The sequence below is a fragment of the Pseudomonadota bacterium genome (assembly GCA_040752895.1).
Classification (GTDB): Bacteria; Pseudomonadota; Alphaproteobacteria.
The window spans coordinates 1-56693 of sequence record JBFMHN010000005.1; the positions used below are offsets into that span (position 1 = coordinate 1).

General features: G+C 64.6%; 52 protein-coding genes and 1 other RNA gene (1 of these 53 running past the window's edge). 30 read left to right on the forward strand and 23 right to left on the reverse strand.

All coding sequences use genetic code 11. The features are described 5' to 3' along the window. Positions 1–457: 457 nt before the first annotated feature. Positions 458–1891: a metalloprotease TldD gene (tldD, locus tag AB1781_09220; GenBank protein MEW5704745.1), complete on the forward strand. Its 1434-nt coding sequence runs from the start codon at positions 458–460 to the stop codon at positions 1889–1891. 45 nt (positions 1892–1936) lie between these two features. Here tldD and AB1781_09225 read toward each other — a convergent pair whose 3' ends face one another. Further along, complete coding sequence (locus tag AB1781_09225) at positions 1937–3304, reverse strand: glutamate--cysteine ligase (protein ID MEW5704746.1); 1368 nt, start codon at positions 3302–3304, stop codon at positions 1937–1939. Beyond that, complete coding sequence (locus tag AB1781_09230) at positions 3301–4086, reverse strand: 16S rRNA (uracil(1498)-N(3))-methyltransferase (GenBank protein ID MEW5704747.1); 786 nt, start codon at positions 4084–4086, stop codon at positions 3301–3303. The genes AB1781_09225 and AB1781_09230 overlap by 4 nt, the downstream gene beginning before the upstream one ends. Before the next feature lie 56 nt (positions 4087–4142). Between AB1781_09230 and ubiA the strand changes: the two genes are divergently transcribed. After that, positions 4143–5063 carry a 4-hydroxybenzoate octaprenyltransferase gene (gene ubiA, locus AB1781_09235; protein ID MEW5704748.1) on the forward strand — a complete coding sequence of 307 codons (921 nt, stop codon included), beginning with the start codon at positions 4143–4145 and terminating at the stop codon, positions 5061–5063. 6 nt (positions 5064–5069) lie between these two features. Here the strand turns inward: ubiA and AB1781_09240 are convergent, their stop codons facing one another. Both AB1781_09240 and AB1781_09245 read right to left on the reverse strand, forming a co-directional pair. After that, on the reverse strand, positions 5070–6224 hold the full coding sequence (locus AB1781_09240; protein MEW5704749.1) for an acyl-CoA dehydrogenase family protein: 1155 nt from the start codon (positions 6222–6224) through the stop codon (positions 5070–5072). 19 nt (positions 6225–6243) lie between these two features. Continuing rightward, entirely contained in the window at positions 6244–7398 is a 1155-nt protein-coding gene (locus AB1781_09245) for an acyl-CoA dehydrogenase family protein (protein MEW5704750.1), read from the reverse strand. A gap of 141 nt (positions 7399–7539) precedes the next feature. Here AB1781_09245 and AB1781_09250 point away from each other — a divergent pair, with 141 nt between their 5' ends. Both AB1781_09250 and AB1781_09255 read left to right on the forward strand, forming a co-directional pair. Further along, on the forward strand, positions 7540–9564 hold the full coding sequence (locus AB1781_09250) for an NADPH-dependent 2,4-dienoyl-CoA reductase (protein MEW5704751.1): 2025 nt from the start codon (positions 7540–7542) through the stop codon (positions 9562–9564). A gap of 126 nt (positions 9565–9690) precedes the next feature. Next, positions 9691–11109, forward strand: coding sequence for a hypothetical protein (locus AB1781_09255; protein ID MEW5704752.1), 1419 nt, complete (start codon positions 9691–9693; stop codon positions 11107–11109). 14 nt (positions 11110–11123) lie between these two features. Here AB1781_09255 and AB1781_09260 read toward each other — a convergent pair whose 3' ends face one another. After that, positions 11124–11906, reverse strand: coding sequence for an enoyl-CoA hydratase-related protein (locus tag AB1781_09260; GenBank protein ID MEW5704753.1), 783 nt, complete (start codon positions 11904–11906; stop codon positions 11124–11126). 199 nt (positions 11907–12105) lie between these two features. Between AB1781_09260 and AB1781_09265 the strand changes: the two genes are divergently transcribed. The 11 genes from AB1781_09265 to AB1781_09315 all read left to right on the forward strand — a co-directional run bounded on the left by AB1781_09265 (position 12106) and on the right by AB1781_09315 (position 24212). Next, positions 12106–12765, forward strand: a complete 660-nt coding sequence (locus AB1781_09265) for a TetR/AcrR family transcriptional regulator (GenBank protein MEW5704754.1) — start codon at positions 12106–12108, stop codon at positions 12763–12765. Positions 12766–12771: 6 nt separating this feature from the next. After that, positions 12772–14373 (forward strand): carboxyl transferase domain-containing protein, encoded by a 1602-nt coding sequence (locus AB1781_09270; GenBank protein MEW5704755.1) that lies wholly within the window; start codon positions 12772–12774, stop codon positions 14371–14373. Positions 14374–14396: 23 nt separating this feature from the next. Beyond that, complete coding sequence (locus tag AB1781_09275) at positions 14397–15191, forward strand: crotonase/enoyl-CoA hydratase family protein (GenBank protein MEW5704756.1); 795 nt, start codon at positions 14397–14399, stop codon at positions 15189–15191. Continuing rightward, a complete protein-coding gene (locus AB1781_09280; protein MEW5704757.1) occupies positions 15188–17203 on the forward strand; it encodes a biotin carboxylase N-terminal domain-containing protein in 2016 nt (671 codons plus the stop codon). Before AB1781_09275 ends, AB1781_09280 begins: the two co-directional genes overlap by 4 nt. A gap of 22 nt (positions 17204–17225) precedes the next feature. Continuing rightward, positions 17226–18377 carry an acyl-CoA dehydrogenase family protein gene (locus AB1781_09285; GenBank protein ID MEW5704758.1) on the forward strand — a complete coding sequence of 384 codons (1152 nt, stop codon included), beginning with the start codon at positions 17226–17228 and terminating at the stop codon, positions 18375–18377. Between the two features lie 10 nt (positions 18378–18387). Continuing rightward, positions 18388–19266 carry an SDR family oxidoreductase gene (locus tag AB1781_09290; GenBank protein MEW5704759.1) on the forward strand — a complete coding sequence of 293 codons (879 nt, stop codon included), beginning with the start codon at positions 18388–18390 and terminating at the stop codon, positions 19264–19266. Positions 19267–19270: 4 nt separating this feature from the next. Next, complete coding sequence (locus AB1781_09295) at positions 19271–19678, forward strand: PaaI family thioesterase (GenBank protein MEW5704760.1); 408 nt, start codon at positions 19271–19273, stop codon at positions 19676–19678. Further along, positions 19668–20798, forward strand: coding sequence for a CoA transferase (locus tag AB1781_09300; GenBank protein MEW5704761.1), 1131 nt, complete (start codon positions 19668–19670; stop codon positions 20796–20798). The genes AB1781_09295 and AB1781_09300 overlap by 11 nt, the downstream gene beginning before the upstream one ends. Before the next feature lie 16 nt (positions 20799–20814). Then, the gene (locus AB1781_09305) at positions 20815–21990 is read left to right on the forward strand and encodes an epoxide hydrolase family protein (protein MEW5704762.1); all 1176 of its coding nucleotides are present in this window, start codon (positions 20815–20817) and stop codon (positions 21988–21990) included. 80 nt (positions 21991–22070) lie between these two features. Continuing rightward, positions 22071–23270 (forward strand): EAL domain-containing protein, encoded by a 1200-nt coding sequence (locus tag AB1781_09310; protein ID MEW5704763.1) that lies wholly within the window; start codon positions 22071–22073, stop codon positions 23268–23270. A gap of 63 nt (positions 23271–23333) precedes the next feature. Then, complete coding sequence (locus AB1781_09315; protein ID MEW5704764.1) at positions 23334–24212, forward strand: TIGR01459 family HAD-type hydrolase; 879 nt, start codon at positions 23334–23336, stop codon at positions 24210–24212. Positions 24213–24240: 28 nt separating this feature from the next. Here the strand turns inward: AB1781_09315 and AB1781_09320 are convergent, their stop codons facing one another. The 3 genes from AB1781_09320 to argJ all read right to left on the reverse strand — a co-directional run bounded on the left by AB1781_09320 (position 24241) and on the right by argJ (position 26456). Then, complete coding sequence (locus AB1781_09320; protein MEW5704765.1) at positions 24241–24660, reverse strand: MAPEG family protein; 420 nt, start codon at positions 24658–24660, stop codon at positions 24241–24243. A 151-nt stretch (positions 24661–24811) separates the two neighbouring features. Beyond that, positions 24812–25252 (reverse strand): 8-oxo-dGTP diphosphatase MutT, encoded by a 441-nt coding sequence (gene mutT / locus AB1781_09325; protein MEW5704766.1) that lies wholly within the window; start codon positions 25250–25252, stop codon positions 24812–24814. Next, complete coding sequence (argJ, locus tag AB1781_09330) at positions 25215–26456, reverse strand: bifunctional glutamate N-acetyltransferase/amino-acid acetyltransferase ArgJ (GenBank protein MEW5704767.1); 1242 nt, start codon at positions 26454–26456, stop codon at positions 25215–25217. Before argJ ends, mutT begins: the two co-directional genes overlap by 38 nt. Positions 26457–26715: 259 nt before the next feature. Between argJ and secA the strand changes: the two genes are divergently transcribed. Beyond that, on the forward strand, positions 26716–29463 hold the full coding sequence (gene secA / locus AB1781_09335; protein MEW5704768.1) for a preprotein translocase subunit SecA: 2748 nt from the start codon (positions 26716–26718) through the stop codon (positions 29461–29463). A 29-nt stretch (positions 29464–29492) separates the two neighbouring features. Here secA and AB1781_09340 read toward each other — a convergent pair whose 3' ends face one another. The 5 genes from AB1781_09340 to AB1781_09360 all read right to left on the reverse strand — a co-directional run bounded on the left by AB1781_09340 (position 29493) and on the right by AB1781_09360 (position 34399). Then, a complete protein-coding gene (locus tag AB1781_09340) occupies positions 29493–30449 on the reverse strand; it encodes an acetyl-CoA carboxylase carboxyltransferase subunit alpha (protein ID MEW5704769.1) in 957 nt (318 codons plus the stop codon). Between the two features lie 82 nt (positions 30450–30531). Further along, positions 30532–31521, reverse strand: coding sequence for a CoA ester lyase (locus AB1781_09345; GenBank protein MEW5704770.1), 990 nt, complete (start codon positions 31519–31521; stop codon positions 30532–30534). Between the two features lie 116 nt (positions 31522–31637). Next, the gene (gene xerD, locus AB1781_09350; protein MEW5704771.1) at positions 31638–32549 is read right to left on the reverse strand and encodes a site-specific tyrosine recombinase XerD; all 912 of its coding nucleotides are present in this window, start codon (positions 32547–32549) and stop codon (positions 31638–31640) included. Between the two features lie 4 nt (positions 32550–32553). Next, complete coding sequence (locus AB1781_09355; GenBank protein MEW5704772.1) at positions 32554–34266, reverse strand: hypothetical protein; 1713 nt, start codon at positions 34264–34266, stop codon at positions 32554–32556. Beyond that, positions 34247–34399: a hypothetical protein gene (locus AB1781_09360; protein ID MEW5704773.1), complete on the reverse strand. Its 153-nt coding sequence runs from the start codon at positions 34397–34399 to the stop codon at positions 34247–34249. The genes AB1781_09355 and AB1781_09360 overlap by 20 nt, the downstream gene beginning before the upstream one ends. 170 nt (positions 34400–34569) lie before the next feature. On the opposite strand from AB1781_09360, the gene AB1781_09365 reads away from it, so the two are divergent. Genes AB1781_09365 through AB1781_09380 form a run of 4 tightly spaced genes read left to right on the forward strand, consistent with a single transcriptional unit; the run spans position 34570 to position 38156 of the window. After that, entirely contained in the window at positions 34570–35151 is a 582-nt protein-coding gene (locus tag AB1781_09365) for a shikimate kinase (GenBank protein ID MEW5704774.1), read from the forward strand. Further along, entirely contained in the window at positions 35148–36272 is a 1125-nt protein-coding gene (gene aroB, locus AB1781_09370) for a 3-dehydroquinate synthase (protein ID MEW5704775.1), read from the forward strand. Before AB1781_09365 ends, aroB begins: the two co-directional genes overlap by 4 nt. Next, positions 36273–37568, forward strand: a complete 1296-nt coding sequence (locus tag AB1781_09375) for an HlyC/CorC family transporter (GenBank protein ID MEW5704776.1) — start codon at positions 36273–36275, stop codon at positions 37566–37568. Between the two features lie 39 nt (positions 37569–37607). Beyond that, on the forward strand, positions 37608–38156 hold the full coding sequence (locus AB1781_09380) for a DUF2889 domain-containing protein (GenBank protein ID MEW5704777.1): 549 nt from the start codon (positions 37608–37610) through the stop codon (positions 38154–38156). Here AB1781_09380 and AB1781_09385 read toward each other — a convergent pair. Both AB1781_09385 and AB1781_09390 read right to left on the reverse strand, forming a co-directional pair. Then, positions 38119–38469 (reverse strand): ribbon-helix-helix domain-containing protein, encoded by a 351-nt coding sequence (locus AB1781_09385; protein ID MEW5704778.1) that lies wholly within the window; start codon positions 38467–38469, stop codon positions 38119–38121. The genes AB1781_09380 and AB1781_09385 overlap by 38 nt on opposite strands. Positions 38470–38656: 187 nt before the next feature. Then, positions 38657–38974: a BolA family protein gene (locus AB1781_09390; GenBank protein ID MEW5704779.1), complete on the reverse strand. Its 318-nt coding sequence runs from the start codon at positions 38972–38974 to the stop codon at positions 38657–38659. A gap of 156 nt (positions 38975–39130) precedes the next feature. Here AB1781_09390 and AB1781_09395 point away from each other — a divergent pair, with 156 nt between their 5' ends. The 3 genes from AB1781_09395 (at position 39131) to cobT (ending at position 42667) form a co-directional block, all read left to right on the forward strand. After that, the gene (locus tag AB1781_09395; GenBank protein MEW5704780.1) at positions 39131–39703 is read left to right on the forward strand and encodes a J domain-containing protein; all 573 of its coding nucleotides are present in this window, start codon (positions 39131–39133) and stop codon (positions 39701–39703) included. A gap of 90 nt (positions 39704–39793) precedes the next feature. Further along, positions 39794–40750, forward strand: coding sequence for a cobaltochelatase subunit CobS (gene cobS, locus AB1781_09400; GenBank protein ID MEW5704781.1), 957 nt, complete (start codon positions 39794–39796; stop codon positions 40748–40750). A gap of 6 nt (positions 40751–40756) precedes the next feature. Continuing rightward, on the forward strand, positions 40757–42667 hold the full coding sequence (cobT, locus tag AB1781_09405) for a cobaltochelatase subunit CobT (GenBank protein ID MEW5704782.1): 1911 nt from the start codon (positions 40757–40759) through the stop codon (positions 42665–42667). 35 nt (positions 42668–42702) lie between these two features. Here cobT and rpmB read toward each other — a convergent pair whose 3' ends face one another. From rpmB to ffs, 6 genes are all read right to left on the reverse strand, one after another. Continuing rightward, positions 42703–42999 (reverse strand): 50S ribosomal protein L28, encoded by a 297-nt coding sequence (gene rpmB, locus AB1781_09410; protein MEW5704783.1) that lies wholly within the window; start codon positions 42997–42999, stop codon positions 42703–42705. A gap of 140 nt (positions 43000–43139) precedes the next feature. Continuing rightward, the gene (gene scpA / locus AB1781_09415) at positions 43140–45290 is read right to left on the reverse strand and encodes a methylmalonyl-CoA mutase (protein MEW5704784.1); all 2151 of its coding nucleotides are present in this window, start codon (positions 45288–45290) and stop codon (positions 43140–43142) included. 54 nt (positions 45291–45344) lie between these two features. After that, positions 45345–45938, reverse strand: a complete 594-nt coding sequence (gene recR / locus AB1781_09420; GenBank protein ID MEW5704785.1) for a recombination mediator RecR — start codon at positions 45936–45938, stop codon at positions 45345–45347. A gap of 9 nt (positions 45939–45947) precedes the next feature. Beyond that, complete coding sequence (locus AB1781_09425) at positions 45948–46271, reverse strand: YbaB/EbfC family nucleoid-associated protein (GenBank protein ID MEW5704786.1); 324 nt, start codon at positions 46269–46271, stop codon at positions 45948–45950. Next, positions 46268–48022 (reverse strand): DNA polymerase III subunit gamma/tau, encoded by a 1755-nt coding sequence (locus AB1781_09430; GenBank protein MEW5704787.1) that lies wholly within the window; start codon positions 48020–48022, stop codon positions 46268–46270. The genes AB1781_09425 and AB1781_09430 overlap by 4 nt, the downstream gene beginning before the upstream one ends. 29 nt (positions 48023–48051) lie before the next feature. Further along, an RNA gene (ffs, locus tag AB1781_09435) (signal recognition particle sRNA small type) lies at positions 48052–48150 on the reverse strand. Positions 48151–48276: 126 nt separating this feature from the next. On the opposite strand from ffs, the gene nudC reads away from it, so the two are divergent. After that, positions 48277–49200, forward strand: coding sequence for an NAD(+) diphosphatase (nudC, locus tag AB1781_09440; GenBank protein ID MEW5704788.1), 924 nt, complete (start codon positions 48277–48279; stop codon positions 49198–49200). Positions 49201–49204: 4 nt separating this feature from the next. Here the strand turns inward: nudC and AB1781_09445 are convergent, their stop codons facing one another. Continuing rightward, positions 49205–50065: a prephenate dehydratase gene (locus tag AB1781_09445; GenBank protein ID MEW5704789.1), complete on the reverse strand. Its 861-nt coding sequence runs from the start codon at positions 50063–50065 to the stop codon at positions 49205–49207. 50 nt (positions 50066–50115) lie between these two features. After that, positions 50116–50856, reverse strand: coding sequence for a 3-deoxy-manno-octulosonate cytidylyltransferase (locus AB1781_09450; GenBank protein ID MEW5704790.1), 741 nt, complete (start codon positions 50854–50856; stop codon positions 50116–50118). Between the two features lie 185 nt (positions 50857–51041). Here AB1781_09450 and AB1781_09455 point away from each other — a divergent pair, with 185 nt between their 5' ends. The 6 genes in view from AB1781_09455 to AB1781_09480 are tightly spaced (at most 10 nt apart) and all read left to right on the forward strand, a layout consistent with a single transcriptional unit that may run on beyond the window. Continuing rightward, on the forward strand, positions 51042–51578 hold the full coding sequence (locus AB1781_09455) for a cytochrome c family protein (protein ID MEW5704791.1): 537 nt from the start codon (positions 51042–51044) through the stop codon (positions 51576–51578). Between the two features lie 10 nt (positions 51579–51588). Then, the gene (gene hisN / locus AB1781_09460; GenBank protein ID MEW5704792.1) at positions 51589–52374 is read left to right on the forward strand and encodes a histidinol-phosphatase; all 786 of its coding nucleotides are present in this window, start codon (positions 51589–51591) and stop codon (positions 52372–52374) included. 5 nt (positions 52375–52379) lie between these two features. Further along, complete coding sequence (locus AB1781_09465; GenBank protein ID MEW5704793.1) at positions 52380–54284, forward strand: extracellular solute-binding protein; 1905 nt, start codon at positions 52380–52382, stop codon at positions 54282–54284. Positions 54285–54290: 6 nt separating this feature from the next. Next, positions 54291–55406: a microcin C ABC transporter permease YejB gene (locus AB1781_09470; GenBank protein MEW5704794.1), complete on the forward strand. Its 1116-nt coding sequence runs from the start codon at positions 54291–54293 to the stop codon at positions 55404–55406. A gap of 2 nt (positions 55407–55408) precedes the next feature. Further along, complete coding sequence (locus AB1781_09475) at positions 55409–56458, forward strand: ABC transporter permease (GenBank protein MEW5704795.1); 1050 nt, start codon at positions 55409–55411, stop codon at positions 56456–56458. Then, positions 56455–56693, forward strand: the start of a protein-coding gene (locus AB1781_09480) for an ABC transporter ATP-binding protein (GenBank protein MEW5704796.1). Its footprint extends 1369 nt past the window's final position; 239 of the gene's 1608 nt are visible here — the first part of the coding sequence; it begins with the start codon at positions 56455–56457; its stop codon lies beyond the right edge, outside the window. The genes AB1781_09475 and AB1781_09480 overlap by 4 nt, the downstream gene beginning before the upstream one ends.

Below are 56693 nucleotides of genomic sequence, written 5' to 3' on the forward strand. Positions count from 1 at the left end.
GGCGTCACGGCGGTCTGCATCCCGAATTCCCAAGGCCTCGGCTGGTCCGCCATCGCATCCATCGAGACGCCAAAGCCAAGAAGCGCAAACGCTGTAAAGCCAAGAAGTCGCCAACCGCAAGGCATGGGTCCCGGTCCTCCCTATAACCGATGGGTTTCAGGGGAACCAAACCGTTCCCCCGGTCCAAACACTTTGATCAACCTAGGCGCTGCCGAGATGGCTTGTGTCGCCCCCTACTGGCCGGCAGTTATAACAGAGTCTGCTTCTCGCGCAAAAAAGATTCACCTTGCCGAAGGCTCTGAAAACCCAGCAGACTTAAGCTGCGCCGAGGGAGTACCCCGAGACCGGGAATGGGTTTTGGAAATGTTTCGAGATGGTCGCATTTCGGTCCTATTGCGCCTGAATTTTTCCCGGATGCGAAGACCCGTCAGAACGCCAGTCAGAACGGAGGGCAAGGGTGGCCGAGCAGCCGACCACGGATGAACTTTTCTTCCGCCATGCAGGCCTTGACCGGGCCCGCGTCACCCGCCTCGTGGACGACGCGCTCAAGGGTGCCGACGATGGCGAGCTTTTTCTTGAATTCCGCCAATCCGAAAGCCTCGTCTTCGACGACGGCCGGCTAAAAAACGCCAGCTTCGATTCCTCGCACGGCTTCGGGCTGCGGGCGATCGCGGGCGAGGCCGCCGGCTATGCCCACGCCTCGACCCTCGAGGAGACAGCGCTTGCCCGCGCGGCGGAGACTGTCAAGGCGGTCCGCGAAGGCAAGGGCGGCACGCTGCTGGCGGCGCCGGCACGCACGAACCGGCACCTGTATACCGACGCCAACCCGCTTGAGCGCGTTGACTTCACGCGCAAGGTGCAGCTGTTGGCCGAGATCGACGCCTACGCCCGCCAGAAGGACCCGCGCGTTCGCCAGGTCACGGCCTCGCTCGCCGGCGAGTGGCAGGCCGTCGAGATTCTCCGCGCCGGTGGCGAAAGCGCTAGCGATCTGCGCCCGCTTGTCCGTCTGAACGTCGCCATCGTCGTTGGCCAAGGCGAGCGGATGGAAGCCGGAAGCAGCGGCGCCGGCGGGCGCGCCGCCTACGACGCCTGGCTCGACCCGGCGCACTGGCGGGCAGAGGTGGACGAGGCCCTGCGCCAGGCCCTCGTCAATCTCGAATCCGTTCCCGCCCCGGCCGGCGAGATGCCGATCGTGCTGGGGCCGGGTTGGCCCGGCATCCTTCTGCACGAAGCGATCGGCCACGGCCTCGAGGGCGATTTCAACCGGAAGAAAACCTCCGCCTTTGCCGGCCTCATCGGGGAACGCATAGCGGCGGCAGGGGTCACCGTCGTCGACGACGGCACCCTCAAGAACCGCCGCGGCTCGCTCACCATCGACGACGAAGGTACGCCCACCGAACGGACCGTCCTTATCGAGGACGGCATCCTCAAGGGCTACATGCAGGATCGCCAGAACGCCCGCCTGATGGGCATGCGGCCGACCGGCAACGGCCGGCGCGAAAGCTTCGCCCACAAGCCGATGCCGCGCATGACGAACACCTACATGCTGGCCGGCGACGCCCATCCGGAAGAAATTATCCGCTCGGTCAAGAAAGGGCTTTACGCCGTGAGCTTCGGCGGTGGCCAGGTCGACATCACGTCCGGCAAGTTCGTCTTCTCGGCGACCGAGGCCTATCGGATCGAGGACGGCCGCATCACCCGTCCGGTCAAAGGAGCGACCCTCATCGGCAACGGGCCCGACGTGCTTACCAGGGTCTCCCGGATCGGCAACGACTTGAAACTCGATCCCGGGATCGGCACCTGCGGCAAGGAAGGCCAGGGAGTGCCGGTCGGTGTCGGCCAGCCGACGCTGCTCATCGACCACCTAACCGTCGGCGGCACGGCGGCGTAAGCGATGCCGGGCGTTGCGGAAGGCGTTGGCTGCGGGCGGCCAGGCTTAATAGGCGCAGACGTCGTAGATCGGCTCGATCCGGCCGCCCCATTCCCGGGCATAACGATCGAGAAGGCGTTCGGCCAGTGTCACGCCGGCGGCCGCTACCTCATCTAAGGGGGTGAGGAAGTGGCTTTCGTCCCTGCCGCACGCATCCAAACGGGCGCGGCGCTTGAGGCCGGCCCGGGCGATCGCCAAAGCGTCGAGGGCGACCGCCTGCACCGTTCGCCCGTGAATTGCAGCTTTGAGCGCCTGCTTCGGCACTTCCTCGCGCAACGCGCGCTGCTCCGCGATCCCCCAGCCCTTCACGAGATCGAGCGCGGCGCGCTGGGCCTCGCCGTCATAGAGAAGCCCCACCCAAAAGGCGGGCAGCGCACACAGGAAAGGTCCCGGACCAGCACCTGCCCCGCGCATCTCGAGGAAATGCTTCAGCCGCACGTCGGGAAAGGCGGTCGTTAGATGGTCCGCCCAGTCGCCAAGCGTCGGCGACTCCCCCGGCAGGGCGGGAAGCTTGCCGGCGAGAAAGTCGCGGAAGCTTTGCCCGGAGGCGTCGAGATAGTTGCCGTCGCGGTAGACGAAATACATCGGCACGTCGAGCATATAATCCACATAGCGCTCGAACCCCATGCCGGGATCGAAGACAAAGGGCAGCAGCCCGCAACGGTCGGGGTCGGTGTGCGCCCAGACGTGGGAGCGGTAGCTCAAATACCCGCTGGGCTTGCCTTCGACGAAGGGGGAGTTTGCAAAGAGCGCCGTCACCACCGGCTGCAGCGCCATGGAGATGCGGAATTTTTCCACCATGTCCGCTTCGGACCCGAAGTCGAGATTGACCTGCACCGTGCAGGTGCGCAGCATCATGTCGAGCCCGAGCGCGCCTTTCTTCGGCATGTAGGCGCGCATGATGCGGTAGCGCGCCTTCGGCATCCACGGCATCTCGGCGCGGGACCCTTTCGGCAGGAACCCCAGATTGAGAAGCCCGAGGTTCAAGGAATCGATCACGGCCCGCAATTGTGCGCGGTGCTCGGCCACCTCGACGCACGTCTCGTGCAGCGTCGTCAGCGGCTCGCCGGAAAGCTCGAACTGCCCTCCCGGCTCCAGCGTGATGGACCCAAAGCCGGGCTTGGCGAGCGCAATCGGATTGTCCGCCTCCACAACCAACTCCCAGCCGAATTGCCGCATGCCCTCGAGAACGGCGCGGATGCCGTCCGGTCCCTCGTAGGGCGCCGGCGTGAGGTCGCGCTTGCGGAACACGAACTTCTCGTGCTCCGTCCCGATCCGCCAAAGGTGCGGTGGCTTGCAGCCGGCGGCCAGGTCTTCGACGAGTTGCGACTTATGGGTGACGACGACGTCCGAGCCGATCGGTGGTGCGCTCATGGCCTTGGCATCTTTAGGTTTCCTTGTGTCGCGTCTGCGGCCCGAAAGGCCGGCCGCGACTGCCAATCGCCGAGCGCCGCCTGCCAGCAGGTAAGCGCGGCGATCGCAGCCGTGTCGGCGCGCAGGACGCGGGGGCCCAAACTTGCCGACGTAACAAAGGGAAGCCCGCGAAGGGCGTCAAGCTCATCTTTCGCGAAGCCCCCTTCCGGACCGGTCAGCAAGGCCCAGGAAGGCGTCGGCTTCGCTTCGCGGAGCGCCTCCAGGATCGGCGGGCCGCTTCCGGTTTCATCGCAAAGAAGAAGACGGCGCGTTTCCGGCCACCCGGCGAGCGCCTTGAAGAGCGGCTCCGCCGCGCAGAGTTCCGGCACGCAGAGGCGACCCGTTTGTTCGGCCGCCTCGATCGCCTGGGCGCGCAGCCGTTCAAGGTTGACGCGCCTCACGACCGTCCGTTCCGTCATCACCGGCTTGAGAAGTGCCACGCCAAGCTCGGTCGCCTTCTCGACCAGCGTGTCGATGCGCCCCCCCTTGATGGGCGCGAACAGCAGCCAAAGGTCGGGCACCTTCGTTTGCGCGCACCTGCGGCGTTCCAGAAGAACCGTCGTTCGCTTCTTGGCCAAGGCTTCGATCCTGCCCTCCCACTCGCCGTCGAGGCCGTTGAAAAGGCGGAGACGATCGCCCGGTGCGAGGCGCATGACATGACTCAAATAATGGGTTTGCCCAGGTCCCAGTTCGAGGACCCGGTTTTCTTCCAGCCTTTCCTCGACGAACAGGCGGATGGCCATGGGCGTGCTTTCGTCCGACCTTGAGAAGTGTCAACGGAACGACTAGACCTTAGCCGATGACGGGCCCCGTCAAAACCGCCGCGACGGATACCTCGGCCGATGGCTGGGTGGATCGCTTCGCGCCCGCCGCCCTCCGCCCCTATCTGAAGCTCGCGCGGCTCGACCGCCCGGTCGGCATCTGGCTGCTTTTCCTGCCCTGCGCCTTCGGCGTGACGATCGCCTCGCCCGCCTGGCCGGACCCTTTCCTGCTTTTCCTCTTCGCGATGGGCGCCGTCCTCATGCGGAGCGCCGGTTGCACCTTGAACGACATCGTGGACCGCGACATCGACCGGCAAGTCGCGCGCACGCGAAACCGGCCCCTGCCTTCCGGCGCGGTTTCCCTGGCCAACGCGTATTTTTTCCTAGGCGGGCTGCTGCTGGCAAGCTTTGGCGTGCTGCTTTGCTTCAACCGCTTCACGGTTCTGCTCGGGCTTGCCTCCCTCGTCCTCGTCGTTCTCTACCCGTTTGCGAAGCGCTATACAGATTGGCCGCAAGCCATCCTCGGGCTTACCTTTAATTGGGGAGCGTTTTTGGGTTGGACGGCGGTGAAGGGAGGCCTCGACCTTGCCGCCTTCGCCCTTTACGCCGGCGCCTTCTTCTGGACGCTCGGCTACGACACGATCTACGCCTGCCAGGACAAAGCGGACGACCTGCGGATCGGGGTCCGCTCGACGGCCCTCTTGCTCAAGGAAAGGGCGCGGGTTTTTCTGTTGTTTGCCTACGGCGCCGCCGTTCTTTTCTTCGCCGGCGCCGGCTGGCTGGCGGGCCTTGCCTGGCCCTTCTACGCGGGCCTTGTCGGCCTCGCCGCGCAACTGCTCTGGCAGGCGGCAGGCGTAAGGACCGCCGAGCCGGCCGACTGCCTCAGGAAATTCCGATCGAACGCGTGGGCGGGCCTGCTGCTGGCAGCCGCGCTCCTCGCCGCCAAGGCCTTTCCGTAGAAACCCTCAATACGGCACGGCGATGCGCCCGATGCGCTCGCGGGCGATGATGATCTTCTGGATCTGGGCGGTGCCGTCGCCGATTTCGAGGCCAAGCACGTCGCGCAGGCGCTGCTGGTGGGCCGTCTCCTTCGAATAGCCGTAATGGCCGTGCAGCAGCAGGCATTGGTGCAAAATGTCGAAGGAAAGCTTCGGCGCCCACCATTTGCACATCGCGGCTTCCGCCGTGTGCGGCAAGCCCTGGTCGCACAGCCAAAGCGTCTTGTAGCAAAGCAGCCGGCAGGCCTCGAACAGCGCCTCCGCCTCGGCCAGGGGAAAGGTGACGCCTTCGAATTTCGCCAATGGCGCGCCGAACGCCTCGCGCTCCTGCACGTAGGCCCACGTCTCGTCGAGGGAGGCGCGCGTAGCACCCAGGCATTGCAGCCCGATGAGCGCGCGGCTGAAATCGAAGCCCCGCATGATCTGGGAGAAGCCCGCGTTCTCTTCGCCGAGCAGCGCGTCCCCCTCGACCCGAACGTCGTCGAAGAAGAGCGAGCCGCGCCCGACGATGGCGGAGCCCACGTCCTCGAAGCGGGTGCGGGTGACGCCTTCCCGGTCGAGTTCGACGAGGAAGGCGGAAATCCCCTTGGCGCCCGCCTCCTCGCGCCCGGTGCGGCCGAAGACGATGGCGATGTCCGCCTGGTCGGCGGCCGAGATCGAGGTCTTCTCGCCGTTCAGGACATAGCCGTTGCCGTCGCGCCGAACCTTCAGCTTGAGCCTCGCCGCGTCCGAGCCGACGCCGGGTTCTGTTAAGCCGAGCGCGATCAGCGCTTCGCCGCGGGCGATCCTCGGCACCCATTTCCCGACCACCCGCGGTTGCCCATGCCGGGCGAGCAAGCCGCCGAGCAGGGCGCCAAGCAGGGGCAGATAGGAAAGGTTGAAGTCGCCGGTGGCAATCGCCTCCGTGATCAGGCCGCAGGTCACCGCATCGGCCCCCATGCCGCCCAAGTCCTCCGGCAGGTTGGGGGTCACCATGCCGAGCGCCCCCATCTCGCGGACAAGCGCGCGGTCGAAACGGCCTTCCTTCTCGCGCCGCATATAGTCCGGCAGCAACCGTTCGCGCGCGAATTTTAGGACGCTTTCACGGAGCGCCTCCTGTTCCTCGCTAAATCGAAAGTCCACCGGTTTCCCCCGATCCCCGTCAGCCTTCGGCCTCGCGGATCATGGCCTTGGCGATGACGAGCTGCTGAATCTGCGAGGTGCCTTCGTAAATGCGGAAGAGCCGCACGTCCCGGTAGAATCGCTCGACCGGGTATTCCGCGATGTAGCCGGAACCGCCGTGAATCTGCACCGCGCGGTCGGCGACGCGCCCGACCATCTCGCTCGCGAAGTATTTGCAGCAGGCAGCTTCCGTGCTGATCTTTTCGCCGTCATCCCGGCGCCTGGCCGCGTCCAGCACCATGGATTTTGCGGCGTACGCCTCGGTCCGGCTGTCGGCCAGCATCGCCTGGACGAGTTGGAAATTGGCAATCCGCTCGCCGAACTGTTTGCGTTCGATGGCGTAAGCCAGAGACTCCGCGATCAGGCGCTCGGCGACGCCGACGCAGACGGCGGAGATGTGGATGCGCCCGCGATCGAGCACCTTCATCGCCGTCTTGAAACCCATTCCTTCCTTGCCCCCGATCAGGGCGGACGCCGGCACCCGGCAATCCTCGAAGATGACGTCGCAGACGTGCGCGCCCTGCTGGCCTATCTTCTTGTAGGGCTTGCTGATGGAAATGCCCGCCAGATCGCGATCGACGATGAAGGCGGAAACCCCTTTGGCGCCCTTCGTCGCAGGGTCGGTCCGCGCCATCAGGGTGAAGGCCTTGGCGTGAGGGGCGTTCGTGATGAAGCGCTTCGTCCCGTTGACAACATACACATCGCCGTCACGGATGGCCGTCGTGCGCAGGGAAGCCGCGTCGGAACCGGAATCCGGTTCGGTCAGCGCGAAAGAGATGATCGTCTCGCCGGAGGCGATCTTGGGAAGGTATTTCCGTTTCTGTTCCTCGGTGCCGTCCATGACGATGCCTTGCGAACCAATGCCGATATTCGTGCCGATGACGGAGCGGAAGGCGGGCGAGGCGCGGCAGAGCTCGAACAGGACCCGCACTTCTTCCGTCGTCGTCAAGCCGATGCCGCCATAGGCCTCCGGCACCGTCAGGCCGAACAGGCCAAGCTCACGCATTTCCTCGATGATTTTCGATGGCACGACGTCTTCTTCCGAGACGCGGGCCTCGGCGGGGATCAACCGCTCGTTGACGAAGCGGTGGATGGTGTCGAGAAACTGTCGAAACGTGTCGGGATCGAGGGCCACGGTTCATTCCTTCAGGTTTTTCGGGCCGGAGTTCTTGGCCACCCGGCGGCGGAGTTTCCGTATGGTGGGAGTATGATAGATTGACAGGGCCTCAATTTCAACCTTACGTTAGTTAGAATTTAGGAGTTAAATTCTTTCCCGATGCCCTACCCTCACCTGCTCAAACCCCTCGATCTGGGCTTCCGCACCCTCAGGAACCGGGTCGTCATGGGCTCCATGCATATGCGGCTCGAGGGCGAGGCGAACGGCTTCGCGAAGCTTGCCGCCTTCTATGCCGAACGCGCGCGCGCCGAGGTCGGCCTCATCGTGAGCGGCGGCTTCGCCCCCAACCCGGAAGGCGTCCTCGGCCCCGGCTGCGGCAAGTTGACGACAGCGGAAGAAGTCGCCGAGCACCGCAAGGTGACGGATGCCGTCCATGGGAAAGGCGGCGTCATCTGCCTCCAGATTCTCCACCCCGGCCGCTATTCCCAACTCGACCATGCCTTGGCGCCCTCGGCCATCCGCTCGCCGATCAGCAAGGTGACGCCGAAGGCGATGACGGAAGAGGACATCGAAAAGACCATCCAGGACTTCGCGGATTGCGCCGTGCTCGCCCGCAAAGCCGGCTATGACGGGGTCGAGATCATGGGCTCGGAGGGTTACCTCATCAACCAGTTCACGACCCGCCACGTGAACCGCCGCGAGGACCGCTGGGGGGGTGGCATCGAAAACCGCATCCGCTTCCCGATCGAGATCATGAAGCGCACGCGCAAAGCGGTCGGCGACGATTTCATCATCATTTACCGGCTTTCCATGATCGACCTCGTCGAGGACGGCAACACCCAGGAAGAAATCATCTTCCAGGGCAAGGCGGTCGCGGCGGCGGGCGCTACCATCCTCAATTCCGGCATCGGCTGGCACGAGGCGCGGATTCCGACAATCGCCCACATGGTGCCGCGCGCCGCCTTCGTCGAGGTAACGGCGAACGTCAAGAAAGCGCTTGCGATTCCGGTCGTGGCGACGAACCGGATCAACACGCCGGAAGTGGCCGAACGCGTTCTGGCGAAGGGATGGGCGGACCTTGTTTCGATGGCCCGCCCCTTCCTCGCCGACCCTGAATTCGTGCGGAAGGCCAGGGAAGGACGTGCCGACGAAATCAACACCTGCATCGCCTGCAACGAAGCCTGCCTCGACTACATCTTCACCGAACGCCCGGCCTCCTGCCTCGTCAACCCGCGTGCCGGCCGCGAGCTTGAATTCGAGATCCGTCCGGCCGAGGCAATCAAGAAGATCGCCGTGGTCGGCGCCGGACCGGCCGGCCTGGCTTTCGCCATCACGGCGGCCGAACGCGGCCACAAGGTGACGCTGTTCGAAGCCGGGTCGGAAATCGGCGGACAACTCAATCTCGCCGCCCGCATTCCCGGCAAGGAGGAATTCCACGAGACGCTTCGCTATTACCGAAAGATGCTCGCCAAGCACGGCGTGAATGTCCGGCTGAACACGCCGGCCACGTCCGGGGAACTGCTTTCCGGCAACTACGTCGAGGTGATCCTTTCCACCGGCGTCAAGGCGCGACGGCCGGCCATCTCCGGCATCGATCACCCGATGGTCGTCTCCTACGAAGACGCCATCTTGCACCCCGGTAAGATCGGCCGGCGCGTCGCCGTCATCGGCGCCGGCGGCATCGGCTTCGACGTTGCCGAATGCCTCTCGACCCCGGAAGGGCCTTCCGAAAGCCAGAACGTGGACGTCTTTCTGGGCGCATGGGGCGTCGACAGGAAGGTCGCGGCGGCGGGCGGCCTTAGGAAACCCGAGGCGGAGAAAATTCCGCGCGAGATCTACCTTCTCCAGCGCAAGGCAACACCCCACGGCAAAGGCCTTGGCCGCTCAACCGGCTGGATTCACCGGCTCACGCTGCAAAAGCGCGGCATCCATATGCTGGGCGGCGTGGCGTACCGCAAGATTGACGATCGCGGCCTGCACATCGCCACCGCCGACGGCGCGGAGAAGGTTCTCGAGGTGGACAACGTCGTCCTCTGCGCCGGGCAGGAACCGAATCGCGAACTGCACGGCGCGTTGACGAAGGCGGGCGTTTCCTCGCACCTGATCGGCGGTGCCGAAGAGGCGCTCGAGCTTGACGCGCGGCGGGCGATCGACCTCGGCACGCGGCTCGCCGCCCGCCTCTAGGCCCCTTCCCGCAAAGGCAAGGGCAGCGAAAGCGGACGGCTGGAGGAGCTCATAGAAAATTAACACAAACGCACAAAAGCCGACGACGCCCAACGGGCCCGATCGGTCAACACATGGAGGGTACCGATGTCACAGGAAAGAAAAGCCGAATGGCTGAATCGCTATAGGCCCGACGACGAGGGCCTGCGTTTCATGAACCTGGCCTATACCGGCAACTTCACGGACTTGCCGCCGGTGCCGGACGGAATCCTTGGCGACCGCCTGATGCGTCAACGCATGAAAACGAAGATCATGGAGCCCCTGAGCGAAGCCGACGTGCTGCGCGACGAATTCACGATCAACGAAATCAACGATTTCAACAACTACATCGCCTGGTGCCTGTGGGACATGGTCGTGCTGCGGGCGACGGAAGGCGTTTCCGGCATGATCCCGCGGCAGGAATACGAAATCCTCGCCTTCGCACAGTGCTTTTACCGCTACCCGGAAATCATGCGCGCCATCCATCGCGAGATCGGCACCCGGGGCGTCATGGAAATCGGCGCCGGCGCCCGCAAGGAAATCGGCACGAAGATCAACTGCGTGCACGATTTCTGCATCGGCAGCGTCGCCTTCGGGATGGGGCGCTGCGCCCTGCTGGCCCTGGAGGCGATCGAACCCCGCGACTACGTCGAGGAAAGCGCGACGATGCTGAAATTCATGCAGCGCGTCTTATGGGCAAAACGGCAGGACGGCTATATCTTCAACTCCCAGAACCGCTACCGCTGCGCGATTCACGACCAGGCCATCCTCGATAAATTGCTGGCCGAATGCGAAGACGTTCGCGACGACAAGGAAAAATACGACGCCTTCGTGGCTTTCAACGCGGCGGCCGAACTGCTGGCCTTCTTCGACCACTACGACTGCCGACTGGGCGCCGGGGACACCGGTCCCTACCCGTTGCCCGACGGGCGAATCCTGCTTGTTCGCGATCTTTTCGTGAATGAGGAAATCTATCACTGGAGCGACGTCTGCGAAGAGTTGCCTTACTGCTATTCCTTTGCCATCGTGATCAATCCGACGGCCCTCGGACTCCGGGAGATCCGCGTCAACGATATCGGCACCACCTTCACCAACCCGAAAAACTACATTGCGGGCATCGAGGGCGGCGCCATCTTCTTCCGGGAGAAGTGGGATACCCCGATGGGAGAAATACATCCGCTGCCCATCCGGGCGATCGGCCCCCATCTGGAAAAAATCCGCGGGGCCATCCTCCGGATGTACCAGAAGACGGCCCGGATGTCGCGGCGGGAACTGATCTTGAACGGGATCCACACCTATTTTGTCGGTTTCCTTCTCCCGCATCTGCGCAAGGCCGGCCTCTATGACTACGCCTGCCGCGAGCTGAACATCTGGGAAATCGACCAGCGCATCGCAAACTACTACTACGAAATCCCGAAGCGGAATTTCGCCCAGACCGTCATCCCGCAGAAGATTTTTTCGGGCACGGGGTATCTTCCGTTCCCGGATCACGCGGACCCGAAAGCGTCAAAATATTTCTGGCACTAGGAGAACGCGCCGCGCTACTTCACGAACTTGCGGAAATCCGGCTTCCGTTTTTCGAGGAAGGCATTGACCCCTTCCTGGGATTCCGCGGTGCCGTAGTAAAGAGCGAGCGCCTGCATGCCCAGACCCGCGATGCCGCCGATATGATCGGTGTCCGCGTTGAGGGAACGCTTCGCAATGGCGAGCGCGGTTGGGCTCTTGTCGAGGATTTCGGCGCACCACTTGTCCACTTCCTCGTCCAGTTTCTCGTGGAGCACGACGACGTTCACGAGTCCCATGGCGAGCGCTTCCGCTGCCGTGTAGCGGCGGCAGAGATACCAGATCTCGCGCGCCTTCTTTTCGCCGACGACCCGGGCAAGGTAGGCCGTGCCGTAGCCGGGGTCGACCGAGCCCATCTTGGGACCGACCTGGCCGAACTGGGCCTTCTCGGAGGCGATCGTGAGGTCGCAGAGCGTGGCGAGCACGTTGCCGCCGCCGATCGCATAGCCCTGAACGCGGGCGATGACCGGCTTCGGCGCGACGCGGATCGCATGCTGCAACGCCTCGATCGGCATGCCGATCATGCCTTTACCCTCGTAGCTCCCTTCATGGCCGGACTGGTCGCCGCCGGAACAGAAAGACTTCTCGCCGGCGCCGGCCAGCACGATCACGCCCACCGCCTTGTCCCAGCTTGCCTCGGTGAAGGCGTCGAGCAGTTCTTCGACGGTCGCGGCACGAAAGGCGTTCATCCTCTCGGGCCGGTTGATGGTGATCCGCGCCACCCCACCCTTCACCTCGTAGAGCAAATCCTGGTACGTCATCGTCTTCGTCCTCCCGGGTTGATTCGCCTATTCCACTGCGCTTGCCGCCATGCCCTTCGCTTGCGGCACGGCCTTGGCCGCGGTTGCCGCGAAGGCCCCGGTTTTTTTACCGCAGGCAAGAAGCTGCCTTGACAGGTCTCGCCCCTATGGCCTAGCTAATGCTAGTTAGAATATTAGTTAGAAAAGAGGCCCTTGGCAAATGAAAGCCTCGCCCGAGACCGACGACCGGACCAAGCCCAAATCCGTCATCTCGCGCCGCGAAATCCTCGACGCCGCGGCCGCTCTTTTCCGCGCCAAGGGCTATTACGCGACGACGCTGCGCGACATCGCCTCGGCCGTCGGCATGAAGGCGGGCAGCGTTTACTACCACTTCGATTCGAAGGAACAGATTCTGGAGGAAGTGCTCGATATCGGCATCCAGGCCGTCTTCGATGCCGTCCGCGACGGCGTCGAAAAGCTGCCGGCCGGCACCCCTTGGCGCGAGCGCTTTTGCGTCGCCCTCGAGGCCCACCTGACCGCCCTTCTCAAGCTCGGGGATTACACCTCGGCCAATATCCGCGTCTTCGGGCAGGCGCCCAAGTCCATCCAAGAGCGGCACCTGCGCGTCCGGCGTTCCTACGAGGCGTACTGGAAGGACTTCTATCAACGGGCCAGGACGGCGGGCGAGATCCGCGAAAATCTGAACCTGACGGCGCTACGTCTGCTCGCTTTCGGAGGGATGAATTGGGCAATCGAATGGTATAAACCTAACAAAGGGGCGATCGAAAAATTAGCGAAGGCATACGCGGACATTCTTTTCGACGGCGCCCATCCGGTAAAATCCGCCAGCCAGCCCACGCCCAGCTACCGAACGGATTGAAAGACGATGGCAAGAATCGAATCGAAACTTGATACGCGCTCGGAGGAATTCCAGAAGAACCGCGCCGACTACGAAGCCATGTTGCAGACCTTGCGCGAACGGCAGGCCTACGCGGTGGCCGGCGGACGCGACAAGCAGATCGCGCGCAACCACACCCGCGGCAAGTTCCTGCCCCGCGAACGCATCGACATGCTGGTCGATCCGCATACGGCCTTCCTGGAGTTTTCGACTCTTGCCGCCTGGGGGAAATACAACAACGCCGCCCAAAGCGCGACCGTCGTCACCGGCATCGGTATCGTTTCCGGCGTCCCGTGCGTGATCATCGCGAACGACCCCACCGTGAAGGGCGGCACCTTCTTCCCGGAAACGGTGACGAAGCACATCCGCGCCCAAGAAATCGCGCTCCAGCAGAAATTGCCCGTCATCTACCTCGTGGACAGTGGCGGCGCCTTCCTGCCCCACCAGGACGAAGTGTTCTCGGGCGCCCGGCATTTCGGCCACACCTTCTACTTGCAGGCCCGGCTTTCGGCCCAAGGGTTGACGCAGCTGGCGGCCGTCTTCGGCGGTTCGACGGCAGGCGGCGCCTACATCCCCGCCCTTGCCGACTATGTCGTCATGGTCAAGGGCCAGGCCCGCATCCATCTGGGCGGCCCCCAGATCGTGAAGGCCGCCATCAAGGAAATCGTGGATCCGGAGAAACTGGGCGGGGCTGTCATGCACACGCGCATCTCCGGCGTTTCCGACGACTACGCGGAGAGCGAGCCGGATGCCCTGTCGAAGCTGCGCGTCGCCGTCGCCGGGCTGAACTGGCAATTCAAGACGTACGCCAAGATCAAGACGCCGAAACCGCCGCTTTACGACGCCGAGGAATTGCTCGGCATCGTGCCGAAAGACCGCAAGCAGGTCTTCAACATGTACGAGGTCATCGCCCGTCTCGTGGACGACAGCGATTTCGAGGCATTCAAGCCGCATTTCGGCGAAGAGCTGCTGTGCGGGATTTCCTATATCCACGGCTATCCCGTCGGCATCCTCGCGAACAACGGCATTCTTTTTTCGGAGTGCGCGCTGAAGGGCGCCCACTTCATCGAGAAATGCTGCCAGCGAAACATTCCGCTGCTTTTCCTCCACAACATCACCGGCTTCATGGTCGGCTCGAAGGCCGAGGAAGGCGGCATCGCGAAGCACAGCTCGAAGCTGGTCTATGCGGTCGCCAACGCCCGCGTTCCGAAATATTCCGTCATCCTCGCCAGTTCCTGCGGCGCCGGCAATTACGGCATGTGCGGCGCCGGCCTGATGCCAAACTTCCTTTTCACCTGGCCGACGGGCTACATCGCGACGATGTCCGGTGACACCGCCGTCGTCGTCATGACGGAGGTGAAGAAGGCGGGCATCGGCGGCGACAAGGTAACGGAGGAAGAGCTCGCCGAAATCGCCCGGCAGACGCAGGCGCTTTACGCCGAACAGGCGGACCCCTATCACATCACGGCGCGGCTTTGGGACGACGGCCTGATCGAACCCACGAAGACCCGCGACGTGCTGGGGCTTTGCCTGTCGCTTGGCGCCACGCTCGAACCGGAGACGGGCTATCACCCCGTCTACCGGATGTAGGCCTTGACCGAAGATCAACGAACATGACTTTCGAAACGATCAGACTGGCGACGGACGACCGAGGCGTTTGCCGGCTGACCCTGGCCCGGCCGGACGTTCACAACGCGATGAACGCCGAGATGATTGCCGAGTTGCGAAGAGCGGCCGACGCCATCGCGAAGGACGCCGATATCCGCCTCGTCGTGCTGACGGGTGAAGGAAAAAGCTTTTGTGCCGGCGGCGACTTGCGCTGGATGCAGGGGAACGTCGCGAAGGCGCGCGAGGAACGCGTCCGGGAAGCGGGCGAGCTGGCCGATATGCTCGGCGCGCTCGACCGGCTGCCGAAGCCCCTCATCGGGCGCGTCAACGGGCCGGCCTATGGCGGCGGCGCCGGCCTGATCGCCGTCTGCGACCTCGCCATCGGCGTTGCCCCGGCGCGTTTCGGTCTAACCGAGGTGCGGCTCGGCCTGGTGCCGGCAACGATCTCGCCTTACGTCGTTCGGCGGATGGGGCCGGCCAATGCGCGGAAAGTTTTCTTCAGCGGGCGGCTCTTTTCGGCCGAAGAGGCGAAGGCGCTTGGCCTGCTCAGCGCCGTCGTCGCGCCCGACCAGCTCGACGCCGCGGTGGAGGCGGAGGTCGCGGCCCATCTCGAGGCCGCGCCGGGCGCCGTCGCCGCGACGAAGCGGCTTGTCCATTACGTCGCTTCCCACGGCGCCGATGAAAACCGCGCCCATACGCTCGCCGCGCTTGCCGACGCCTGGGAAACCGCGGAAGGCAAGGAAGGCATCCAGACCTTCCTCGAAAAGAAAACCCCGTGGTGGAGGAAAGCCAAATCATGATCCAGCGCCTGCTCATCGCCAACCGGGGCGAGATCGCCGTCCGCATCGTTCGAACCTGCAAGCGGCTTGGCATTCGAACCGCCGCGATCTATTCGGACGCCGATCAGGACGCGCTCCATGCGCGGCTGGCCGACGAGGCCTTTCGGGTGGGCCCGGCGGAAGCCGCCAAAAGCTACCTCGACGCCGAAGCCATCGTGGCGGCGGCAAAGCGCTTTCGGGCCGACGCCATCCACCCCGGCTACGGCTTCCTCTCCGAGAGCACGGCGCTCATCCATGCCTGCGAGAAGGCGGGTATCCTCTTCGTCGGCCCTTCCGCCGAGGCGATCCGCCGGATGGGGTCGAAGATCGAATCGAAGCGCATCGCCGAGGAAGCCGGCGTGCCGGTCGTCCCCGGCCATTACGGCGACCAGGACGAAGCGACGCTGCTCGAGGCGGCCAAGCAAATCGCCTTTCCGCTTCTCATCAAGGCTTCCGCCGGCGGCGGCGGCAAGGGGATGCGGATCGTCGAGGAGGCGAAGGCCTTCCCGGCCACCCTCGCCCAGGTGCGCCGCGAAGCGAAGGCCGCCTTCGGCGACGACGCCGTGCTTCTGGAAAGGCTGATCCGGCGGCCCCGCCATATCGAAGTGCAGATCGTCGGCGACAAGCATGGCAACGTCATCCACATCTTCGAGCGGGAATGCTCGATCCAGCGCCGGCATCAAAAGCTGATCGAAGAGGCGCCGGCCGCCTTCCTGCCCGACCCGGTGCGCGCGGCCCTTTTCGCGAACGCCGTCCGCCTGGCCAAGGCCATCCGCTACGATTCTCTCGGCACCATCGAGTTCATCTACGACACCGACCGCGAGGAAGCCTACTTCCTCGAGATGAACACGCGCCTTCAGGTCGAGCATCCGACGACGGAACTGGTGACCGGGCTTGACCTCGTCGAACTGCAATTGCGGATCGCGGCCGGAGAACCCCTTTCCCTCGGGCAAGGGGACGTTGCCGTTTCCGGCTGGGCGATCGAGGCGCGGGTGAACGCGGAGGCGCCGGCTTTTGACTTCCGGCCCGAGATCGGCCGCATCGCGCTCTACGACGAACCGCGCGGAAACGGCGTGCGCGTGGACAGCGGCATCGCCGCGGGAAGCGAGGTTTCCCCCTGGTATGACCCCATGCTCGCGAAGGTGATCGCCCACGGCAAAGACCGCGAGGACGCGCGGCGGCGCCTGCACGCGGCGCTCGATCGTTACGCCATCGCCGGGGTAGCCACGAACACGGCCTTCCTCGCCGACGTGCTGGCGCATCCGAACTTCTCGGAAAAAGAACTCACGACCCAGTACCTTGCCGAAACCTTTCCCGAAGGCTGGCAGCCGACCGTTTCGAAACGGGACGCCATCATGGCGGCAATCGCCTACGTGCTGACCCTCGAGGAAGCCGCCGTGGACGGCGCAACGTGCCATGGCTCGCCCTGGCACGCGCTCGGCTCCTGGCGGCTGCTCGATCGCGCCGGCCATCCCGGCGTGACGGACATTCTGCTGCTGCGGGACGACGTCGCCGAACAGGTCAAGATCGCCGGCCGCGCCGGTCATTACCGCATCGAGGAAGGGGACGCCGTCTTCGACGTCCGCGCGACCCGCCTTTCCGGCCAACGCTTTCGCCTTTGGATGGAAGGCGAGACCTTCGAGTTCCGAGCCAAAGTCGAAGACCTGCACATCTACGTTGCGGCGGAAGGGCGGAACGCCGCCTTCACGCTCGAATCCCACCTCGCCGCCGAAGCGGCGGCCAGCGCCCCCAAAGGCGGAGGCTATACGCTCTATGCGCCGATGCCGGGGCTGATCACCGAAATCGCGATCAAGAAGGGGGAAGCGGTCAAGGCCGGCGATCTTTTGATCGTCATGGAGGCGATGAAGCTTGTCCATAACCTGGTCGCCGACCAGAACGGCGTCGTGCAGGCCATTCATTGCCAAACGAACGCGACCGTTCCCCACAAGGCGCCGCTGATCGAGATCGGGCCGGCCGAAGAGGCGGGGGTATGACCGGCCTGCGGGACATGGCGAAATGAAATCGATCTATCAGACGGAAGAGCTTGAGCTTTTCCGGGAGCAGATCCGCCGCTTCGTCCAGGAAGAGGTCGAACCCCATGGCGAGAAATGGGAAGAGGAAGGCAAGGTCCCCCGCGACGTCCTCCGCAAGATGGGGCGTTTGGGCTTTTTCGGCATCACCTACCCGGAAAAGTACGGCGGCGCCGGCCTCAACACGCTGGCGACCGCCGTTTTCGCCGAAGAGCTTGGCCGTTCGACCTTCGGCGGCTTCACCGCCACCGTCCTCGTCCATACGGACATGGGCTCGCCCCATCTCGCGAACGCCGGCTCGGAGGTCCAGCTTGAGAAGTACATGCCGCGAATCACGAAGGGCGAGATCATCACCGCAATCGCGGTGACGGAACCGGACGCCGGCTCGGACGTCGCCGGCATCAAGACCCGCGCTATGCGCGACGGGAATTTCTACGTGCTGAACGGCACCAAGATGTTCATCACGAACGGCGTGCACGGAGACCTTTTCTTCACGGCGGCGCGGACGGACCCCCGCGCGAAAGGCTCGCGCGGTCTTTCGATGTTCATCGTCGAGAAGGGCACGCCCGGATTTCGGGTCGGCCGTCCGCTGAAGAAGCAGGGCTGGCTCTGTTCCGACACCGCCGAGCTCATCTTCGAGGACTGCCGCGTGCCGGCGGAGAATCTGCTGGGCGAGGAAAACAAGGGCTTCTACGCCGTCATGAAAAATTTCCAGAACGAACGCACCGTGCTCGGCGCCATGTGCATCGGCTCCTGCGACAAGGCGCTGGAGCTTACCCTCGACTACGTGACGACGCGGCGCGCCTTCGGCGGCGTGCTGTTCGACCTTCAGGCGATCCGGCAACGGTTGGCGGCGCTTGCCTCCAAGGTCGAGGCGGGGCGCCAGCTCGTCTACCACGCCGCCTGGCTCGATGCGCAAGGGAGCGATTGCGTGAAGGAAGTTTCGATGGTGAAGGCCTTCTGCGGCGAGCTCGTGAACGAGGTCATGTACGCCTGCCAGCAGTTCCATGGCGGCGCCGGCTATTTGCGCGAAACGCCGATCGAACGCATGGTTCGCGACGCCCGCATCCTTTCGATCGGCGGCGGGGCGACGGAAGTGATGCTTGAAGAAGTCGCCAAGCGACTGGTCGCGAATTAGGGAGCCTTACGTGTCGAACGCCACATCCGAAAAAGACGTCTGGAGCATTGGGCAGTCCGACGAGGAGCTGCGCGGCGTCCCCACCGTTTACCGGGACGGCCTCTTTGCGGGAAAAGTCGTGCTCGTCTCCGGCGCCGGTAGCGGACTTGGCCGCGGAATCGCGACCCTTTTCGCGAGACTCGGCGCCACCCTCGTCATCTGCGGGCGAGACGAGGGCCGCCTCGCCACCGCCACCCGTTTCTTCGAATCTTTGGGCGCCACGGTCCATGCCAAGACCCTGTCCATCCGCAAGCCCGATCAGGTCGAGTCGCTGATGGACGAGGTGTGGGACCGTTGCGGCCGGCTGGACGTTCTCGTCAACAACGCCGGCGGCCAATACCCCCAGGCGGCGATCGACTTCACGGACAAAGGGTGGAACGCCGTCATCGACACCAATCTGAACGGCACCTGGTACATGATGCAGCGCGCGGCGCGGCGCTGGCGCGACAAGGGCCAGCCGGGCAACATCGTCAACATCGTCGCCATCTTCGAACGCGGCATGCCGGGCATCGCCCACACCGGCGCGGCGCGGGCCGCGGTGACCAACCTTTCGCAATCCATGGCCATCGAATGGGCGCCCTACAACATTCGCGTCAACTGCGTCGCCCCCGGCACCGTCGCGACGCCCGGCTTCCGGCAATACCCGCCGGAGGGCCTGGCCAGCTTCGAGCAATGCAACGTCCAGCTTCACCCCGGCGACATCCACGACGTCGCCCAGGCGGTCGTTTATCTCGCCGCCGATTCCGGGAAGTTCATCACCGGAGACACCGTCCACGTGGACGGCGGCCAACGCCTGTGGGGAGAGAACTGGCCGGCCGGAAAGCCGGATTACTTCAAGGTCGGGGTCTAGGGCGTTGAACAAGATCCAGGAGGCGAACGGCCCCTTCCAGAAGCTTGTCGGCTATGAGTATATCGGCGAAAACGAAAACGGCCTCGTGCTTCGGCTCGACGTCGAGGAAAAGCATATGGGGTCTCGCGGCAGGCTGCACGGGGGGCTTGTCGCGACGCTTCTCGACGCGGTCGGCGGCAGTACCTTCTACAGGAAGGTCGGCGACGTGGAACGCGTCGTCACGGTCAACCTCTCCATCAACTATCTGGGATCGGTGCGCGAAGGATGCCTCATCGCCGAAAGCGAAATCCGCTATAGCGGAAAATCCATCGGTTACGCTTCGATGACCTTACGCGAAGGATCGCGCGAGGGACCGGTGCTGGCCACCGCCCAGGGCGTCTTTCGACTCTACCGCAGGACCGATGCCGCTTAACGCCCTTTCCGGAAGGCGGGTCCTCGACCTTTCGCAATACCTCCCCGGGCCTTACGCCACGCGCATGCTCGCCGATTTGGGCGCCCGCGTGCTCAAGATCGAGCCGTTGGCGGGCGACCCCATGCGGACGCTGCCGCCCCTCGACGCGGACGGCGTCTCGCTTCCCTACAAGGCCATCAACCGCAACAAGGCAACGCTTCGTCTGGACCTGAAGACGGCGGCGGGCCGGGAGGCGTTCGAACGCCTGCTGCGGTCGGCCGACGTGCTGCTCGAATCCTTCCGGCCCGGCGTCCTGGCCCGGCTTGGCTTCCCGAAGGACCGCGTCCGGGAAATCGCCCCCCGCCTCGTCCATTGCGCGCTGACCGGCTATGGGCAGGATGGGCCAATGACGGCCACGCCGGGCCACGACGCGACCTACATGGCGCTGATGGGAGGGCTTGCCGCCTCCGGCACCGAAGCCGGCCCCGTCCTCGCCTTCCCGCCGGTCGCCGACCACGCCGCAGCCCTGCACGCCGCCCTTTGCATCCTGGCCGCGCTGTTGGCCCGCGAGAACACGGGCCGCGGCGCCTTCCTCGATGTCAGCATCGCCGAGGCGGTCCTGCCCTGGCAGCAATTCGCCCTAAGCGCCGCCGACCTGGAAGGCACCGATATCGCCAGACGGTGCCATACCTTGAACGGCGGCGCTGCCTGCTACCAGGTCTACGCGACGAAAGACGGCCGGTTCGCCGTCCTGGGCGCCATCGAGGAAAAATTCTGGCGGAATTTCTGCGCGGCGGCCGGCCGGCCGGACTGGGTATCCAGGCAGTCCGAGCCTTTGCCCCAGGAGGCCCTGATCGCCGAGCTGCGGGCCTGCTTCGCTTCGGCCACCTTAGCCGAATGGGAGGCGAGACTGGCCGACGCGGAGTGCTGCTTTCAGGCGGTGACGCCGGCCGGCGCGCTTGCCGCACACCCCCAGATCCGCGCCCGCGGCTTCCTGCAAAAGGCGACGCAGGACGGCCGGACCTTCACCGAGGTCCTGTTCCCCGCCCGCGCCGACGGGCAGGCGCCAAAAGCGCGCAAGGCGTGGCGGGAGATCGGCCTCGAAGACGCCTTCCGCGCCTGGGAGACGGAAGCGCCATAAAATTAAGGAAAGCGGCATGACGGAAAAACCCGGAGTCGAACCCTTCACGATTCACGTCGAGGACGCCGTCCTTAGGGACCTGAAGGCGCGGCTTGAGCGGACGCGCTGGCCCGGCGCGCCGGAAGGCGCGGGGTGGGAATCCGGCACGCCGCTTGCCTATCTCAAGGAACTTCTCGACTACTGGGCCCACGCCTACGACTGGCGGCAAGCGGAGGCCCGGCTCAACCGCTTCGATCACTTCCACGCCCGCGTGGGCGGCGAGCGCATCCATTTCGTGTACGAAAAGGGCAGCGGGACGCAGGCGCTGCCGCTTGTCCTCACCCACGGCTGGCCGGGCTCCTTCTTCGAATTCATGGGCGTCCTCGAGCCGCTTGCCCACCCGGAGCGTTTCGGCGGCGAGGTGGAGGATGCCTTCGACGTCGTCATACCCTCGCTGCCCGGTTACGGTTTTTCCTCGATCCCGAAGCGCGCGCTGGGCCCGCGCCCGACGGCGGCGCTCTGGAAAGAGCTGATGACGGAACGGCTCGGCTATCCGAAATTCGGCGCCCAGGGCGGCGACTGGGGTGCCTTCGTCACCTCGTGGCTGGCCGCCGACCATGGCGCGCACCTCCTCGGCATTCACTTGAACCGCCTTGGCATCGACACCGGACCGGAGGTCGCATCACCCCCCCTCACCAAGGAAGAAAAGGCCTGGATCGCGGCCGTCCGCGCCTCGCGGACGGAGGTCGCCGCCTATAGCCTGCAACACACCACCCGGCCGCAAAGCCTGGGCTACGGCCTGACCGATTCGCCGGCCGGCCTCGCCGGCTGGATCGTCGAAAAGTTCCATGCCTGGAGCGACATCGGCCCCGGTCTCGAATCCGTTTACACGAAGGACCAGCTGCTCACCAACCTGATGATCTACTGGGTGACGGGCACGATCAATTCCGCCAACTGGTTCTACCGCGCGGTTCACTTGGGCAAGGAACGCCGGCTGCCGAAGGGAAAGCGAATCACGGTGCCGACCGGCTTTGCCCATTTCCCGGTTGACCTGCATGCCCAGCCGCCGCGGGCCTGGTGGGAGCGCGCCTATAACCTCGTGCACTGGACGGAAATGAAAAAAGGCGGCCATTTCGCCGCTCTCGAACAGCCCGAAGCGTTGGTTCGGGACATCCGGGCCTTCTTCCGCCCGCTCCGCGAAAGGAGCGGCTGAAACCCTTTGTTAACCGCATTTTAAAGACCTTCCGCGCAAGGATAGGGGCGAAAACACCCAAGGAGTTCGCCCTTTTTCGGATGGTTATCCTTCGACATGCCCTCATCGCGCTGACCTACACGGCGATCGCCATCGCCCTTGCCGTTACGCTTCCCTATGGTTTCCCCGACATCGCGCCGGGCGATGCGCTGATCATCGGCGGGCTTTTCCTGGTGACGGCCGCGCTCCTCCACGAAGTGCTCGCCCGTTTCGAACGCGACGCGGTGACGACGGCCCAGCTTGTCGCCATGGAGGCGTTTCGCGACGAGATGGCCGAGGAAGTCCACCGCGCGCGGCAGGAAGTCCGTCATGTCCACGCTCTCGTAGAAGAAACGCAAGGCAAGTCGCCGCAGAAGATCGGCGACATCGTCGCCGAAGTCCGTGTCCTGCAAAAGCTTGTCGAACAGTTTTCGGGAAAACACGCCACCGCCCTCGACCGGGAAGCGGCGAAACCGGCCGAGAAGCCCTTCCCCCGCCCCGGCGAGACGGCCACCCCGATCCGCATGTCGCCGGACGCCGTCCTCGCCCTGGTGGAGGACGCCCTGCGCCGGGATCGGATCGACCTTTTCCTCCAGCCCGTCGTTTCGCTGCCGCAGCGCCAGCCGAAATTCTATGAGGCGTTTTCGCGCATCCGCGCGGACGACGGCTCCTTTCTGACACCGGACCTTTACCTGAAGATCGCCGAGCAGGAAAGGCTGATCACGCCGATCGATAACCTGCTGCTGTTCCGCTGCGTCCAGATCGTGCGCAGCCAGCGCAACAAGGCGCGCTTTGGTTTCTTCGTCAACATCTCGAAACACACCCTTGCCGACCGCGCTTTCTTCCGGGAATTTATCGATTTCATGGAGGCAAACGCCGAACTCGCGCCCCATCTCATCTTCGAATTCGCGCAAGCCGACCTTCCTCTCCAGCGGCCCGAGATCGCAAGCGAGCTTCAGCGTCTTGCCAAGCTTGGCTTCCGCTTCGGGATCGACCAGGTGACGAAGCTCGACTTCGATCTGGACATGCTGCACGCGCGGCGCTTCAAGTTCGTCAAAATCGACATCGAGACGCTGCTTGCGGAAAAGCGCGAGAAGGGCCACCCGAATGCGATCAAGGCCATCCGGGATTCCTTCTTCCGGAATGGCATCGACCTCATCGTCGAGAAAATCGAAGACGAGGCAACCCTGATCGACCTTCTGGAAGACTCGATCGATTACGGCCAGGGCTACCTGTTCGGAGAACCGAAGCTCCGCCGCTAGCATCCTTGTCTTTTCTTTCCACGGCAGCCGTGGCAGAAGGGGTGGGTCCATCAGGTGCCCCCCATGACCCTTCGCTTTGCTTCCGGTATCCGCGGTCTTTCCGAATCCTACGCCGGCGTCATCCTCGACCTGTGGGGTGTCGTCCACGACGGCTTCAAGCCTTACCCCGGCGCCGTCCACGCGCTTACCCAGCTGAAGGCGGCCGGCAAGCTAACTCTTTTGCTTTCGAACGCGCCACGGCGCAAGGCAGTGCTGGCCGAGAAGCTGGAGAAGATGGGTATCCCGCCGACGCTCTACGGTGCCGTCCATTCCTCCGGCGAGGAAGCCTGGCAGGCGCTGCGGACGCGGACGGACCCCTGGCACGCGAAACTCGGCCGGGCCTGTCTCCATCTCGGGCCGGCGCGCGACCGTAACATGCTGGAGGGGCTCGACCTGCGAGAGGTGAAAACGCCGGAGACGGCCGATTTCATCCTGAACACCGGCACCGACCGCGACGCGGAGACGCTCGCCGATTACGAGAACCTCCTCGCGCGCGGCGCAAAGGCGGGGGTGCCGATGGTCTGCGCGAACCCCGACCGCGAGGTGCTGCGCGGGAAAAAACGCATCCTCTGCGCCGGTGCGCTCGCCGCCCGCTACGAAGCTCTGGGCGGAGACGTGCGCTACCATGGCAAGCCGGACCCGGCGGTGTTCGCCCACGCCATGCGGATGCTGGACCTTGCCGATCGCCGCGCCGTCCTCGTCATCGGCGATTCGCTTGCCACCGATATCCAGGGTGCGACGCGCGCCGGGCTCGATTCCGTGCTGGTGACGGGCGGCCTGCACGCCGACGAGCTTGGCCTCGCCGGCCTGCGCGAGACGCTTCCCGACCCGGGCCGCGTTGCCGCCCTTCTCGAACGCGAAGGCTTCCACCCGATCGCCGTCATCCCCAGCCTGGTTTGGTAAAAGACCCGGGCGGGATTCCTTGCGCCCTCTACTTGACGAAGAGAAGCGGCACGTAGGGCACGCCGATTTCGGCCAGCATGGCGATCTCCGCCCCGATCGAGACCAGGAAGGCCGCGGTGCGAATCCACGGGATGCCGAAGATATGAACGATAGCCTGGACGAGTCGCGCCACGACGAAGATCATCGCCCCCATCTGGGTCGTCTCGCTCGAGACGCCGAACATCGTTCCGGCGACAATGATGGCGAAGGGAACGAGATTCTCCATCAGGTTGAGATGGGCGCGCTCGGCGCGGCCCACCCAAGCCGGAAGGGGCGCGTCGTCCGCCGTCGGGTGCCCGGCGACGCGCCGGATTCCCCATGTCTGAATTTTACCGACGACGGGTATCATCGCCATGACAATGGCGAGGACCGCAAGCTGCAACAGACAGATAAATTCGACGGGAGCCATCGTGTATCCCTCCAATGGTTTTAAAAAAAACCGGCAAACCTCTCCAGGTGCGATTCGCCCCCGATGAAGATGGCAGCAAGCTGCCGGGCCGGGCAACCCCCTTGCGGCGCGTGCCTTTCGGCCCTTTCAACCAGGGCCTTGGATTCCACCTTCATAACAGGGCCTTGAGCCTTGCGATGAGCGGCCCATCCGCCGGCGGCATCGGGTAATCTTGCAGCCTATCGGGGCGGACCCAACGGATGGCCTGGCCTTCCCTCGGGCTCGGCTCGCCTTGCCATTCGCGGCAAAGATAGAGCGGCATGAGAAGCCGGAAATCGCCGTAGGCGTGGGAGGCGAAGGTAAGCGGCGCCAGGGCGGGCATGGCGACTTGGATCCCGAGTTCCTCGGCAAGTTCGCGCGCAAGCGCTGCCTCGGGCGATTCGCCCGCCTTCACCTTGCCGCCTGGAAATTCCCACAAACCCGCGAAAGGCCGCCCCGCGGGGCGGCGGGCGAGAAGGACGCGGCCTTCCCTGTCCACCAGCGCCGCTGCCACCACCAGCACGAGCGGGTGCGCGTCAGCTTCGGTAGTCGGCGTTGATGTCGATATAGCCATGGGTCAAGTCGCAGGTCCAAACCGTGGCGCTTCCCCGGCCAACGCCGACATCCACCGCGATTTCGATCGCGCGCCCCTTCATGTGCCGGGCGACGGGCCCTTCCCGGTAATTCGGATCGCGCGCGCCTTTCTTCGTGATTTTTGCACCCCCGATCCGGATGTCGAGCTTCTCCTGGTTGACCCGCTCGCCCGATTTGCCGACCGCCATCACGATCCGCCCCCAATTCGCGTCCTCGCCGGCAATGGCGGTCTTGACAAGGGGCGAGTTCGCGATCGCAAGGCCGATGATGCGCGCCGCCTTCTCGGAAGCGGCTCCCGAGACGGTGATGCGGACGAATTTTTTTGCACCTTCGCCGTCCCGCACGACCTGCTGGGCAAGATCAACCATGACCGCCTGAAGCGCCTTCCGAAAATCGGCGAGGTGCGGGTCGGAGGCCGCGCCGACGGGCGGGTGCGGATCGGCCCGCCCGGTGGCGCAGAAAAAGACGCTATCGCTCGTCGAGGTGTCGCTGTCCACGGTAATGGAATTGAAGGACCGCGCGTTCGCCTCGCTCAGCAATTTCCGCAAAACCGGAGCCGGTATCTTGGCGTCCGTGAACAGGAAAGCCAGCATCGTCGCCATGTTCGGCGCGATCATGCCGGAGCCCTTCGCGATTCCGTTGATCGAAACCGGGGTCTTGCCGATCCGCGTGCGGGCGCAGGCCGCCTTTGGAAAGGTGTCCGTCGTCCGGATCGCCTCGGCCGCCGCCCGCCAGGCGGTGGGCCGCAACCGCTTGGCAAGATCGGGAAGCCCCGCCTCGATGCGGGCGACCGGCAACGGCTCTCCGATGACGCCGGTCGAGGCAAGCAGGATTTCTTTCTCAGAGCAGCCAAGCGCCTTCGCCGCGGCGGCCGCCGTACGAAGAACCGCCCGACGGCCGGCTTCGCCGGTGAAGGCGTTGGCGTTGCCGGAATTAACGACGATGGCCCGCGCCTGGCCTGCGCGCACGCGCTTGCGGCACCATTCGACCGGGGCAGACGCCGTCTTCGAACGCGTGAAGGCGCCGGCAACCGTCGTCCCGGGTGCCAGCTCGACGCCCAGGAGGTCGGTCCGCCCATGGTAACGGATACCGCAGGCCGCGGCACTCAGGCGCACGCCCGGGATGGGCCCAAGCTTGGGAAACCCTTTTGGCGCCAGCGGCGAACGTTTCAATTTCCCGGCCATATTTTCTTCTTCCCGGCCATGTCGGTGTCGGCAATGACGGTTGAAAAAAGCCGGCGGACGGGGGTTTTACGCATCTTCGCCCGGCGGCACCCGGCATCCTACAGATCGCGCCGCCAAGGACAAGAGCGGAAAGTGGCCATCCCTTTGGGATTCCCGCCGGTTGCGCCAGCCCTGCCCGTTGACAGGCCAAGCCGCGCGCCCTATTTCTCGGGGTGAATCGCGCACGCAATCCGTTTCCCTTCCGATCGAGAGAACCCGCATGATCGGCGCCCTCGCCCGACAATTCCTTGGTTCGACAAACGACCGCTTCCTTCGCAAGCTGAAGCCGCTCGTTAACGCCATCAACGCCGAGGAAGAAACGCTCGCAGCACTTTCCGATGCGGAGTTGCGGGCGCGCACGCCCTGGTTCCGGGAACGCCTAGCCAAAGGCGAGCCGCTCGACGACCTGCTCGTCGAGGCTTTCGCCACCGTACGGGAGGCCGCGAAGCGCACCCTGGGCCAGCGCCACTTCGACGTCCAGCTCATCGGCGGCATCGTTCTCCACCGCGGCATGATCGCGGAAATGAAAACGGGCGAAGGCAAGACGCTGGTCGCAACCCTGCCAGTCTATCTCAACGCGCTGCCGGGCAAGGGCGTCCATGTCGTCACCGTCAACGATTACCTGGCCAAACGCGACGCGGAATGGATGGGGCAGATTTACCGCTTCCTGGGTCTCGAAGTCGGGTGCATCGTCCACGAGCGAAGCGACGCCGAACGCAAGGCCGCCTACGCCGCCGACGTGACCTACGGCACGAACAACGAATTCGGCTTTGACTATCTGCGCGACAACATGAAGTACCGGCTTGAGGACATGGCCCAGCGGCCCTTCCACTACGCCATCGTCGACGAGGTGGACAGCATCCTGATCGACGAAGCGCGCACGCCGCTCATCATTTCCGGGTCGGCCGAGGACAGCTCCGAGTTCTATCGGATGGCGGACGCGCTGATCCCGAAGCTTTCCGAAGAAGACTACGAGAAGGACGAGAAGGCGCGCGCCGTGTCCCTGACGGAACAGGGCGTCGAAAAGGTTGAACAATGGCTCATCGAGGCCGGCCGGATCGAGAAAGGCGCTTCGCTTTACGACATCCGAAACGTTGGCCTCGTCCACCATATGAACCAAGCCCTGCGGGCGCACAAACTTTTTTCCCGCGACACGGACTACATCGTCAAGGACGACCGCATCGTCATCATCGATGAATTCACCGGGCGCATGATGGAAGGGCGGCGTTTTTCCGACGGCCTGCACCAGGCCCTGGAAGCGAAGGAAGGCGTGCGCATCCAAAACGAGAACCAGACGCTCGCCTCGATCACCTTTCAGAACTATTTCCGGCTTTATCCGAAACTCGCCGGCATGACCGGGACGGCGATGACGGAGGCCTCCGAATTCGGCGACATCTACAAACTGCGCGTCGTGGATATCCCGACCAACGTCCCCTGCACCCGCATCGACGACGACGACGACATCTACCGGCGAGAGGCCGAGAAATATTCGGCGATTCTCGACCTGATCGAGGACTGCCAGCAACGCGGCCAGCCGGTGCTGGTTGGCACCATCAGCATCGAGAAGTCCGAGACGCTTGCCGGGCTACTCAAGAAACGGAAGATCAAGCACCAGGTCCTGAACGCCCGCTACCACGAGAAGGAAGCCCATATCATCGCCCAGGCCGGCCGGCCCGGGGCCGTCACCATCGCCACCAACATGGCGGGCCGGGGCACGGACATCCAGCTCGGCGGCACCCTCGACATGTGGCTTGCCGACGCGCTTTCCGACATCACCGACGCGGCGGCGCGGGCGAAAAAGACGGAAGAGATCCACGCAAAGCACGCCGAATACAAGGCGCAGGCGTCCGCCGCCGGCGGGCTTTACGTCATCGGCACGGAACGCCACGAAAGCCGCCGGATCGACAACCAGCTTCGCGGCCGGTCCGGCCGGCAGGGCGACCCGGGCGCTTCGAAATTCTTCCTTTCCCTGGAAGACGACCTCATGCGGATCTTCGGGTCCGAACGCATGGGTGGCATGCTGGAACGGTTGGGGCTGCCAGAAAACGAGGCGATCACCCACCCCTGGGTCAACAAGGCAATCGAGAAGGCCCAACAAAAAGTCGAGGCCCGGAACTTCGACATCCGGAAAAACCTGCTTCGTTTCGACGACGTGATGAACGATCAGCGGAAAGCCATTTACGAGCAGCGGCGCGAGTTGATGCAGGCCGACGACGTCTCCGAAATGGTCGAAGGCATGCGCCAGGATGTCATCGACGACATTGTACGCCGCACGATCCCGGAATCCGCCTACCCCGAACAATGGGACGCCAAAGGCCTGCACGAGGAAGCCCGCAGGCTGCTGGCGCTCGACCTTCCCATCGACGAATGGGTCAAGGAAGAAGGGATCGCGGACGCCGAGATTCGCACCCGCCTTGCGGACGCCTCAAACCGCAAGATAGCGGAGAAGTTTGCGACCTATGGGCCGGAAATCTTCCGAACCGCCCAAAAGAGCGTTCTCTTGCAGTTGCTCGACCAGACGTGGAAGGACCATCTGTTGACGCTTGACCATCTGCGCCAAGGCATCAGTCTCCGCGCCTATGGCCAGCGCGACCCCTTGAACGAATATAAACGCGAGGCGTTCGGTCTTTTCGAGGACATGCTGGAAAAACTTCGGGAAACCGTCACCGGGGTATTGAGCCATCTCGAGGTGCAGGTTGCCTCCGCCAAGGAAATCGAGATCCCGCGAAAATCCATACCGATGCAGGAAGGGCGGACCGACCCTGCCTTCGGCCAACGGCCGCCGACGGCGTTGCCCGGCCGACGGCCGACGGAACCTGCCCTGGCGGCTTCGCCGGCCCGTCGCCGCGAAGCGGCAGCCGTCCAGGACCCGAACGATCCGGCCACCTGGGGACGGGTGCAGCGGAACGCGCCTTGTCCATGCGGGTCGGGGAAAAAATACAAACACTGCCACGGGCGCGGCGCTTAAGGCCGCGGGCCAAGGCAGGGCCACAGGCCCTAGCCCGGGTCCCGCCTGCCCATGGCAAGAAACTTCTCGCGGCGGCGGGCGCGCAGCGTGCCGCCCTCGATCTTCGCCAGTGCGCTCAGTTCCTTCTCGATGACGCTCCCCACCGCGTGGATGATCTGGCGGGGCTGGCGGTGAGCGCCGCCCAAGGGCTCCAGCACGATCTTGTCGATGAGGCCGAGCTTGAAGATATCCTGGGCGGTGAGCTTCAAGGCCTCCGAGGCCTCCTTCGTCGCCTCCCCGCTTCGCCACAAAATGGAGGCGCACCCTTCCGGGGAGATCACGGAATAGATCGCGTGTTCCAGCATGAACACCCGATCGGCGGCGGCGATAGCGAGCGCGCCACCCGACCCCCCCTCGCCGATCACAACGCTTAGGAAAGGCACGCGCACATCAAGCCCCACTTCGATGCACCGCGCGATCGCCTCGGCCTGGCCGCGTTCCTCCGCGTCCACACCCGGATAGGCGCCGGGCGTATCCACGAAGCTCAGCACCGGAAGCTTGAAGCGATCAGCCAGACGGAACAGGCGCTGCGCCTTCCGGTACCCCTCGGGCCGGGCCATGCCGAAATTGTGGCGAACGCGGGAGTCGGTGTCCGAACCCTTCTCGTGGCCAAGAACGACCACGGAACGGCCACGGAACCGCCCGAGACCGCCGAGGATCGCCGGGTCGTCGCCATAGAGCCGGTCGCCAGCCAAGGGCGTCCACTCCGTCAGCAAGCCGTTCAGGTAATCGGAAAGGCGCGGGCGTTGCGGATGGCGCGCAACCTGAACCTTTTGCCAAGGCGAAAGTTTTGCATAAATCTGTTGGTAGAGCCGATCGATCCTGGCCTGAAGCTTCGCGATTTCCTCGGAGACGTTGACGCCATCACCGCCGGTGCGATGGCGCAACACCTCGATCGTTCCTTCCAGCTCGGCGATCGGCTTCTCGAAATCGAGAAAATGTTGCATGGGGTTATCCTAGCACGCAGCGGCGCGTGCGACCGAGAAGGATTCGCCGCACGTCGGAAAGCGGCTCAAAAATCGGCGGCGCCTAGTCCGCCGTCCCGCGAGTGTCAATTTGCTCCGCCTTCGTTACGAGAACCTGCGCCTGCTTGATCGAGGCTATGTCGATCAGCTTGCCGTCGAGCGCCACGGCGCCCTGACCTTCTTTTTGCGCCTGCGCCATCGCCTCGAGGATGCGTTTCGCTTTCGTCACTTCCTTCTCGGAAGGACTGAAGACTTCGTTTGCGATCGGGATTTGGGAGGGGTGGATCGCCCATTTGCCCTCGCAACCGAGAACCGCGGCGCGGCCGGCTTGCGCGCGGTAGCCGGCGGAGTCCGAGAAATCGCCGAAGGGGCCATCCACCGGCCGCAGGCCATTGGCGCGGGCCGCCACCACCAGGCGGGCGATCGCGTAATGCCACATGTCGCCCCAATGCACCTCGCGCTTGCCCTGATCGTCCGGGTCGGTGAGCACGACGTAGTTCGGGTTGGGGCCGCCGATGTTGGTCGTCTTCGCCTTCGTCGAGGCGGCGTAGTCGGCAACCCCGAAATGGAGCGATTCGTTCCGCGGGCTGGCGGCCGCGATCGCATCCACGTTCATCATGCCGAGCGCGGTTTCGATGATAAGCTCGAACCCGATGCGCTTCTTGTATCCTTTCGCCTGTTCGATCTGCGTCACCAGCATGTCCACGGCGTAGACATCCGCCGCAGTACCGACCTTCGGAATCATGATGAGGTCGAGCTTGTCGCCCGCCTGTTCGACGACGTCAACGACGTCGCGGTACATGTAGTGCGTATCGAGACCGTTGATGCGGACGGCGACCGTCTTTCCGCTCCAGTCGATGTCGTTCAGCGCCTGGACAATGTTTTTCCGCGCCTGCGGCTTGTCGTTCGGCGCCACCGCGTCCTCAAGGTCCAGGAAGATGACGTCGGCCGCCCCCTTCGCCGCCTTTTCGAAGAATTTCGGCGAACTGCCGGGAACGGCAAGCTCGCTGCGGTTTAGACGGGGGGTGGCTTCCTCGACGATCGTAAAACTCATGAAATCCTCGTTCGGTTGGCAAAATATTGCCGGCGGCGGGCGACTGGCACCCTTGAAGAAGTCGGATTGATTCCGCCCTTGAGAGAGAAAGTCAACTCCGGGCGTGGAATGTGCGGCTAACGAGGGTTTGCCAGCGGGTGGTGTTCATCCACCAGACGCTTCAGCCGCTCGCGCAGGACGTGGGTGTAAATCTGGGTCGTCGCGATGTCGGCATGCCCCAGCATCCGCTGAACGCTGCGCAGGTCCGCGCCGTTGGCGAGCAAATGGCTGGCGAAGGCGTGCCGAAGGACGTGGGGCGAAACCTTCGCTGGATCAATTCCGGCCGTTACCGCCAGGCTTTTCAGACGCTGGAGAAAACGCTGCCGCGTCAGGTGCCCGGCCTTCGCACGGGAAGGAAACAGCCATTTCGATTCTTCTCCTTCGGCCAGGCTGGCCTTGCGCACACCCCGCCAGGCCTCAAGCGCTGCGGCGGCCGGCGCGCCCAGAGGGACCATCCGCTCCTTTTCCCCCTTGCCGCGCACGACGAGAAACCGCTTGTCGCCGGCGACCGCCGAGAGAGGAAGCGCGACCAGCTCCGAGACCCGAAGCCCGGTCGCGTAAAGAATTTCGAGCAGGGCCTGGGTGCGAAGACCCTTGAAGCCCCCTTCGCGGCGCGCCGCGTCGAGCAGGCGCTCGACCTCCGCCTCGCTCAGATATTTCGGCAGATGTCGGGGAAGCTTCGGGCTGTCGATGGCGGCGCTGGGGTCCTCGGCGCGAATCCCTTCCGCATAGAGAAACCGGTAGAACTGGCGAAGCGCCGAAAGCTTGCGGGCGACCGTGCGCGACGAAAATCCCGCTTTGTCGAGCTTTTGCAAATAGGCGCGCAACGCTTCGCTCGTCGCCGCCTCAAGGCGTTCGCCGCGATGGGCAAGGAACTGACTGAAATTCCCGATGTCCCGGGCATACGCCTCAAGCGTGTTCTTCGCCGCCCCCCGCTCGGCGAGCAGCATTTCGAGAAAGCTTTCCACGGCGCGGGTGGAAACCGACATGGCGTCAGGGCTCCCCAAGGAGGCTTGCCTCAAGCGCCAGCGCGCGGGCATCGCGATCGAGCCCGACCGCCCGCAGGGCGAGAACGGCCGCCTCAAGCGTGACGGCACTAGCCGCCGCCGGCCCCCGTTCGCCCAGGCTCAGCAAGGTCAGCAACACCGTCTCCCCCAGCCGGCCGGCCGCCGAGGCTTCGGCCAGCCCATGCCGGATGGCGGCCGACGGCACGACCGCCGTCGTTTGCGGCGCCTCGTCCACAAGCTGCGCCCATTCGGCCCCGCTCACCGTCTCGCCCATCGCCGTCAGAAGACCGAAAAGGCGCGCCGCTTCCGCCTTACCTGCCGCCCCCTCTGGCCGCCCGGCTAGCCAGGCATCGAGACGGTCCGCTTCAAGGCTCATCCCCTCTGCCTGCCCGGCAAGCTGCACGTATGGCGAGAGCCGGTCTCGAGCCTTCTCGGCCGCGGCAGTCGCGAACGCCTCGCGGCGGGCGAGGTCGAGCCAGGTAGCGGCCTCCTCCCACCGACCACCAAGCAACAACGCCTGGCCCGCCGCCGCGGCAAACCAGGCCAGCTCGGGCGTGGGCGTCAACGAGTCGAGCACAGGCAGGTTGATCCGCACGCTCGTCCCGTAAAGGGCGCCGGTGGGGTCGGCCACGCTGGCCGCTTGCCAGGCGCGTTCGAGCAGGCGGGCCTTGATCTCGGGCGAGGACGCCGCCCGCGCCGCCTGATAGAGCAGGGCGCGCGAAGACGGATCTTGCATCGCCGCGTCCCCGGCCGCCGCGATCGCCTCGGCGGGAAAAGAGACCGCCCCGTAAAGGGCTGCCAGGTCTTCGGTCGCAAGGCTGCCGATCGCCTCGGCCCGCTCGCCCGCCACCTGTCGGAGCGCCATCGGCGCGTTCCCGTTCCCGGCCAGCAGGCGGAGGGAGGCGGCGTGGGTTGCCGTGCCGGCGTCCGGCGGCACCTCTCGTTTGGCGGCAGCGATCATGACGACCTCAAGTGGCGAAGGTTCCGGCAGGCTGGCAATCGCCACATCTTCCCGGCCGAGAATCGCCCCGATCAACTGGAAGAAAACGGGCTTCGTCTTTTCCGGCATCTCCCCGAGAAGCGCGAGGCCAAGTTCGACCGCCTCCGTCTCCCCGGCAAGCGATTCGCAAAAAACCAGCATTCTCTGCCAATGCGCCCCCGGATAATCGCGGATTCGATTTCGCACCTCCTGGCAAGCCGTCTCCGTCTGGCCGACAAGGAAAAGACTCTCGACGATGACGATCGCCATGGATTCGTCCAGTGCGGCGGCGGGAACGATCTGCGCAAGCGCCAGAACGGCTTCGGTCTCGCCCATCGCGGCCAGGCGCTCGAAACGCAGCGGCAGCAGGTTGGCTTGCAGAACGCCATCGCCCGGCGCCGTCGCCATCGAAAGCAAGAGGCGGCGCTGCAGGGAACGCAGGACGCGGGAGGGCGCGGCGGCCGGCAATTTCGGCAACAGCTGCTCAACAAGCTTGCGATCCGTCCCTTCCCACATGCCGACCCCGAAGCCGCCCGCCGCATCGTCGAGCAGGCCGACGGAATTCGGATCCACCATCTCGAGGGGCGTCACGTCCACCGGAACGGCAAGCGTTTCCGTTTCTTCGGTCGGCTCCGCCGCCAAAGCAACCGGAAAAAGCCCAAGCGCGAAGACGGTCGAAAGGAAAAGCGGGAACTTCAGTCTATTTCGGAAGACGATCATCGGGCAGCACCTTTTCGACCGCAGCAGCAGGGGGCGGAATATCCCAGTTTGCAAGCACCACGAAACCACCAAGGACCACGAGGGCCAGCAACAGCAAAACAACCCGCGCGCTGCGATTCAAGACCGAGGACATGGCCATTTTCCGTTCTCCAGATTGCGGTGGTCGCCCCGCCGCCCAAGGGACGGCTTCCGCTGGCGGCGGGTTTTCGACCTGTGATAGGCTCCGTGCATGGCGATACTGCGACATCGTGCCTCTCATTTCAACGTCATCCATCGTTCCGGCGGCCCGGGTTCCCTGGGAAAATGACGCGCAAAGATCCTGGCAACGGAAACCCGACGGTCGTGCTCATCGGCTTGATGGGGGTCGGAAAATCCTCGGTAGGCCGCCGCCTCGCGGCGCGTCTTGGGCTTCCTTTCCTAGACGCCGACGAAGAAATCGAAAAGGCGGCCGGTTCAACGATCGAAGAACTCTTTGAAACCTATGGCGAAGCGCATTTCCGCGAGGGCGAGCGGAAGGTGATGGCGCGCCTTTTGTCCGGCCCGCCCCACGTGCTGGCGGCGGGCGGCGGGGCGTTCCTCGACCCCGACACCCGAGCCGCCATCCAAGCCTGCGGGGTTTCTGTCTGGCTGAGGGGCGATCTTGACCTCCTGCTCGCTCGCATTCGCCGTCGCCCGGCCCGGCCTTTGCTAAAAGAGGGCGATCCGCGCGCCATTCTTACGAAGCTGATCGCGGTGCGCTACCCGATCTATGCCGAGGCCGACGTCGTGGTCGAGGTGAAAGACGAAGGGGTGGAAGCGACCGTCGACCAGGTGATCGCGGCCTTGGCCGAGTACCGGAAAGATAGCCCCGTTGCCGCCTGGCGATCCGGCGTGCAATCGACATGACCCCCCCCGCCCATCGCCCCGCCACCGTCCGGGTCGCCCTCGGCGAGCGGAGCTACGACATCCGTATCGGCCCCCACCTGCTGGCCGAGGCCGCCTATCACCTGCGGCCGTTTCTGAAAGAGGATCGCGTCTTCGTAGTAACCGACGAGCGGGTGGCAAGCCACCACCTGCGCCCTCTGGAGGACAGCCTGAAAGCCGCCGGGATTACGCCGTTTTCCATTGTCTTGCCCGCGGGCGAGGCAACCAAGAGCTTTGCGCATCTCGAACGCTTGCTCGATCGGTTGTTCGAGCACCGGATCGAGCGGCGGTCGCTTCTGATCGCTCTCGGCGGCGGCGTGATCGGAGATCTCGCCGGCTTCGCCGCCAGCGTCACGCTCCGCGGGGTCGATTTCGTACAGGCGCCCACGACGCTGCTCTCCCAAGTAGACAGCGCCGTCGGCGGCAAGACCGGGATAAACACGTCCCATGGCAAGAATCTGGTGGGAAGCTTCCACCAGCCGCGGCTTGTCCTTTCGGACATCGCGACGCTTAAGACCCTGCCGCGCCGGGAATTAATCGCCGGCTACGCCGAAGTCGTCAAATGCGGCCTCATCCGCGACGCCGCGTTCTTCGCCTGGCTGGAAGAAAACGGCGCGGCGGTTCTTGCCGGCCAGCCGGAACCGCTCACCAAGGCCATCGTGAAGGCTTGCGAAACGAAGGCGGCGATCGTGGCGGAGGACGAGCGGGAAGCCGGCGCGCGCGCGCTGCTCAACCTTGGCCACACCTTCGGCCATGCGCTGGAAGCGGCGAACGCTTTTGATTCTTCTTCCCTGCAGCACGGCGAGGCGGTTGCCGTCGGGTTAAACCTTGCTTTCGACTTCTCGGCCCGGCTCGGCCTGTGTTCGGCGGACGACGCCTTGCGCGTGCGCCGCCATCTGAAAGGTGCGGGCTTGCCCGTAACGCTGAAGGAAGCGGGCCGCGGCCGGTGGGACACGGCGACCCTGCTTGAGCGCATGGCGCAGGACAAGAAAGTCGCGGGGGGGCGAATCCGTTTCGTGCTGGCGCGGGGGATCGGCCAGGCGTTCCTGACCGATGACGTCGCCATCGACGCGGTTGCGCGCTTTCTGGAAGAGGTCGCCTAGATGAATGAATTCGTGATTCTTTTGCTGGTCGCGATTCTCATTCTGCTCGTGCTTTCCGCCTTCTTTTCGGGCTCGGAAACGGCGCTTACCGCCGCCTCCCGCTTGCGGCTCTACCAGCTTGAACGAACCGGCGACAAGCGCGCAAAGATCGTCAACCAGCTGCGCGAGCGGAAAGAAAACCTGATCGGCGCCCTCCTGCTCGGCAACAACTTGGTAAACATACTCGCTTCCTCCCTTGCGACCAGCCTCCTGATCGGCTGGTTCGGCGATACGGGCATCATCTATGCAACCCTCGCGATGACGACGCTGGTCCTCATCTTCGCCGAGGTGCTGCCGAAAACTTACGCCATCCACAACGCCACCCGGACCGCCCTTTGGGTGGCGCCCGCCGTGCGCTGGACCGTGCTCGGCTTGGCGCCGGCCGTGCACGCCGTCGGGGCGGTCGTGAGGGGCATGCTTACGCTCTTGGGCGTCCGCATCGCGACCGACCGAAGCCTCGCCGCCACCACCGAGGAATTGCTGGGCGCAATCGAGCTTCGCAAGGGTAAGGGCGCCACCGTGAAACAGGAACGCGCAATGCTTCGCAGCGTCCTCGATCTGGCGAGCGTTACCGTGGGCGAAATCCTGATCCACCGCAAAAGCGTCTTCATGGTAAACGCCGACGACCCCCCCGAGGCGATCGTTTCCCAGGCCCTGTCCGGTCAGCACACGCGCATCCCGCTTTGGCGGGGGTCGCCGGAAAATATCGTCGGGATCGTGCACGCCAAGGCCCTGCTGAGCGCTATCCACGGACGCAAGGACAAACTCGAGGCTCTCGATATCCTGACGATTGCGACGCCCCCTTGGTTCATCCCGGAATCGACGACGCTACTGTCCCAGCTGCAGGCGTTTCGGCGACGGCACGAGCACATGGCGTTGGTCGTGGATGAATACGGCGCGTTTTTGGGGATCGTTGCGCTGGAAGATATCCTCGAAGAAATTGTCGGCGAGATTTCCGACGAGCACGACACCGCCCTTCCCGGCATCCGGCGTCAGGCGGACGGCTCCATCGTGGTGCGGGGCATGACGACCATCCGCGATTTGAACCGGGAATTCGACTGGCGGTTGCCCGACGAGCCGGCGGTAACGATCGCCGGTCTCTTGCTGCACGAGGCAAGGCAAATTCCCAACATCGGCCAGATTTTCGAATTCCACGGTTTCCGTTTCGAAGTCCTCAAGCGCTACCGGAATCAGATCACCTCTATCCGCATCCTTTCGCCCACGGCGCGCACGCGGGAAAAAAAGGTGCCGGCGTAAGCCCCCCTTCCATCTCTCGGACAAAGACAGGAACGCCCCATGCCACTCTCGCCCGCGGTTTCAAGAAAGCGGATTCACACCCGACGCATTGAAATTCAGGGCTTTCAACGCGAGGACGGGCTGTGGGATATCGACGGCCATCTCACGGACACGAAAAGCTATGACTTCCCGAACCGTTACCGCGGCTCCGTTGCGGCCGGCGAGCCGCTCCACGACATGTCCATTCGCTTGACGGTGGACGACGCCTTCGTCATTCGGAACGTCGAGGCGATCTCGGAAGCGACCCCCTTCGCGATCTGTCCAGAGGCGACGTCTTCCTATGAAAAACTGATTGGCCTGCGGATCGCCCCTGGCTGGAGCCGCGAGCTGGGAAAGCGCATCGGCAAGGCAAGCGGTTGCACGCACCTGACCGCCCTCCTTCATGGCGCGGCCACCGTCGCCTTTCAGACGATCTTCCCGCTCCGCCACCGGGAGACGCTGGAAGACCCCGGCGAGAAGAAGCCCCCCCTTCTCAACAGCTGCTATGCGTTCGCCTCGGACCGCGAGGTGGTCAAGGAGCGCTGGCCCCGTTTCTATACCGGTTCATAGGCTGGCCGTTCCCTCCCCACGGGCGGGAAGCATAGCCATGCAGGGCTTGCAGCCGGCTGAGCGGGCCGTGACCGGCGGTCAGATGTCCGTCCTCGGTCGCCGCGATACGGTAATAAACGACAATGAAGGCACGCAAGGCGGCCGTCAGCGTCGATTCGTAGCGTTGGCTATCCACCTCGGTGCAGATTTCGTGCACCGTCCGGAGTTCCCTGTGGCAAATTTCCTCGAGCGCCGTCCACATGCTCGGCTCAAGGCGAATGCTCGTCCGGTGGCCGCCCACCGTTACGTTACGGTTAACCAAGGTACTCTTCATTAGCCAACTCCTTTGCGCGTTTTTTCTTAGTTGATATGCAACTTATACGTGTTTGATTTATAGGATTACTCATTACATGCTTGGTACAGCATGCTTAATATCAACCTAAAATTGTATAATAAATGGTTAACACTCGCTATAGGGGAGTGTCCAGAGGGACGATGGTTAAGGGTGGCGGCCTTGGAAATCAGGCGGGTAGCGGACTGTCCGGGGCCTTTACCGCCTCGCACCCAGCCTCCGCCGGGGTCAACGCCTTGAGGCTCAGGGCATGAAGCGAGGCGGCGAATTCTTCCGCCAACGCCTGGTTGACGAGGTGATGGCGGGCCAGACGGGATTTTCCCTCGAAGACCTTCGAGACGATCTCGACCCGAAAATGGGTGCCGCCCCCGGGGCGGCTTCCAGCATGGCCCGCATGGCGGGCGGAATCGTCCAAAATGGTCAGCCGGAGCGGTCGGAAGGCGGCTTCGAGTAGACTTTGAAGGCGCGCCTGCGTGGAGGTGGGCACGGGGGTTGCTCCTCTGCGTTTCCGTCGCCGATCCCTTTCGCTTAAGGCGCGGCCTCTCGCCCGTCAAGACGCCTTGACCCTTGCCGCCAACCGCGCCAGGAAAGCCGCCCGGGAAGGTCGCTTGTCAGGCCTTCCCGAACCCTCCATATTTTCCTAATGAAAGGCCGAAGAAAATCCGGAATTGCCGCGCTGCACGCGGTGGAATCGGGGGGAAGGCGCCCGTGCGATCAGGCGCGCTGTCCGGCGGTGGGCCTTTACCCGGCGCCGCGCGCCCGCGACGCGCTCGACAGCTACTACTGGTTCTGCCTCGATCACGTCCGCGCTTATAACCGCGCCTGGAACTACTACGCCGGCATGACGGAGGCCGAGGTCGAAGCCATGACCCGCGCCGACACCGTTTGGCAGCGGCCTTCCTGGCCGCTGGGCGAGAGAGTGGCCAACCGCTTCCGCGAGGCGGACACCCTGCGGGCGGACCCTTTCGTCTTTTTCGAGCCGAACGGCAAGGAGGCCCGCGCCGCCCCGGCCGCCGGGGAAGAAACGGAGCAGACGAAGGCGCTCCGCCTGTTCGAGCTGACGGCGCCGACGACGCTGGAACGGATCAAGGAGCGCTACAAGTCGCTCGTGAAGCGTCACCATCCGGATATGCACGGCGGCGACCGGGCGGGCGAGGACCGGCTGAAGGAAATCAACCTTGCCTACCGGACGCTTTTGAACGCCTATTGCGCGTAAAGCGGATGTCCTTATTTTGAACGAAGGAGAGTTTGGTTGACCCCCGCGACAGAGAAAACACCCAACACTTCGCCCGCCCATTCCACCCGGGTGCCCGATATCAAGGTTTCGGTGCGACAGATTTTCGGCCTGGATACGGACATGGAGGTGCCGGCCTTCAGCACGCCGGAAGAACACGTGCCGGAAATCGACGAAGCCTACCGCTTCGACCCCGACACGACGCTCGCCATCCTGGCCGGCTTCGCCTACAACCGGCGCGTGATGATCCAGGGCTACCACGGCACCGGAAAGTCAACGCATATCGAGCAGGCGGCGGCGCGGCTGAATTGGCCATGCGTTCGCATTAATCTCGACAGCCACATCAGCCGCATCGACTTGATCGGCAAGGACGCCATCGTCCTTCGCGAGGGGAAACAGGTCACGGAATTCCGCGAGGGAATGCTGCCTTGGGCGCTTCAGAACCCGGTCGCTCTTGTCTTCGACGAGTATGACGCGGGCCGACCTGACGTCATGTTCGTCATTCAACGAGTCCTCGAAGTTGACGGCAAGATGACGCTGCTCGACCAAAACAAGGTCATTCACCCTCACCCGGCTTTCCGGCTGTTCGCGACAACGAACACGATCGGGCTTGGCGACACCACCGGGCTTTACCACGGCACCCAACAGATCAACCAGGGCCAGATGGATCGCTGGAACGTCGTGGCGACGCTGAACTACCTGGCGCCGGAGGCCGAGGAAAGCATTGTTCTCGCAAAGGTCCCTTCCTACGACAACGCGGAAGGCCGCAAGGCGGTCAAAGCGATGGTATCGGTCGCCAATCTGACTCGCGCCGGTTTCGTGAACGGGGACATCTCGACGGTCATGTCGCCGCGGACCATCATCACCTGGGCCGAGAACGCACGAATCTTCGCCGATATCGGCTTCGCCTTCGAGGTTACTTTCCTTAACAAATGCGACGAGCTTGAGCGCAGCAACGTCGCCGAATACTACCAGCGTTGTTTCGGAACGGAGTTGAAGCGGACATCCGGCGGACCGACCCTCGTCTGATCGCTTATGGCCGAAGAACCGAACCTCGTGGAAGCCTTCCGCCGAGCCCTAGGCGCGGCGATGCGGGCGATTTCCGAAAAAGAGGAGGTCACCGTCCAGTTCGCCTCGGGCCCGCCGGCGATGGAAGGGTCAACGGCGCGGCTGCCGTTGCCCTCCCGCGATCTCCGCGGCTGGGAGGTGGCGAAGATCCGCGGTGAATCGGACTCGCTTGCCCTCCGCCTCCGCTACCACGATGCGAAACTGCACCGCCGCCTGGCGCCGGCCGGTGACGAGGCGCGGAGTGTGTTCGATGCCCTCGAACAGGCCCGCATCGAAGCGCTCGGCGCTAACCGGATGAAAGGGGTCGCCCAAAACCTGGCCGCCGCCATCGAGGATTACTGCTTGAATCGCGGCTTTGCGGTCATCGAAAAGCGCGAGCAGGCGCCGCTTGCCGATGCCGTGCGGTTTCTGGCGCGGGAGCATTTCACCGGCGAAGCGACCCCGAAATCCGGCCAAAAGATGCTGGGCTTCTGGCGCTCGACCATCGAATCGAAGGCGGGCCGGGACCTGCTCGCGCTTTCGAACACGCTTTACAACCAGGCCGCCTTCGCCAAGAAGGCCCGCCGCGTCCTCGTCGACTTGGGCCTAGCCGAGGCGATGAACGAGGAAGAAGAAGAGGGCGCGGAGGAAACACCGGAAAGCCAAACGGCCGAAGCCGGCCTTGCCGAGAAAGAGGAGGAAGGCGAGGGAGAAGAAGATTTTCTCCAAGCCTATGGCGAGCAGGAGGAGGGCACCGACGAAGCAACGGGCGAGCAGATGGGCGAGCCCGCCGAAGAGGAATTTTCCAGCGACCTCCGTCCGGGCGCCGATGAGGCGGCAGGCGAGCCCGGCCGGCCGCGCCCGCCCAGGGATACGGCGCCCCACGACGCGCCGGCTTACCGCCCCTACACGATGGCCTTCGACGAGATCGTCGCCGCCGAAAGCCTGTGCACGTCGGAAGAGCGCGCCCACCTTCGCAACCAGCTCGACCAGAAACTCGCTCAGCTGAAGGAGGGGGTTACGACGCAGCTCGCGAACCGCCTGCAACGGCTGCTGCAGGCAAAGCAGATCCGTTCCTGGGAATTCGATCTTGAGGAAGGTGTCCTCGATGCGGCGCGTCTGGCGCGCGTCGTCGTTAACCCGGCCTTCCCGATTTCCTTCAAGCAGGAAACCGAGACGAATTTCCGCGACACCGTGGTGTCGATCCTGATCGACAACTCCGGCTCGATGCGCGGACGGCCGATCACCGTCGCCGCCATGAGCGCCGAGGTGCTTTCCCGCACGCTTGAACGCTGCGGCGTAAAAACGGAAGTGCTTGGCTTCACGACGCGCACCTGGAAAGGCGGCAAGTCCCGCGAGAAGTGGATCGCCGACAACAGCCCCGCGAATCCGGGCCGGCTCAACGACCTTCTGCACATCATCTACAAATCCGCGGAGGAGCCCTGGCGGCGGGCCCGGAACAATTTCGGGATCATGCTGAAGGAAGGGCTGCTGAAGGAAAACATCGACGGCGAAGCCCTGCTCTGGGCCCACCAGCGCCTGATGGCAAGGCCCGAACAGCGCCGCATCCTGATGGTGATTTCGGATGGCGCGCCGGTCGACGATTCGACGCTCACCCACAACCCCGGCAACTGCCTCGAACGCCACCTGCGGACCGTCATCGATTGGATCGAAACGCGTTCGGACGCTCAGCTCCTTGCGATCGGCATCGCCCACGACGTCACGCGCTATTACCAGCGCGCCGTCACGATTTTCGACGCCGCCCAGCTGGGCGGCGCGATGGTCGAAAAACTGGCCGAGCTGTTCGAGGACGTCGCCGACTACACCACGCCGGTGCGCCGGCGGACCCAGCGCGCCCTGGCCGGCGAACGGGCGCGCGCCCGCCGCTTGCGCCTTTAGGAATGGGATAGGGTAAGGAAAGTCGGCGGGTCGGCCTAGCTTGCCGTCCGTACGCTTTGCGCCTTTGCGATCCGGTGCTTGATGCGGCGAACTTCCAGGCTAAGCCGCGAATCCGCCTGTTGCAGAAGGTAGATGTCCAGCCCGCCGTTGCATTCGATGGTGCGGATGGCGCGCGTCGAAAGCCGGAGCCGGACCGCCTTGCCAAGCGCGTCGCTCATAAGCGAGGTCGCCTGCAGATTCGGCAGGAACCGCCGCCGGGTCTTGTTGTTTGCCTTGCTCACATTGTTTCCGGCGAGCGGGCGCTTGCCGGTGATTGCACAACGTCGCGCCATGGTCGATCCTTGAAGGTGGTTCTTCCGGGCCCTTACGAGCCTCGGGCGAAGGCGGTTCTATAGGGGATCAGGGCCGGTGCCGTCAAGACGGAAGGTCCGAATTCCGGGCAAAAAGGGCCGCCATCCGCCTCAAAGCCCGTCTAGGCGGCGTGCTGCAATTGCCGGATCAGCCGCAGCACTTCCGGGGCGGCGGCGAGGATGCTGGTGCCGGGGCCAAAGATGGCGCCTACCCCCGCCTGGCGAAGGAAGTCGTGGTCTTTCGCCGGAATGACGCCGCCGCAGACAACAAGGATTTCCCGGTTACCATATTTTTTGATCTCTTCGATCAGCATCGGCACCAGCGTACGGTGACCGGCCGCCTGCGAGGAGACGCCGACAACGTGAACGTCGTTCTCGACCGCGATGCGGGCGGCTTCCTCCGGCGTCAGGAAAAGCGGACCGATATCCACTTCGAAGCCGAGATCGGCAAAGCCGGTCGCGATCACCTTGGCGCCGCGGTCATGGCCATCCTGCCCCATCTTGGCGACCAGCATCCGGGGACGGCGGCCGGTTTCCGTGGCAAAGGCCTCAACCTCGGCGCGCACCTTCCGGAACGTCCCGTCCCCCTGATAGGCCCCTCCATAGACGCCGGTGACGCTGCGGCTTTCCGCCTGATAGCGCGAGAAGACCGCTTCAAGGGCCGAGGAAATCTCGCCGACCGTCGCCCGCGCCCTGACCGCCTCGATGGAAAGCGCGAGCAGATTCGCATCTCCCCTTGCCCCCTGCGTCAGCGCCTGCAAAGCGGCTTGGACGCCGGCTTCGTCGCGGGTCTTGCGAACCTGTTCGAGGCGGGCGAGCTGGCGGGCGCGCACGTCCGCGTTGTCGATGTCGAGAATGTCGAAACTTTTTTCCTCACCTTCCGGCTGGTACCGGTTGACGCCGACGATCACTTCCTCGCCGCGGTCGATGCGCGCCTGCCTGCGCGTCGCCGCCTCCTCGATCCTAAGCTTCGGCATGCCCGCAACGATCGCCTGGGTCATGCCGCCCATCGCTTCGACTTCGTCCATCAGCTTGCCCGCCGCCGCCACCACCGAAGCGGTGAGACTCTCCACGTAGTAACTGCCGGCCAAGGGGTCGACAACATGGGGAATACCCGTCTCCTCGGCCAGGATCAGCTGGGTGTTACGGGCGATGCGGGCGGAGAAGGGCGTGGGCAGCGCGATCGCCTCGTCGAGCGCGTTCGTATGCAGGGACTGGGTGCCACCGAGGACGGCCGCCATCGCCTCGATCGTCGTGCGGACGACGTTGTTGTAGGGATCCTGCGCCGTGAGGCTGACGCCGGATGTCTGGCAATGGGTGCGAAGCGCGAGACTCATCGGATTCTTGGGGCGAAAGCCGCGCAGGAGGTCCGCCCAAAGGTAGCGGGCGGCCCGCATCTTGGCGATCTCCATGAAGAAGTTCATGCCGATCCCCCAGAAGAAGGAAAGGCGCGGCGCAAAATCGTCGATATCAAGCCCCTGCGAAAGCGCGGCGCGGACGTATTCGATGCCGTCGGCCAGCGTGAAGGCGAGCTCCTGCACGGCCGTCGCGCCCGCCTCTTGCATGTGGTAGCCGGAGATCGAGATCGAGTTGAACTTCGGCATGTGCTTCGCCGTATAGGCGATGATGTCGGCGACGATCCGCATGCTGGGTTCGGGGGGGTAGATATAGGTATTGCGGACCATGAATTCTTTCAGGATGTCGTTCTGGATGGTCCCGGAAAGCTTGGCCTGGTCCACGCCCTGCTCCTCGGCGGCGACGATGTAACCCGCCAGCACGGGCAAGACGGCGCCGTTCATCGTCATCGAGACGCTCATCCGGTCGAGCGGAATACCGTCGAACAGGATCTTCATGTCCTCGACCGAATCGATCGCGACCCCGGCCTTGCCGATGTCGCCGACGACGCGGGGGTGATCCGAATCGTAGCCGCGGTGGGTGGCAAGGTCGAAGGCGACGGAAAGCCCCATCTGACCCGCCGCCAGGTTCTTGCGGTAGAACGCGTTCGAGGCTTCGGCGGTCGAGAAGCCGGCGTATTGGCGAATCGTCCACGGCCGGTTCGCGTACATCGTCGCCCGCGGTCCGCGCAGGTAAGGAGGCAAGCCGGGCAGCGTATCCAAGTGTTCGAGCTTCTCAAGGTCCGCCGCCGTATAGAGCGGCTTGATGGGGATCCCTTCCGGCGTCGCCCGGTCAAGCGCGCTCAAGGGCTCACCCTTCAATTCGAGAGCGGCAAGGTGCTGCCACTCGCCAAGCGTTTTTCTGGGGAATTTCACCATTCGCCGCTGTCCCGATCCTTTGTAAAGCAGAAGTATAGCACGCAGAAAGGCAGGCTAAAGCGGGCGCCGTGCCCGCAGCGCCGTGCCAAGCGTGCCGTCGTCTAGGTAGTCAAGCTCGCCCCCGATCGGAACGCCATGGGCGAGACGCGAAACGGCCACACCGGACCCCTGCAGGCGATTGCTCAAATAGTGGACGGTGGTCTGGCCGTCCACGGTCGCGTTCATCGCCAAGATCACCTCGCGCACGTCCGGGGTTGTCGCCCGCGCGAGCAGGCCGGCCACCCGCAGATCCTCCGGGCCCACCCCATCAAGAGCCGACAGCACACCGCCCAGCACATGGTAGAGGCCATGGAACACCCGAGCCCGTTCCAGCGCCCACAGGTCGGCGACGTCCTCGACCACGCAAAGCAAATGGCGGTCGCGCGCCGGGTCCGCGCACACCCCGCACGGGTCCTTAAGATCGAGGTTGCCGCAGACCGAACATTCCGAAACCTTTTCCGAGGCGTCCGCCAGCGCCTTGATCAGGGGAGCAAGAAGGGATTCGCGATGGCGAAGAAGCTCGAGCGCAACGCGGCGCGCTGAACGGGGGCCCAAGCCGGGCAGCCGCCCCAGCAACCGGACGAGAGGATCGATCGCGGATTCGGGCATGGGATGCGGTCAGAAGGGAAGCGTGACGCCCGGCGGCAAGGAAAGCCCGCCGGCGATTTCCGACATGCGTTTGCTGACCTCGGCCTCCGCCTTCACCTTGCCGTCGTTCCCGGCGGCCACCACCAGGTCTTCGAGAATGTCCGTCTCTTCCGGGTTGACGAGGGAGGGATCGATCGTCACCCGGCGCAGCGCCCCCTTCAGGTTCATTCGCACCTTCACCATGCCGCCGCCTGCTTGTCCCTCGACCTCGATTTCCTCGAAGGTCTTTTGCAGCGCCGCGATCTTCGCCTGCATTTCCTGGGCGGTCTTCATCATTTTGCCGAAGTTCTTCATGCCGGTTCGCCGTCCTTCCCTTCTGGCCCTTCCGACGAGCGGACGCCGGCCAATGAATCGTTCGTTCGCATGGCCTCGATCGTGGCCCCGGGAAACGCTTCCCTAACGGCGCGGACCAGGGGGTGTTTTTCCGCCGCCTCGCGGCGCGCCCGCTCCGCTGCCTCCGCCTGTTCGCGCAAGGTGGGCTCTCCCTCTTCCTTCGCAAGGCCCACGATCCAGCGCGCGCCCGTCCATTCCGAAAGCAGTTCGCCCAGACGGTTGGCGAGGTTCGCGGGCGCGTGCGGGCCAACCCGGAAGATAACACGGCCGGGCTCGAAGCGGACGAGGTGAACGTTGTTCATGAGGTGGGCGTGGAGCAACGGCTCGCGCTTTTCCCGAAAGAGATGGACAGCCTCAAGGAAACTCGTCGGCATCGGGGATTGCAAAACCGCACGCGGCGCCGGTTCCGGTTCGGGCGACGGGTTGGCGGCCAGCCTGCCTCGCGCCTCGCCCGAGGAAACGGGACCCATGGCCGGCGCGGTTGGGCGGGCGGGCGACGGGCCGGAGGCAGGGTTCCTTTGGCCGGCGCCATCCGGCGCGCCCGCCCCGGCAAGTCTGCTCACAAGATCGGCCGGCGCCGGCAGGTCGGAGGCATAGGCAAGACGGATCAGGATCATCTCCCCCGTCTGCACGGGCGAGACCGCCACCTTCGCCTCCTGGATCCCCTTCAGCAGCATCTGCCACGTGCGGGCGAGGGCCGCCATGCCAAGCTTCCCCGCCATCGCCGTGCCGCGGATGCGCTCGGCCTCCGGCACGCCAAAACTTTCCGCCGTTTTCGGCACAACCTTGATCCGCGTCAACCAGTGGGTAAGCTCGAGCAAGTCCTGCAGCACGACGACGGGATCGGCGCCGGCGGCGTAGGCCTGCCCGAACTCGTCGAGGGCGGCGGCGATGTCACCCGCCATCACGGCGTCGAAAAGATCGAAAATGCGGGTGCGGTCGGCCAGGCCCAGCATTTCGCGGACGCTGTCGGCACGCACCGCGTCCGCCCCGAAGGCAAGGGCCTGGTCGAGCAGCGAAAGCCCATCGCGGACGGAGCCATCCGCGGCGCGCGCGATCAACTGCAACGCCAGCGCGTCGGCCTTTGCCCCCTCCTTCTCGACGATCGCGGCGAAGTGCTCGGCCAATTTTTCCGCCTCGACGCGGCGAAGGTCGAAGCGCTGGCAACGCGACAACACCGTCACCGGCACCTTGCGCGTCTCGGTCGTGGCGAAGATGAACGTCACATGAGGCGGCGGTTCCTCCAGCGTCTTGAGAAGCGCGTTGAAGGCCTGCTGCGACAGCATGTGAACTTCGTCAATGATATAGACCTTCGTGCGCGCAAGGACGGGCCGGTAGCGCACGCCGTCCAGAAGCTCGCGGATGTTGTCGACGCCGGTCCGGCTGGCGGCGTCCATTTCGAGGACGTCGACGTGGCTGCCTTCGGCGATGGCGAGGCAGTGTTCGCAGCGCCCGCAAGGCAACGCCGTCATTCCCCCCTGCCCGTCCGGCCCTACGCAATTCAAGGCCCGCGCCAGAATGCGGGCGGTCGTCGTCTTACCGACGCCGCGCACGCCGGTCAGCACGAAAGCGTGGGCGAGCCGGCCGCTTCGAATGGCATTGGCAAGCGTCTTGACCATCGCTTCCTGGCCGATCAACCCCTCGAAGGAGGTGGGCCGGTACTTGCGGGCAAGCACGCGATAGGAAGGGGCGTTGGCGTCTGGATCCGGCATCGGCATTTGAAAATCGGTGAAAAATTCGGGTGGGAGACCGGACGGGCGACCCGGGCCTAAACTCGTTACGGCTGCTTCCTTCCGGACCTGACCGGGTTGGCGAGCGATCCGTCCACCCGCCGACCTCCCAGCCGTACTATATCAGCTTTTTCCCGCCTTTCACCCCTTCCCGCAAGGCCCGGCGACGGACCGGCAGGCGTGGCGAAAGGCGCCGGGTTTGCAAGCCGTTTTTCGGTGTGTCAGGCTTTGCCTCCATGAAACACCGGATTCTTTATACCGCCGCCGGCCTCGACCGCGCCGCGGTCCGCCGAAGCGACACCAAGTGGATCGCCGAACAACTCCGCCGCCCGGAAACGCGCGTCCTTTCCGTCTGGCGGAACGAAAGCCTGATCCTGGCGACGGAGCCGCCGGCCGCTGGCTGGCTTTCCCCCGCGGCAGCCGCCGGCGCGCTGCCCGGAATTCTCGACGAACCGGCGATCGTCGCCTTCCTCGGCCTGCTCGACGGTATTGCCCATTTCGCCGTGGACGTCTCGCATCTTGACGACGCTCACTCTCTGGCCGAGGCGGGGGAGGCGCGTTTCGCGGATCTCCGGGCGATGGGTCCGCTCTTGCCGCCGGCCGAGGCCGGGCTTCTTGCCTACGCCCGCGGGCTGCTTCACTGGCACCGGCGGCACGGCTTCTGCGGGGTGTGCGGCGAGCGGACGGCAATCGCCGAGGCGGGCCATGTGCGGCGCTGCCGCAATCGGGCCTGCGGGGCCGAGCATTTCCCGCGCACCGACCCCGCTGTCATCACCCTCGTCACCGGCGGCGACGCCTGCCTGCTGGGCCGTCAGAAAACCTGGCCCGAGGGCATGTATTCGACGCTGGCCGGCTTCGTCGAGCCCGGCGAAAGCCTCGAGGACGCCGTCGCCCGCGAGGTGTTCGAGGAAACCGGCGTTCGGGCTTCGAACGTCCGGTACTTCGCCTCGCAGCCGTGGCCGTTTCCCGCCTCGCTCATGATCGGCTTCCGGGCGGAGGCCGAGGCAGGCGCCGCGATCGACAGCAGGCTCGACGAGCTTGAGGACGTGCGCTGGTTCACCCGCGCCGGCCTTCGCGACCGCGAGAAGACCGGGCATCGCCTTCCCTATCGCGGCGCGATCGCGCGGCACATGATCGAGGACTGGCTCGAAGAGGGTTAGCCCTTCATAGGGTGTCGCGGAACGGGGCGGCCGGATAGACGCCCAGAATTTTTACCTCGCGCGAGATGAAGCCAAGCTCCTCAAAGGCGAGCTGGACGTTGGTTTCTTCCGGGTGACCCGCGATCTCGGCGTAGAACTGGGTCGAGGTGAAGTTGCCGTCAACCATGTAACTTTCCAGCTTCAGCATGTTCACCCCGTTCGTCGCAAACCCGCCGAGCGCCTTGTAAAGGGCGGCCGGCACGTTGCGTACGGAGAAGATAAAGCTCGTGATGACGAAACCGGCCTTGGGCGCGGGGTCGCGGGGTTCCTTGGCAAGCAGGACGAAGCGGGTCGTGTTGTGCAAGGAGTCCTCGAGGTCGCGCTTGAGGATGACAAGCCCGTAGATTTCCGCCGCCAACTCCGAGGCGATGGCGGCCTCGGCGGTGTCGCCGCGTTCGGCCACTTCGGCGGCGGCGGCGGCGGTATCGGCGGTGGCGACCGGAGAAAGGCCGAGTTCGCGGATCGTCTTGCGGCACTGGGAAAGCGCCTGAACGTGGCTGTAGACGCGCCGGAGACCGCTGAGCACGGCCCCCTTCGGCGCCAGCAGGCAATGGCGGACGCGCTGGAAGTGTTCGCCCACGATATGCAGTGTCGAATGAGGGAATAGCAGGTGGATATCCGCCACCCGGCCGGCCTGGGAATTCTCGATCGGCAGCATGGCAAACCTGGCGTGGCCTTCCTCGACCGCCGCGAAGGCGTCCTCGAAGGAAGGACAGGCGAGCGGCGTCATCTCCGGATGCGCCGTCCGGCAAGCCAGGTCCGAATAGGCGCCTGCCATGCCCTGGAAAGCGATCGTCCTCGATGGGTCGGTGGTAGGCTCGGTCATCCCCGCCATGCCTCAAAACGCGTCGTCGTTCCGGATTTAAGCGCGCGCGCCTATCTCAAGATGTCGCGAGCCCGGGCAAGATCGGCGGGAGTATCGACACCGATCGGAATCATGTCAACGAGCGCCACCCCGATCCGCATGCCGTCCTCAAGGGCGCGCAGCTGCTCCAGCGCTTCGCGCTTTTCGAGCGGCGTTTGCGGCAAACCTACGAAACGCTTCAGCGCCGCCCGGCGAAAGGCGTAAAGGCCGATGTGGTGGTAGTAAGGACCGCTGCCCGCCGGCACCGGGTTGCGGCTGAAGTAAAGGGCGTGCCCGATCCGTGCCCCCGCTCCCAGGCCCATCGCCACCTTGACGACGTTGCGATCGCCGATCTCGTCTTCCCGCTTGATTTCGGCGGCGACCGTGGCGATCGCAACGGTCGGTTCGGCCAACGGATCAAGCGCGGCGCGGATCGCCTCCGGGGCGATGGTCGGCAGATCGCCCTGCAGGTTGACGACGACGTCGTGGCGTTCCTCGGGGTCGAGAAGGGAGACCGCCTCGAAGACGCGGTCCGAGCCGGAAGGGTGATCGGGGCGCGTCAGCACCCATTGGCCGCCGGCCCGCTCGATCGCCTCGCCGATGGCCGCTTCCGCACAGGCGACGACGACCCGGCCGATGCCCGCCGCCATCGCCCGCCGCCAGACATGGACGATCATCGGCTCGCCGTGGATGTCGGCGAGCGGCTTCGCCGGCAGCCGCGTCGCGCCAAGCCTTGCCGGAAGAACGACAATCGGATTCCATTGCGCCGTCATCGGGTAGTTCAATCCTCTCCGCCCCTGGACCGGGGAACCCCACGATAACGCGCGCCGATGGAGGCGTCATGGAATTTCCCATCTGGGGGTTGCCATGGGCCAGCCGGCCAACCGACCCGCCACCGGGGTTGGACGAGGCGCGGTGAAAACGGTAGTCTGGCGGCATCGTTAGAAGGAGAGAAAAAATGTTCCGTTCGCGCCTTCCGCAGATTCTTGGGTCCGCCCTCCTCGCCGTCGTCTGGCTTGCCGCCTGCGACGATGCCGGCAAGCCGGGCGAGAAGGAACCCGGCGCCGAGGAGGCCGCCCAGATCGAAAACCTGCTGCAAACGTTCGAGCAGGACATCGCCAAGGAAGCGGCCGAGAAGGCGGGCGAGGCAACGGAGCGCGCCACCGAAACGGCCGCGGCACTGGAAGGCGACGCGGAAGCCGGCGCCAAGGTCTTCCGAAAGTGCGCCGTCTGCCACACGGCGGGCGCAGGCGACGGGCACAAGGTGGGCCCCAATCTCTGGAACATCGTCGGCCAGCCCAAAGGCGCGGCAGCAGGCTTCATCTATTCGAAGGCGATGGCGGAAGCCGGCGGCGACTGGACGGAAGCCGACCTCGACGCCTATCTGGCATCACCGAAGGCGTTCATCCCCGACAACCGGATGGCCTTCGCCGGCATCCGGAAGGCGACCGACCGGGCCGATCTCATCGCTTATCTGAAAACCTTGAAGGATTAAGGGGGAACGCTTGGGCGACCCCTCTCCGGAAGACCTTCGCACGTTCGCGGAAAAGCTTGCCGGAAAAAGCGGCGCGATTCTTCGGCGCCATTTCCGAACCCCCATCGCCGTCGATGCGAAGGCGGACCGCAGCCCGGTCACCGTCGCCGACCGCGAAGCGGAAACCGCGCTCCGGCAGGCGATCGAAGAGGCGTTTCCCGATCACGGCATCCTCGGCGAGGAATTCGGGGCAACCCGCGCCGGGGCGACTTACCTCTGGGTGCTCGACCCCATCGACGGCACCAAGGCCTTCATCACCGGCAAGCCGCTGTTCGGCACCCTGATCGGCCTTCTCAAGAACGGCGAGCCCTGCCTCGGCGTCATCGATCAACCGATTTTGAACGAACGGTGGATAGGCATCCGCGGACGGCCGACCTTATTTAATGGCAAGCCCGTGAAAACCAGGGCCTGCCCCGAACTTGGCCTCGCCGCCGCCTATTCGACAGCACCGGCCATGTTCGAGGGCAAAGACGAAACCGCGTATCGGCGGCTGACGGAAAAGATGCGCTACGCGATGTTCGGCACGGATTGCTATGGCTACGGCCTGCTTGCCCTGGGCTTCGTCGACTTCATCGTCGAGGCGAAGTTGAAACCTCACGACTTCTGCCCGATCGTACCCATCGTCGAAGGGGCGGGCGGGCGGATGACCGACTGGGAAGGCAGGCCCTTGGGCCTTGCCTCGGACGGGCGCGTCCTGGCGACCGGCGACCCCGCCCGGCACGCGCAGGCCCTTGCCATCTTGCAGGGAGGCGACTAGGGGCCATGGCGTTTCCTTCCCCGCCCTGCAAATGCCGTTGCCTGCGACCGGGCCTGACCGCCCTCTGCTTGGCCGCTTTTCTTGCCGCTTCTCTTGCCGCCTTGGGGCGCGCACCTTCCGCCCTGGCCGAAGGCCCGGCGGACGGGCCGCGCCACGGGCTTTCGATGTATGGCGACCTGAAATACGGACCCGATTTCTCGCACTTCGACTACGTAAACCCCGAGGCGCCGAAGGGGGGCGACGTGCGGCTTGCCGAAATCGGCGGCTTCGACAGCCTCAACCCGCACATCCTAAAGGGAATGGCGGCGGCGGATTTGAACCTCACTACCGACACGCTCATGAAAGGCTCGAGCGACGAGGCGTTTTCCGAATACGGCCTCCTGGCCGAAAGCGTGGAGATCGCCCCCGATCGCGCCTCCGTCACTTTCACCTTGCGCGCCATCGCGCGCTGGCACGACGGCACGCCGATCACGGCGGCGGATGTAGTCTTCTCCTTCGAGACCCTGAAGACGAAGGGCCACCCCCTTTACCGCGCCTACTACGCCGACGTGGTGTCGGCGGAAACGCTGGATGAGCGGCGGGTGCGTTTCCGCTTCCGCGACGGCAAGAACCGGGAACTGCCGCTTATTCTGGGCCAGATGCCGATCGTTTCGAAGGCGTATTATGCGAAGGTGGATTTCGAAAAGACCACGCTGGAGCCGCCCTTGGGCAGCGGGCCCTACCGGATCGAGGCCGTCGATCCCGGCCGTTCGATCGTCTACCGGCGCGTTGAGAATTATTGGGGGAAGGACCTGCCCGTGAATCGGGGCAGCTTCAACTTCGACCGCATCCGCCACGACTATTATCGGGACACCGTCATCGCCGTCGAAGCCTTCAAGGCCGGCGAATACGACATCCGTCAGGAGAACGTCGCGAAGAACTGGGCGACAGCCTATGATTTCCCGGCGCTTGAGGCGGGCTACGTCCGCAAGGAGGAAATCCCGCACGAAATCCCGACCGGCATGCAGGCCTTCGTTTTCAACACGCGGCGCGCGATCTTCAAGGACCGGCGCGTGCGCGCGGCGCTCGCTTACGCCTTCGACTTCGAATGGACGAACCGGACTCTCTTCTATGGCGCCTACACCCGGACGAAAAGCTACTTCTCGAACTCCGAGCTCGCCTCCCGCGACCTGCCCTCCGCAGAAGAATTGAAGGTGCTGGAACCCTTTCGAGATCGGGTCCCGGAAGAAGTCTTCACGCAAACCTATCAGCCGCCCGCGACGGACGGCACCGGCGACATCCGCAAAAACCTGCGAGAGGCCTTCCGGCTGCTGCAAGAAGCGGGCTGGGTCGTCCGCGATCAAAAGCTGGTCAACGCCGAAACCAACGCGCCCTTCACCTTCGAAATCATGCTGGTTGACCCTTCCTTCGAGCGGGTCGTGCTGCCCTACGTGCGGAACCTGAAGCGGCTCGGCGTCGAAACCCGGGTCCGCACGGTGGACCCTTCCCAGTACCAGAACCGGCTGAACGAGTTTGATTTCGACATGACGGTTGCCGTCTTCGGGCAATCGCTCTCGCCCGGCAACGAGCAGCGCGATTTCTGGTCGAGCGGGGCGGCGGAGACCCCGGGCAGCCGCAATTTGATCGGGGTCCGCGACCCGGTCGTGGACAGGCTCGCAGACCTCGTCATCAACGCGCCGACCCGGCAAAGCCTGATCGCCCGCACCCGGGCGCTGGACCGCGTGCTGCTATGGGGGAACTACGTCATCCCCCACTGGCACATCCGGCATTTCCGCGCCATCTATTGGGACCGCTTCGCCCGTCCCGAGAATCCGCCGAAATACGCGCTCGGCTTCAACGACTGGTGGATCGCGCCGGAGCACGACGCCCGGCTCCGCGAATACCGCAAAAAGCAACCGCCCAAGCCTTAAAGAATCATGCTCGCCTATATCCTCCGCCGGCTCCTGCTGATCGTCCCGACGCTGTTCGGGATCATGGTGATCAATTTCACCGTCGTGCAGGTCGCCCCCGGCGGGCCGGTCGAACGCCTGATCGCCCAGATCCAGGGGCTCGATGTCGAGGCGACCGCCCGGCTGGGAGGCTCGGGCCGGGGCGAGGTCCATCTCCGCGAGGGCGCGCGAGGGCGCGCCGCCGGCCAGAGCGCAGACAGCAAATACCGCGGCGCGCAAGGCTTGGACCCGGAATTCATCCGCCACATCGAGAAGCTCTATGGGTTCGACAAGCCCGCCCATGAGCGTTTCCTCGACATGCTTTCGGGCTATGCCCGTTTCGATTTTGGCGAGAGCTTCTTTCGCAACCGCTCCGTCGTTGACCTCGTGCTCGACAAGATGCCGGTCTCGATCTCGCTTGGGCTCTGGACGACGCTTCTCGTCTATCTGATCTCGATCCCCCTGGGTGTTGCGAAAGCGGTCCGGGACGGTTCCCCCTTCGACGTCTGGACGAGTTCCGTCGTCATCGTCGGCTATGCGATTCCGGGCTTTCTTTTCGCCATTCTGCTGATCGTGCTGTTCGCCGGCGGAAATTTCTTCGACCTCTTTCCCTTGCGGGGGCTGGTTTCCGACAACTGGCACGCGCTGGATTGGCCGCACCGCATCCTTGACTATTTCTGGCACATCGCGCTGCCGGTGATTTCGATGGTGATCGGCGGGTTCGCCAGCCTAACGATGCTGACGAAGAATTCCTTTCTCGAGGAGATCAACAAGCAATACGTCGTGACAGCGCGGGCGAAAGGCCTGACCGAACACCGCGTCCTCTATGGCCACGTCTTCCGCAACGCGATGCTGATCGTGATCGCGGGCTTTCCCGGCGCCTTCGTCGGCGTGCTTTTCACCGGCGCGCTTCTCATAGAAGTCATCTTTTCACTCGACGGCCTTGGCCTCCTCGGCTTCGAAGCCGCGATCAACCGCGACTACCCGGTCATGTTCGGCACGCTCTACTTCTTCACGCTGGTGGGCCTTCTCATGAACCTGCTGGGCGATCTGATGTACGTCGCCGTCGATCCCCGGATCGATTTCGAGACGCGCGAGGTCTAGCCATGCCCGAGGACCGTTTCTTCGGCGTCGCGATCACGCCCATGACCCGGCGAAGGATTCAGAACTTCCGCGCGAACCGGCGCGGGTTCTGGTCGCTCTGGATCTTCCTTCTGCTTTTTTTCCTGAGCCTCTTCGCGGAACTCGTCGCGAACGACCGGCCGCTGGCCGTTTATTACGCGGGCGGCTTCTACTTCCCGGTTCTGACGAGCTATAGCGAAACGACCTTCGGCGGCGATTTCGAGACGGCGGCGGACTACCGCGACCCCTACCTCGCCCAGCGCATCAACGAAAAGGGCTGGGCGCTGTGGCCGCTGGTCGAATATGGCCCCCGGACCATCAACTACGCCCTAGCCCAGCCGGCGCCGGCCCCACCTTCGGCCGAAAACTGGCTCGGCACGGACGACCAGGGCCGCGACGTCGTGGCGCGCGTCGTCTACGGCTTTCGGATTTCCGTCCTCTTCGGACTCGCCCTGACGCTCCTGAGTTCGGCATTCGGCGTCGCCGCCGGCGCCATCCAGGGGTATTTCGGCGGCTGGACGGACCTTCTCTTCCAGCGCTTCATCGAGATCTGGGCGGGGCTTCCGGTGCTGTTTCTGCTGATCATCCTGTCCAGCGTCGTCGAGCCGAATTTCTGGTGGCTCTTGGGCATCATGCTGCTGTTCAGCTGGATGGCGCTGGTCGGCGTCGTGCGCGCGGAATTCCTGCGCGCGCGGAACTTCGACTATGTGCGCGCCGCCCGCGCCCTTGGCGTGCGCAACCTGACGATCATGTTCCGCCACGTGCTGCCGAACGCGATGGTGGCGACGCTTACCTTCCTTCCCTTTATCTTAAGCGGCGCCATCACGACGCTCACCTCGCTCGACTTCCTGGGATTTGGCCTGCCGCCGGGCTCGGCCTCGCTGGGCGAGCTTCTGGCCCAGGGCAAGGCCAACCTGCAGGCCCCCTGGCTTGGTATCAGCGGCTTCGTCGTGCTGGCCGTCATGCTGACGCTTCTCATCTTCGTGGGCGAAGCCGTGCGCGACGCCTTCGACCCAAGGAAAACCCGGCCATGACGGCCCCTCTGGTTGCGATCGAACGCCTCGCCGTCACCTTCGGCGGCGGCGCGAAGGCGGTCGAAGCCGTGCGCGACGTTTCGCTGGTTATCCGCAAGGGCGAGACGGTGGCGCTGGTCGGCGAAAGCGGGTCGGGGAAATCCGTAACCGCACTTTCGATCCTGCAACTCCTGCCCTACCCGCACGCCCGCCACCCGAAAGGCAGCATCCGGGTGGACGGGCACGAGGTGATCGG

What these genes read in the sequence shown, in the direction of transcription:
- AB1781_09265 (MEW5704754.1), top strand. Translation starts at nt 12,106, where the DNA reads ATGAAAGCCTCGCCCGAGACCGACGACCGGACCAAGCCCAAATCCGTC.
- AB1781_09230 (MEW5704747.1), bottom strand. Translation starts at nt 4,086, where the DNA reads ATGGCCATCCGCCTGTTCGTCGAGGAAAGGCTGGAAGAAAACCGGGTC.
- AB1781_09315 (MEW5704764.1), top strand. Translation starts at nt 23,334, where the DNA reads ATGACCCTTCGCTTTGCTTCCGGTATCCGCGGTCTTTCCGAATCCTAC.
- AB1781_09255 (MEW5704752.1), top strand. Translation starts at nt 9,691, where the DNA reads ATGTCACAGGAAAGAAAAGCCGAATGGCTGAATCGCTATAGGCCCGAC.
- argJ (MEW5704767.1), bottom strand. Translation starts at nt 26,456, where the DNA reads ATGGCCGGGAAATTGAAACGTTCGCCGCTGGCGCCAAAAGGGTTTCCC.
- AB1781_09355 (MEW5704772.1), bottom strand. Translation starts at nt 34,266, where the DNA reads ATGATCGTCTTCCGAAATAGACTGAAGTTCCCGCTTTTCCTTTCGACC.
- ubiA (MEW5704748.1), top strand. Translation starts at nt 4,143, where the DNA reads ATGACGGGCCCCGTCAAAACCGCCGCGACGGATACCTCGGCCGATGGC.
- AB1781_09385 (MEW5704778.1), bottom strand. Translation starts at nt 38,469, where the DNA reads ATGAAGAGTACCTTGGTTAACCGTAACGTAACGGTGGGCGGCCACCGG.
- AB1781_09310 (MEW5704763.1), top strand. Translation starts at nt 22,071, where the DNA reads ATGGTTATCCTTCGACATGCCCTCATCGCGCTGACCTACACGGCGATC.
- aroB (MEW5704775.1), top strand. Translation starts at nt 35,148, where the DNA reads ATGACCCCCCCCGCCCATCGCCCCGCCACCGTCCGGGTCGCCCTCGGC.
- AB1781_09280 (MEW5704757.1), top strand. Translation starts at nt 15,188, where the DNA reads ATGATCCAGCGCCTGCTCATCGCCAACCGGGGCGAGATCGCCGTCCGC.
- AB1781_09285 (MEW5704758.1), top strand. Translation starts at nt 17,226, where the DNA reads ATGAAATCGATCTATCAGACGGAAGAGCTTGAGCTTTTCCGGGAGCAG.
- AB1781_09465 (MEW5704793.1), top strand. Translation starts at nt 52,380, where the DNA reads ATGGCGTTTCCTTCCCCGCCCTGCAAATGCCGTTGCCTGCGACCGGGC.
- AB1781_09430 (MEW5704787.1), bottom strand. Translation starts at nt 48,022, where the DNA reads ATGCCGGATCCAGACGCCAACGCCCCTTCCTATCGCGTGCTTGCCCGC.
- AB1781_09225 (MEW5704746.1), bottom strand. Translation starts at nt 3,304, where the DNA reads ATGAGCGCACCACCGATCGGCTCGGACGTCGTCGTCACCCATAAGTCG.
- AB1781_09475 (MEW5704795.1), top strand. Translation starts at nt 55,409, where the DNA reads ATGCCCGAGGACCGTTTCTTCGGCGTCGCGATCACGCCCATGACCCGG.
- AB1781_09380 (MEW5704777.1), top strand. Translation starts at nt 37,608, where the DNA reads ATGCCACTCTCGCCCGCGGTTTCAAGAAAGCGGATTCACACCCGACGC.
- rpmB (MEW5704783.1), bottom strand. Translation starts at nt 42,999, where the DNA reads ATGGCGCGACGTTGTGCAATCACCGGCAAGCGCCCGCTCGCCGGAAAC.
- AB1781_09260 (MEW5704753.1), bottom strand. Translation starts at nt 11,906, where the DNA reads ATGACGTACCAGGATTTGCTCTACGAGGTGAAGGGTGGGGTGGCGCGG.
- AB1781_09340 (MEW5704769.1), bottom strand. Translation starts at nt 30,449, where the DNA reads ATGCAACATTTTCTCGATTTCGAGAAGCCGATCGCCGAGCTGGAAGGA.
- AB1781_09305 (MEW5704762.1), top strand. Translation starts at nt 20,815, where the DNA reads ATGACGGAAAAACCCGGAGTCGAACCCTTCACGATTCACGTCGAGGAC.
- xerD (MEW5704771.1), bottom strand. Translation starts at nt 32,549, where the DNA reads ATGTCGGTTTCCACCCGCGCCGTGGAAAGCTTTCTCGAAATGCTGCTC.
- scpA (MEW5704784.1), bottom strand. Translation starts at nt 45,290, where the DNA reads ATGGTGAAATTCCCCAGAAAAACGCTTGGCGAGTGGCAGCACCTTGCC.
- secA (MEW5704768.1), top strand. Translation starts at nt 26,716, where the DNA reads ATGATCGGCGCCCTCGCCCGACAATTCCTTGGTTCGACAAACGACCGC.
- AB1781_09300 (MEW5704761.1), top strand. Translation starts at nt 19,668, where the DNA reads ATGCCGCTTAACGCCCTTTCCGGAAGGCGGGTCCTCGACCTTTCGCAA.
- nudC (MEW5704788.1), top strand. Translation starts at nt 48,277, where the DNA reads ATGAAACACCGGATTCTTTATACCGCCGCCGGCCTCGACCGCGCCGCG.
- AB1781_09470 (MEW5704794.1), top strand. Translation starts at nt 54,291, where the DNA reads ATGCTCGCCTATATCCTCCGCCGGCTCCTGCTGATCGTCCCGACGCTG.
- AB1781_09250 (MEW5704751.1), top strand. Translation starts at nt 7,540, where the DNA reads ATGCCCTACCCTCACCTGCTCAAACCCCTCGATCTGGGCTTCCGCACC.
- AB1781_09320 (MEW5704765.1), bottom strand. Translation starts at nt 24,660, where the DNA reads ATGGCTCCCGTCGAATTTATCTGTCTGTTGCAGCTTGCGGTCCTCGCC.
- AB1781_09360 (MEW5704773.1), bottom strand. Translation starts at nt 34,399, where the DNA reads ATGTCCTCGGTCTTGAATCGCAGCGCGCGGGTTGTTTTGCTGTTGCTG.
- AB1781_09395 (MEW5704780.1), top strand. Translation starts at nt 39,131, where the DNA reads ATGAAAGGCCGAAGAAAATCCGGAATTGCCGCGCTGCACGCGGTGGAA.
- cobT (MEW5704782.1), top strand. Translation starts at nt 40,757, where the DNA reads ATGGCCGAAGAACCGAACCTCGTGGAAGCCTTCCGCCGAGCCCTAGGC.
- AB1781_09375 (MEW5704776.1), top strand. Translation starts at nt 36,273, where the DNA reads ATGAATGAATTCGTGATTCTTTTGCTGGTCGCGATTCTCATTCTGCTC.
- recR (MEW5704785.1), bottom strand. Translation starts at nt 45,938, where the DNA reads ATGCCCGAATCCGCGATCGATCCTCTCGTCCGGTTGCTGGGGCGGCTG.
- AB1781_09270 (MEW5704755.1), top strand. Translation starts at nt 12,772, where the DNA reads ATGGCAAGAATCGAATCGAAACTTGATACGCGCTCGGAGGAATTCCAG.
- AB1781_09425 (MEW5704786.1), bottom strand. Translation starts at nt 46,271, where the DNA reads ATGAAGAACTTCGGCAAAATGATGAAGACCGCCCAGGAAATGCAGGCG.
- AB1781_09450 (MEW5704790.1), bottom strand. Translation starts at nt 50,856, where the DNA reads ATGACGGCGCAATGGAATCCGATTGTCGTTCTTCCGGCAAGGCTTGGC.
- AB1781_09455 (MEW5704791.1), top strand. Translation starts at nt 51,042, where the DNA reads ATGTTCCGTTCGCGCCTTCCGCAGATTCTTGGGTCCGCCCTCCTCGCC.
- AB1781_09345 (MEW5704770.1), bottom strand. Translation starts at nt 31,521, where the DNA reads ATGAGTTTTACGATCGTCGAGGAAGCCACCCCCCGTCTAAACCGCAGC.
- AB1781_09365 (MEW5704774.1), top strand. Translation starts at nt 34,570, where the DNA reads ATGACGCGCAAAGATCCTGGCAACGGAAACCCGACGGTCGTGCTCATC.
- AB1781_09445 (MEW5704789.1), bottom strand. Translation starts at nt 50,065, where the DNA reads ATGACCGAGCCTACCACCGACCCATCGAGGACGATCGCTTTCCAGGGC.
- mutT (MEW5704766.1), bottom strand. Translation starts at nt 25,252, where the DNA reads ATGGCTATATCGACATCAACGCCGACTACCGAAGCTGACGCGCACCCG.
- AB1781_09275 (MEW5704756.1), top strand. Translation starts at nt 14,397, where the DNA reads ATGACTTTCGAAACGATCAGACTGGCGACGGACGACCGAGGCGTTTGC.